Origin of the sequence: Shewanella phaeophyticola (assembly GCF_025398315.1) — a bacterium.
GTDB classification, from domain to species: Bacteria; Pseudomonadota; Gammaproteobacteria; order Enterobacterales; family Shewanellaceae; genus Shewanella; species Shewanella phaeophyticola.
The window spans coordinates 1,441,786-1,499,456 of record NZ_JAODOQ010000001.1; the positions used below are offsets into that span (position 1 = coordinate 1,441,786).

The window sequence follows — 57,671 nt, forward strand, 5'->3', positions numbered from 1 at the left end:
CCCCAGGGTAGCTGCCAGATTTGGTTAACACTGTTACGGGTGACATTCTTAATGGTAAATTCACTGCCAAACTCACCTAGTTGCTGAAATTCCAGTCCAAGTTTACTGGGGTTAATGACGGTGTTGCCATTAAATTGTACTTGGTATTCAGGGCGGCCATTGTCGTCCGTTAAACTGATGTAGATGTGGGAGTCTGGCGAGCTCACCTGCACGGTTTTCGCATTCACCATGCTCGACAATGTCAAGCCACAGAGTGCTAAAACGCAGGTTAAACCAATGATTGGTTTGTTAAATTGAGTTCGAGTATCAACACCAGCGCACAAAGCCGCTGGCTGTAAGTATGAGGGTGTCATACGGTATCCTTGTTGTTTATTATTATATCGTTATCAACAAGTAATATATGACGCTTTTAGATTTTACCGCAAAGATCTGCATACGTATTCAGAGCGAGAATGGCAAGATGGTATTGTCATGCTTGCAAGAAGTGACACGCTAACTCAGAAGGTGAAAGTAAGTTACTCACGTTTTACTAGCGCAAATTTCCCTGTTACTCGTTGGCCGCGTGAACGTTCGCACCAAAAACTATAGATAGGGTAAATGAGTGCAGCGCCAATGACCGAAAAAATAAAACCTAAAAAAGCATACATTAAGTTAGCGAACCAAAAGACTGTATCTTCTGAACCTTCAATATGGATTTGTGTTGATATGACCAAGTGAAATGCGATGGAAAAGGATAAGGCAGCGCCAAAACAAATCCAAAGTGCGATGGCCATAAATGAAAAGAAGCTGAGTTGGATGCGCGCCTCGTCACTGTAGTGTTCGTGAATTTCCATATCAAAGAACTTCCCTATATAAACTTGTTTTTACTTAAATGAAATCTAAAGACTTGAGTGCAGTATGTATTGTGCACTCGAATCGATAGCATCTGGGTAAATAAGCCGACTTTTACAATCTCATGTCTAATTCATTGTGGATAAGCACCACGCATTGCGATGCAAACAACATTTTAGTGTTCAAATTGATATGTTGAGTGCCTAAACGCTTTAAGCTGTTAAAGCTCTTTTTAGGCATGGGGATATGGTCGGTTAATAAAAAACATGGGTTTGAGGCAAACTCAATATCGCGTACCGGGGTGCCTTTTTTCTCTAACATATACAGTTGATAATCTTCGGCTAACTCTTGCACTAATTTTTCAAAGCTAACAGTACGGACGGTGATGCCAGCTTCTATTGCACGTAACTGCTCTTTATCCATACCTTTGGATACCGTTAATGCTTTGGCAATTTTATTGGTGAGATTTTGCTCATGAAAGCCACCAATATGCCCTAGCTCACTTGAACGAAAGCAAATAGTGCGGGAAAAATCGCTTGTGCTTTCTAACACTAAATACACTTCGACATCATCGCGATGAGATTGCGCTACAAAGAGGGTATTCATTAATGTGTGGGCTAAAATTTCGGTATGAGCTGATTGGCCAATGCCCGCCAAAAACTGCTGACTATCAACTGGAGCCGCTCTGGCTCGAACTACAAAAGCGCGCATTGTAAATCCTTTTGGAGAATATTAAGCAAAAATCGATTTCCTTCTCCGTTAATCAATAAGCAACAGTCTAATTTGTATATACAAATTGATTAATGGCGAAGTTTATTGCTCATTATCACAGTTTTAGTGTCTGCTGTAATGCGATTAATCTCGGTAATTAATTTTTTGATTCAAAATCAAGCTTAAACAGAGAGTGGCTTTATTAGTGATCCTAAATTTACCGAGCTATATTGTGCGATTGCAATGTCATGCAAAATGCAGTTGATTGGGGCTTTGTCGCCCTGTTGAGTAGGAAATGATGAGCTATAACCACAATCCTTTTAGCTATCGCGTTATGCTTATCTGAGCTCGATTAAACGTGAATTACAGATAAAAATTACTTTGATGTTTATCCGAAATGACCAACATGTTACTAGATTTGTGTGCGAGATCAGGGTTTCTCTGACAATAATAAGATATAAAGTATAAATAATTTACATCTTAACCGGAGATACAATGTCTGAATCAATCCATGGGCATCAAGTGATGCAAATGATGCTAGAACATGGCGCCGCACTCACTAAACAGCAACTTAAAGATATGATGCACACGACATTCGGTGCTGATACGTGTTACCACACTTGTTCTGCCACTGAAATGGATGCTGATATGTTGATCTCGTTTTTAGAAAATAAAGGTAAGTTCATCGGCAGTGATAATGGTATCACCACTGCCGCAGATAAAATCTGTAATCACTAGTTCAATTATTAGGCTTTGTTGATTTTACGGTTGAGAGTCCGTTAATGGCGATGAGATACCAGTGCTGAACAATGATTGGACGAATAGATTGATATTGGTTGATACAGATTGATATTAAATAGCGCCGCAGATGGCTTATCTGCGGCATTTTGTGTTTCAACCATCTGAATTTAAGTTTAGTGTTTTTGAGTTAACTCAAGTACCACTGATTGCAATGGTTGTAATTGCATTTGAACACTGGCGTGGTCATTATTATCCAATATGAGATCGTGCTCATATGGCTGCTGGGCGAGTAAATCCATCAGCGTTACATTTTCAACAACTTGCCATTGCTCAATGAGTGTTTTGGGGAGTGTAAGCGTAAATGCTTTAGGCTCAGTTTGGCTAAAGTTACTGGCAATGATCAATTGCTGCTCAACATTATACCGGCTAAAGGCAAATACTTGATCATCATAGCCTTGGGTGTGTTGTTGGCGCTGCAAGGTGTCTAATTCGGCATAGTCGCCAGTTAATGCAGGTGCATTGTGACTTAGGCTTAATAAGCGTTGGTAATATGCGCGCAATGCCTTTTCATCTTGGGTGGATTGCCCGCCATCAAACTTGCCGTTATTCATCCAGCGTTGGTGTGCAGGCACGCCGACATAGTCAAAAATACTGGTGCGAGTAGGTTGGCCAAATCCGGCCATTTGCGCGCCTTGTTCGCCGACATCTTGGCCAAAATACAGCAGTGTGGGTGAGCGGCTTAATGTGGTCGACACCACCATTGCGGGCAGGGCATTAAATGCATTGCCGGCAAAATCGGTAGTGTTAATACGTTGCTCGTCGTGGTTTTCTAAAAAGTGCAGCATGTGTTGTTCAATATCGCTGACTTTTGCTTGCACTGTGGCAATAACCGCTGTGCTGGCTTTTCCTTGAATAATGGCTTTTAAGCTGTCGTATAAATCCACTTTGTCGTACAGATAATCCATTTTGCCTAAGTGAATATAATCGCGGTACAGGTTAGGGTTATAAACTTCTGCAAGAATAAACGCGTTAGGGTTTGTGTGTTTAATGTGGCTGTTAAGGTAACTCCAAAATTCAACCGGTACCATTTCGGCCATATCGTATCTAAACCCATCAACGCCTTTTGCTAACCAATATTGGGCAATGCGTTCAAACTTACGCCATGAGTCAGGAATATCATCTGCGGCCTGTGCTTGCCAAAACGCCAGGTGTTCTGCTGCTGTTTTGCTTGCATATTCAGCTGGAAGAGTAGGGTAGTCATGGCTGCCGTCTGGCTTTACACCATAATTTATTTTAACGGTTTCGTACCAGTCGTTGGCGTCAGGTTTGGCAAGGCGTGAGCCATTACCGGTGCATTTTGCGGGAGATTCAGTAAATTTTCCGTCGCTCAGAGGATTAGCATCGCCGCCTAACGGGGCGTAGCCATTAGGCGCATCGGGTACGGCAAAATCCTCGCCGATCACATAATAAAAGTTGTTATGTTTACTGTAAATTTGAGTCGTGTCGTCATTGGCACCAAAGTCTTGTTCGCCTTTAGGAGCTGATACTGAGTGATAGTTACGTGCGATATGGTTGGGCACTATGTCAATTATCACTTGCATGCCATTAGCGTGGGTACGTTCGATTAAGGCTTCAAATTCTGCCAGGCGATTTGCCGGATTGGTCGCTAAGTCTGGGTTAACGTTGTAATAATCTTTTACTGCATAAGGTGAGCCTGCACGGCCTTTAACGACATCGGGATCGTCGTCGCTTATGCCAATATGGGTGTAATCGTTAATCACCGCATGATGTGGCACACCGGTATACCACACGTGAGTGGTGCCAAGGGATTTGATGTCTTGTAAGGCGGTATCGGTAAAGTCACTGAATTTACCTACACCATTGTCGGCAATGGTGCCCCAGGGTTTGTTGGTGGTATTGGTGTTGCCATATAAGCGAGTAAATACCTGGTACACAACAGGTTTTCCGGCTGTTGATACTTGCTGTGTTTGAGGCATTGGCGCCGCCGCTTGACTCGGTTGTTGAGCCTTTTGAGTGTCTGTATTGGCTTGTTGGCATCCGCTGAGGCTTAAACTCAATCCTAATGCAGTTATACAGGCTAGGGGGCTCTTTTTTATAAAAAATGGTTTAAAAGATAATAACATAGTGGCTCTTTTTATTAGTATGGCACTGAAACAATTGATGCAAGATCATAGCGAGGCTCATTTATGAGCATGAACCTCGCCATGAAAAATATTTACTGCTTTAATGACAAAATCGTCACACCTTTTTGTTCAAGCTTAAGCGGGGCATCTAATTGATAAGATTGCTGATTGATGATATCGACGCCTTGAGTATTGCCATTAAACACGCTGCTAAAACGGGGTAAGTCGAGCTCAACACTCTGGCCATTTTTATTATAAATAATCAATAAGGTTTCATCGCCATGATGACGGCTTTGCACGTAAACGCCCTCTTTGGGTACAAAATGACGCAAGTGACCTTGCTGGATAGCCAATGAGTTTTTACGGTAATTAAGAAGTGTGCGCACAAATGCTAATGCTTCTTTTTGAGTGACACTTAAGCCTTCTTTAGTGAATGCGTTTACCTTATCTTGCGGCCAACCACCTGGGAAATCACCGCGCACAGCGCCATCGTTTCTGCCTTCACTTGGGCTTTGCATGAGCATTTCTGTACCATAAAAAATCTGTGGAATACGGTTGCTGGTGAGCACGTAAGCCATTGCAATTTTAAACAAGCCTATATCGTTTTTCATTAAGCTAAATAAGCGGTTGGTGTCGTGATTGCCTTCAAATAACACCAAGTCAGTTGGTTTGGCATACACCACATCGTCGGCTAAGCGTTGGTACAAATTAATTAAGCCTGTGTCCCAACCTTCTGGCTCGGTTAAGCTGGCAATTAAGGTGTCGTACAGTGGAAAGTCCATCATGCTTGGTGTGTATGAGGTGTAACCATCGTTATTTTGTTTGCCTGCTTGCCAGTAACTCACTGTAATAGGGTTGCTGGTCCATTCTTCTCCAACAATATTAAAGTTAGGATATTCGTCCATGATGGCTTTAGACCAGCGGGTTAAAAAGGCTTTGTCGGCGTAAGAGTAGGTGTCTTCGCGTATGCCACTTAGGCCTGCATACTCTACCCACCAAATACTGTTTTGAATGAGATAGGTTGCCATGTGTAGATCGGTTTGATTCATGTCGGGCATGGTGTCGGTAAACCAGCCATTGTCAAAATCAGCGGTGTCACTGGCTACGGCGTATGGGTCTTGTACTGTGGTGCGGCGGTGACTAGTGTACACTATATCTTTAGGGTTTTGCTGCCAGGCTTGCTGGCCGTTAACCCAGGTGGCGCTTGGAAAATTTGCCATCCAACGATGCCCAGATCCCATGTGGTTAACGATAACATCTTTAATCACCCCAATACCAAAACTGCGCGCCTCTTGCACAAGTGCCAGATACTCTTCGTTAGTGCCAAAACGTGGGTCAATTTGATAAAAGTCAGTGGTAGAGTAACCATGATAAGAATACTTTTCTTGGTTGTTTTCAAGCAGTGGGTTTATCCACAACTGAGTCACACCTAAATCGTGTAAGTAGGGTAGAGCTTTGCGGATCCCCATAATGTCGCCACCATGGCGGCCACCATCAAAGCTGCGATCTGCTTTTTCTAGCATGCTTGGGTGATTATCGTTATCTGGATTACCGTTAACAAAGCGGTCTGGGGTGATTAAGTAAATCACATCTTTATTGCTAAAGCCCTGGCGTTCTCTTGAGCCGTTTTCACGTGCTTGTAGTTGATAATCAAATTGTTCAACGAGTTGATTATTATCATAAAGGCCAATTTTTAGTTGTTGTGCTTTGGCATCTTGTAAATCTAAATTGATAAACAAATGATTGGGGCTTGCTGTTTGCTCTGTGTTTATAAGCTTTACGCCCTGGGCGTTAAGCAGCTTAACCTGGTGGCCACTAATATTATCGCCAGCAACCAATAGTTGCAGCTGTGGATTGTGCATGCCAGCCCACCACGATAGCGGTTCCACGTTGACCTTTGCATTTACCGATAAAGCACTACAACTGAATGCTAAGGCTATCGTTCCCATTAATAAACGTATTTTGATTGGCTTTAACGGTGCAGAAAGGTCAGTTGATAAAGACATATTGAGTCCTATTTTTTAATATTATTAATTATAGTGTTAATGCATTTACTGGTTTAAAGCGCGCAAATAAATTCACTGTGTTCTGGCATGTTAGCAACGGTTGTATTTATCACTTTACGTATATTGGCTAAATAATCTTGCAAGGCAGCATTATCAACCGCCGCCGCTAATGGATGATAGTCTGTCGGTTTTATGCCTTGGCCGAGCATCACCTGTATCCAGGCTGCTTCGGTAAACAGTTCGTCTTGATGCCTAAATACGCAGGCTGTTTGGCTAAATAAATCGATTTTTTGCTGCAAGCTTTCGGGAATGCTCATATCACGGCAATGTTGCCATAACCCTGTATTATCAAGCTGCGTTTGTTTGGCGTTGAGGTGGTAGTGCAAAATAATAAAGTCGCGAATTTGTTCAAACTCAGTTTGTGATTGACGGTTAAACTCATCTATCTGTTGTGTTTGAATGCCGTGATGCGGGAACAATTTGGTTAAGCGAATAATCGCCGATTGCACTAAATGTAAGCTGGTGGATTCTAGCGGCTCTAAAAATCCGCTCGATAAACCGATAGCAATACAGTTTTTATGCCACTGCTTAACTCGTCTACCTGTGGTGAAATTGATTTTACGCGGCTCGGCTAACGGCTTGCCATCAAGGTTGTCGAGTAACTGCTGTTTGGCTTGGTCATCACTCATGTATTGGCTGCTGTATACAATGCCATTACCGGTGCGGTGTTGCAGCGGAATGCGCCATTGCCAACCTGCATCATGAGCAGTGGCTTTAGTGTAGGGCAGTAATGGGGCAGCGCTTTCACACGGTACGGCATAAGCGCTGTCGCAAGGTAACCAATGTTGCCAGTTTTCGTAATCGACACCTAACGCTTGTTCTATTAATAGGGCGGCAAAGCCTGAGCAGTCGATAAATAATTCGCCGGCTATAGTCTGGCCGTTTTGTAAGATCACGCTGGCGATATTGCCGTGGTTATCAAGTGTTGTGTTATCTATTTTTCCTTCAAGGCGCTTAACGCCTCGCTGCAAACAATAGTGTTGCAGCATGGTGGCATATAAGCTGGCATCAAAATGGTAAGCGTGAGTAATGCCCGACATTTGTGCATGGGGGATATTGGCAATAGGTTGAAACTTATTGTGTTTAGCGGCCTGATAATTAATGGAATAACGCCAAAAATCTGCCGGATTGTATTGCATGTTTGAGTTTGTGGTTTGAGCTGCCTGAGCACAAAGCCAATAATGATGAAATGAAGTAAAACCTAAGTCTCGGCCAACATTGCCAAAGGCGTGCATGTAAGCATCACCTTGTTGGTACCAGTTTTCAAATTCGATGCCCAATTTATAAGTGGCTTGGGTTGCATTAATAAAGTCACTTTCTTTAATGCCCAGTACGCTATTAAAAATCTGTAGCGGGGGGATAGTGGCTTCGCCAACCCCAATAGTACCAATAGTGTCTGACTCAATTAGGGTAATATTTAACTGTTTTTTGAACAGCTTGGCTAACATTGCAGCGGTCATCCAACCCGATGTACCTCCGCCCACAATGACAATGTCTTTTATAGTTGTGTTTTTCATTGTTATCGCCTTTTCATGGTGCCGGTGATTGTAAAACTTAAAATAAAAAGCCCCTGTAATAGGTTACAGAGGCTTTTTGTCAGTGTAGTTCAAAATACAAGTCCATTAGAACTTGTAGTTGGCACCTAACATAAAGTTACGGCCATAGTTTTGATAATCGCGAACTAAGCGTTGGTCATCACCTGTGTACGAGGTAAAGGGCTCGTTGGTTAAGTTATTTACTTGGAACTGAACCGATAAGCCGTATAGGGCATCGATTCCGCTTTCGGTAAAGTCATAACCAATTTGTGCATCGACTACGGTTTCTGCTTTCACGTTAACGTTGACACGCGTTAAGCTGATTGCGGTGACTTCACCTAAGAAGTCGCTACGGTAGCGAGAACTAATACGCGCTTCAAAGCCGGCGTTTTCATAGTAAACCGTCGCGTTAAAGGTTTTTTCAGATAAGCCTTCTAGCTTTTGTGGTTCACTGTCTGAAGTTTCTTTTACTTCGCTGTCATTGTACGAACCACTTAAGATAGTACCAAAACCTTCTAGTTGGTCAGCAAACAAACCAAAATCTAGTGATAAAGAAGCTTCAATACCTTGAACATATCCGCCGTTACCATTTTGTGGTTGGGTCACTAAACCAATTGGATTATCTGTTGGCGCTTGTGGTAAAAAGGTACTGAAATCAAGCTCTGTCTGTTGATCATATACGAAGTTTTCAAGGTCTTTGTAGTATACCGCTAATGCAAAGTAACCTTGATCGCTAAAGTAGTTTTCGTAGCTAATGTCGTACTGACGCGCTAACCAAGGACGTAACTCAGGATTACCTGCACCACCTGACCAGTTGACACCGTCAGTTGGATTCTGATTGTAGCTAAAGTTAACGTTGGCATTCATTTTGTCCATGCGCGCTCGGGTTAAGGTACGAGCGGCTGCAAAACGAACCATTTGACCATCGGCTACTTCAAAACCTAAGTTTAAGCTTGGCAACCATTCAACGTAAGAGTCACCTGCGGTGCGAGGGGTCACAATAACCTCACCATCTTCAACCGTCGCCACAGTACCGTCTGAGCTTTGATCAGTGTGCACTGCTTGAATACCTACGTTACCGGTAACCGGTAAACCAAATAGTTCTGTCTCTAAATTGGCTTTAACAAAAACGGTTGAGACTTCTTCTGAAATGGCTACAAGAGTTAGTTGCGCGAGATAAATCGACATCAGCTACGTCAGTTTCGGTGTAACCGCCAGCATTATAAAATGCCAGCGCATCGTAACTTAATACATCACCCATGCCGAAAAAGTCTAATGAGGTTGGTGATAGTAAAAATTCATCAGGCACAGTTTCTAAGTAGTTATCTGAACCGTCATAACCTGCTAATGTGAGGTAATAACCTTTATCAAGCTTGCTCTTATCACGGTTAGTGCGGTTAACACCAAATTCAACGCTGCGAACAGCGCCTTCGTCGAATATGTATTCAGCACTTAAACGGAACGAGTTAAGTTCGTCTTCAATTTCTGGTTTGTTGATAAAGCCGTCCTGGGTGTTTGGCACATAATGGACTCCCCCAGCCAAGTGGATCACCTAGTTTAATGACATCAGGATCTGAGTAATCTAAATTGTGAGTAAAATCGTAACCGCCATCACCGTTATACGCAAAACCTAAGTCATCAACTGCGCCAACACCGGTACCACGACCTGTACCACTGTAAGTTTCCATACCAATGTCGGTACGGTCAACTTTTGACATAGCAATGTCAGCTTCAACACTCCAGTTGTCATTGATGGTGTATTTGTTGTTCCAACCGATTGAAATTGAGTCCGCATCACGTTTGTTAACGTCGTTACGTACAACCACTTCTGCGCCAATAATGGTGCCTTCAGTGACAAGGCCATTTTCAGTTGTTGATGCCGTAACGCCGCCATTTGCACCCCATGCCGCAGGGATTTCAATGCCGCGTAAGCGTTGATCATCGGTAAATTTAGTGTAATAAACATCAACCACAGAGGTAAATTGTTCGTTTGGTGCATATTCAAATACCGCTAACACACCGTCACGTTCTAGTTCACTTGAACGTACAAACGGTTTTGCTCCGCCTAGCACGCTATCACCGGCGTCATTTGTTGGGTAACCCCATGCTTGCCAGCGCTCTTCTTGGTTTGGCGACACCATGCGGGCGTAACCTAATGCTACACCTATGGTATCGTCTGCAAATTGGTCAATGTATGAAATGCTGCCACGGTAGCCGGTATCATCCGAACCACTGTTTAATGAACCTAAATCGTTCATTTCGCCGCGTAATGACACCGCAATGGTTTGCTCGCCATGGGTTAATGGGCTAATGGTTTGCATGTCGACTGTACCGCCGATGGCTTGGTGCTATAACAGATGCATCAGGGGTTTTATACACCACAACACGGTTAAGTAATTCTGAAGGGTATTGGTCAAATTCAACGCCACGGTTGTCGTTGACTGACGCTTGTTCGCGACCATTTAGGGTAGCGGTGGTAAAGTCTGGTACTAAACCACGAATTGAGATTACATTTGCACGACCGTCTAAACGTTGTGCGGCAATGCCGGGTAAACGTGCTAGAGATTCCGCGATACTGACGTCTGGTAATTTACCAATGTCTTCTGCAGAGATGGCTTCAACAATTGAAGATGAAGACATTTTTAATGATTGTGATTCTTGTAAGCTGCGGCGAATACCAGTGACCTGAATCACTTCAATATTTTCTTCGGCAGCTTCTGTTGTGTTTACATCATCTGCAGCGTAAGTACTCATGCTGGCACCTGCAGCGGCTAATGCTAGCGTTAGTAGGCTCGGTTTAAATAGCAACATTCATCTTTCCCCTTTTTTGAACACTTAACCCGTTAATTTAGGTCGCGTGTTAGTGTCCTTTTGAATTTTGGTTACAGTCTTTTATTGTGTTTATGCTCCGGCATGCTTAATTAACTTTATAAGTGACTGCATAAGTGCCGAAGTTATGACCAAATTGTTGCACAACAGTAACGATATTACTCTCAGTTCACTTTTGCCGACAATGTTATGCATACGTATTCAAAGGTTGGTGACATGATGCTGTGACGCTTTATTACATTTATTAAACATCTTTTTAATCAAACTTTTGCTGTGTAAGCATTTGATTATAAATGATTAAGTTGACATCTCATTTTGTGGCCTGCAAACGAATTTCTTTGCATACGTATGCAAACGTATTGAACCTGATTTCCTTATTCACGTATCCTCGGGGATAATAAATAACAACAGCGTTCTATTACGCGAACGCAACATTAAGTTAACTCACGGGTCTAAATTGGGTTAACTCATCAAGGGGAAGTAATGAGTCAGGTAACCTGGTGGCGTGGTGGAGTGATATATCAAGTCTATCCTCGTAGTTTAATGGATTCTAATGGCGACGGTGTGGGCGACTTGCAAGGTATTATTGCTAAACTTGATTATATTGCCAGCTTAAACGTGGATGCGATTTGGATATCACCTTTCTTTAAATCGCCAATGAAAGACTTTGGTTACGACATTAGTGACTATCTTGAAATTGATCCTTTATTTGGCACTATGGCTGATTTTGAACAGCTTATTGACCAGGCTCATCAACGCAATATTAAAGTGGTCATTGACCAAGTCTTAAGTCATACCTCTGATCAACATACGTGGTTTGAGCAAAGCCGCCAAAGCCGTGATAACGACAAAGCTGACTGGTATGTATGGAGTCGATCCTAAAGATGATGGCAGTGCGCCGAACAATTGGCTTGCTATCTTTGGTGGCTGCGCATGGGAATGGGAACCTCGCCGCCAGCAGTATTACTTACATAACTTTCTTAAAAGCCAGCCGGATTTAAATTTCCATAGCTCGCAAGTTCGCCAAGCTGTGCTAAATAACGTCGAGTTTTGGCTTAAAAAGGGCGTGGATGGTTTTCGTCTGGATGCTATTACGTTTTGTTACCATGACGAACAATTACGTGACAACCCAGCTAAACCGAAAGATCAACGCCAAGGGCGCGGCTTCAGCGAAGACAATCCTTACGCCTACCAATACCACTATTACAATAATACTCGCCCGCAAACGGTGGGCTTTATTGAAGAATTACGTGCATTGATTAACCGCTATCCAGGTGCGGTGACATTAGGTGAAGTCTCGTCAGAAGATTCACTCGCGACCATGGCTGAATACACTCAGGGCGATGACCGCCTGCATATGGCGTACAGTTTTGAGCTATTAACCGATGATTTTAGTGCCGCCTATATTCGTCAAACCGTTGAAGAATTAGAAGCCAGTATTGGTGACGGTTGGCCATGTTGGGCAATAGGTAACCATGATGTTCAACGTGTGGCCACGCGTTGGGGCAAGCAGCAAGCCAACCCGACTATGATAAAAATGCTCAACGCCTTGTTGTTTTCATTACGCGGCAGTGTCTGCAGTTATCAAGGTGAAGAGTTAGGGTTAACTGAAGCGCCAATCGAATTTAATCAGTTACAAGATCCGTTTGGGATTACCTTTTGGCCAATGTTTAAAGGCCGAGATGGTTGTCGTACGCCAATGCCATGGGTTAAGTCTGCAGACAATGCCGGTTTTAGCGACGCACAACCTTGGCTACCGATATCAGCAGAGCACATCAATAGTGCCGTGGATGTGCAAGAAGCCGATAACGACTCTATTTTAAACAGCTACCGTCACTTTTTAACATGGCGTAAACAACTGAATGTATTAATTGACGGTGATATCCAGTTTGTAGATGCACACCCTAATGTGTTGGCGTTTGTCAGAACACTCGGTTCGCAGCGGATGTTGGTATTATTTAACTTATCGATTCAACAATCACACTTTGAGTTGACTGACATTAAACTTAACAGTGTGCTTGATGGGCATGGGCTAGCAACAGGGCATCAAGATCAACAGCAAGCAAACACCATTGTGTTACCAAGCTTTAGCAGCTTTTACGCCTTTATCGATTAACCAGAATAAGCCGAAATATTCAGTATTTCGGCTTTGTTTGAGCTCAAGACAATCTCTTGTGTTGTATTGGCTTTGTATGACAACACGGTGAAATAGCAACAGTGCCCCCTAATAACTAAATAACAATAACTAACGAGAAGAGACCCATTATGGCTTCAACAATGCAAAGTACAGAGTACACGGCTACTGACGGTGGTAACGGTAATTACCGATTTGCGTTAGTGTCATTAACCTCACTGTTTTTTATGTGGGGATTTATCACCTGTTTAAATGACATTTTAATTCCACACTTAAAGGCGGTGTTCTCGCTTAACTATACCGAAGCCATGCTGATCCAATTCTGCTTTTTTGGTGCTTACTTTTTAGTGTCATTGCCGGCCGGTAAGTTAGTTAAAAAGATGGGTTATCAAAAAGGTATAGTGTGTGGATTATTGATCGCCTGTTTAGGCTGTTTATTGTTTTATCCTGCCGCTGCGCTGGCCACATACGGCCTTTTTTTAGGCGCGCTGTTTGTATTGGCATCAGGTATTACTATTTTACAAGTTGCCGCTAACCCTTATGTAAATGCATTAGGTAGCGTTGAAACCGCATCAAGCCGCTTAAACCTTACCCAAGCGTTTAATGCGTTAGGTACTACGGTCGCTCCTTATTTTGGCGCGGTATTGATTTTGTCTGTGGCAAGTGGCGCAGTTGAAGGCCTAAGCCATGCACAAGCCGAAGCGGAAGTGGTTAAACTGCCATACCTTATTTTGGCCGGCATGCTGGGTTTATTGGCATTAATCTTTGCCAAACTAAATTTACCCACCATTGCTGAGCACAATGAGGTGTCAGAGAATAATGGTGTCGTTACCCATAACGGAAAAACCAGCGCGTGGCAGAGCACTCACTTGGTCTTGGGCGCTGTGGGTATCTTTGTGTATGTGGGCGCAGAAGTGTCAATCGGTAGTTTTTTAGTTAACTTTTTAGGTGAAGAACATATTGCCGGCTTAAAAGAAGCTGACGCGGCTAAATTTATAACCTATTACTGGGGCGGGGCAATGGTAGGTCGCTTTATTGGTTCTGCGGTAATGCAAAAAATTCCGGCAGGTACCATGTTAGCGTTTAATGCGTTAGTGGCAGCAGTACTTGTTTTGATAGCAATGAGCAGCAGTGGCGCAGTAGCGATGTGGTCGATTCTAGCCGTGGGATTATTTAATTCTATTATGTTCCCGACTATTTTCAGCTTAGCATTACGCGGTTTAGGTTCTACACTTCACAAGGCAGTGGCATTTTATGTTTAGCGATTGTAGGTGGCGCGATTGTGCCGTTATTACAAGGCGTAATGGCCGACACTATGGGCTTACAATTAGCGTTTATTTTACCGGTTGTGTGTTATGGCTTTATTTTATTCTACGGCGCTAAAGGGTCAAAAATGTAATTTGTGATATCACTTTCACAGTCATACACACTAAGCGACCTTCGGGTCGCTTTTTCTTGCTATCAGAGGCCTTAATCCCTATGATCGGCACGTTTTTACACTGATTGTCATTTTATGAGAGAGCCCATGTTAACTTACTCGCTGTCTGGCAGTTCATCTGAATTAGTATTAAACGTACTGACGATGGTGTTAACCCGAGGAAAACCATTAGACCGAGCTTATTCAGAGCACTTTTCTGGTTTATCGCTTAATCCATCAGAGCAAGCGCGGATTACCCAAGTGACTGGCGATATCTTACGTCGACTTAACCTGTATTGTTTTTTAGTCGATATCACCCCAGATGAGTTTGAGCGTCAAGGGTCAAAACTGCTTAATGGTTGGCATGTATTTCATGGCCTCGATTTACCTAAAATGCAGTATTCGTTGCAAATCGAACAAGCATCATTTGATGCCAACCTTGAAAAAGCCAAAGCCGATCCTGTGTTGTGGGATGGTTGCCCAGAATGGCTAAACGAATTAGGTCAAGCCCAATTAGGCGATAAGTGGCCGGCAGAGCGCGCCGCATTAGCTGAACAACCTAAACGGTATTTACGTGTAAATGAGCTTAAGTGCGATCGTGAAAAACTGATTGCACGTTTGCAAAAAGAGGGCGTTACAGCGGTGGCATTACCAGATGTTGCCTCTGCTGTTGAGGTGACCTCCGATTCTGCATTATTTCGTACTGATGCGTTTAAAGATGGTTGGTTTGAGCAACAAGATGCAGGCTCGCAATTAGTGGCTGACGCAGTCGGTGCAAAACCTGGCATGCGTGTGGTTGATGCTTGCGCCGGTGCGGGTGGTAAAACGCTGCATATTGCAGCGCAAATGCAAGGTAAAGGGCGTTTACTGGCCATGGATGTTGAGCAATGGAAACTCGACAATTTAAAAGCGCGTGCAAAACGTGCTGGTGCACATAATGTTGAAACCCGTATTATTGCCAGTTCTAAAACCATTAAACGTTTAAAGCTCAGTGCCGACCGAGTATTACTCGACGTACCGTGCTCAGGGCTTGGGGTGTTAAAGCGTAATCCAGATTCAAAATGGCGTGATACACCAGAGCGCTTACCTGTATTGATTGATTTGCAAAAGCAGATTTTGCAAAGCTACAGTCGTATGGTCAAAGTGGGCGGTATGCTCATTTACGCAACGTGTTCAATTATGCCAGAAGAAAACCGTCAGCAAGTGGACGCTTTTTTAGCTGAAAACCCGCAGTTTACTTTATTAGAAGATGAAAATATTTTAGTTGCTGAACGTGGATTTGACGGTTTTTACCTTGCCAAAATGGAGCGGATTGCTGAATAGCTTAACGCAACCTATAGTTAACGATTGATTAACAGCGCTATTTAGCGCTGTTTTTGTATCTGCATTGAAATGAACACTATTTTTAGATTTTTATATTATATAAAATCAATTATGCATTGATAAAAGTACTATAAATGCATAATGTTGTTTACATATTCGTGAGTCGAATTGTAAGTCTTTTCTACAATTACGAGGCAATATGGACATAGGACCCAATATCAATAACGTTGACCCGAAAACATTGCCAGAAAGCTACCATGAGTCAAGTTTAGAGCGGTATAGCACTATCTTGAATATGGTTTTAGAGGGATGCCCATTAGGTGAAATGCTTCATGCATTGGTATTACTGATTGAAGCGCAAAAAATTGGCACAAAAGCATCAATACTGTTGCTCAGTGAAGATGGCAAACGTTTGTTGTCTGGTGCTGCGCCCAATTTACCTGACGCCTATAACAAAGCTATTAACGGCGTTGAAATCGGCTACTGAAGTTGGTTCATGTGGTGCAGCAGCTTTTTTAGGCGAACGTGTGATAGTCGAGGACATGGATACCCATCCTAATTGGCTGCAATATAAAGATATCCTTATTGGGTGTGGTTTAAAAGCGTGCTGGTCTGAGCCGATTAAAGACAGTGAAGGTAAAGTGCTTGGCACTTTTGGAATGTATTATGACACCCAAAAAGCACCCACAGAGCAAGATTTAATCCTTATTCAAGAAGCCGCTCGTTTAGCAAGTCTGGCCATTGAACGTAGCCGGGGTATGCACGTTCAACGATTAAGCAGTAAAATTTTTAACAGTCTACCTTTGGCGCTCGTTATTACCAGTGAAGACAACTCGGTGCTTTCTGCAAACCCGGTGTTTAAATCGTTAACTTCCACTTACTATGCCAACCTTAAGTTATTTGATGTGCAGCGTTTTTTAAGTCATTCTCCCAAAGAGCTTGTCGATGACTTATTTGAGCATTTATCTCGTGGTCACGCTTGGCATGGCGAGCTTAAAGGCTTACGGACCGACAATGACATTATTGATATCTCGTTAACCGTTGCGGTTATTCGCGACTCATTTACCCAGCAAAATTGCTTTGCTTGGCTTATCAATGATATTTCTTCTAGAAAAAATGCTGAACAAACGATTCATTTTCAAACTAATTATGATCAGCTGACCGGCTTAGCCAACCGTAAATATTTGTTTCAAAGCCTGCAAGTTATGGTTGAGTCAAACGACTTTCATCATGAAGGCGAGCAAGCCTTTAATTTGATTTTGATCGACATTGACCACTTTAAGCAAATTAACGACACATTAGGTCATGACAAAGGTGATCTAGTCTTAAAGTTAATTGCTAAACGGTTAGTCAGTGCAATTCCTGAAAATGTGTTGCTGTCGCGCATTGCCGCCGATGAGTTTGCATTAGTGTTGCCGGGTAAAATGACTACAGAATCATTAGTCGATATGGTTAATGAAGTCACAGCGGTACTCGACAACCCTTTTTCGGTTGGCGGGCAGCATCTTAAATTAACCGTTAGTGCTGGTATTGCGCGTTACCCCGAAGATGCTAATAAAGTGGAGCAGATACTCAATTGTGCCACTCAAGCGATGTATAATGCAAAATCACGAGGTCGTGATGGTTTTCAATTTTTTAATCAGCAAATTCAAAAAGATGCAGAGCGAAATGCAGAAATACATTTACGATTAAAGTCAGCGATTAGTGCTAATGAATTTGCCTTGTACTACCAACCGATTGTTAACCCTAATACGGGCAAAATCGTTAAAGCGGAAGTGTTATTACGTTGGCAATATAACGGCCAATTTATCTCACCTGATGAGTTTATCCCGATTGCAGAAGAGTCAGGTTTTATTGTACATATCGGTGAATGGGTTAGAACCGAAGCCTTAACTGCATTAAAGCAATTACAAAGCAAAAAGCTCGCTGTGCCGCTGGCCATTAATGTGTCGACCATTGAGTTTTGGACTGATGATTTACAACGACGATTTTTAACTTACTTCGACAACAAACAAGTTGAATATGGGCAGGATCAATTACCTTATCACCTGTTGACGCTTGAAATCACCGAATCATTAATGATGAAACAACAAGACAGCGTTAGTCTGTTGCTTATTGAACTTCGTCGACGTGGTATGCAGATTTCTGTAGATGATTTTGGTACCGGTTATTCGTCACTGTCTTATTTAGCTAATTTTCCTGTCGATCAGGTAAAAATTGATAAATCCTTTATCCAAAAAATTTCGATGGGTGCTCGACATGAAGCACTCATTGAAGCGATTGTCAGTATGAGTAGGGCTTTGGATTTATCGATTGTGGCTGAAGGGGTTGAAACCAAGAATGAACTGGACTTTATTAAACAACAAGACATTGAGGCTGTGCAAGGATACTATTTTTATAAACCTATGCCAGAAGCCGCTTTTTTTGAGCTACTAGCCAAACAAGCAAAACTAAATTAACCCTATTATGTTGATACAGAAAAATGCCGCATTTAATGCGGCATTTTTATTAAAAATAATCGTTGCTCAGTATATCTCGAGTGAGATTAGTTAAGCATGCTCTTTGGTTCTGTAAACTCAAGGCTTAATGCTTCAGCCACTTCTTTACAAACCAGTTTTCCATGGATAACGTTTAAGCCATTCAATAAATGTTTGTCATTTAATAATGCTTGTTTGTAACCTTGGTTAGCTAACTTGATGATGTAAGGAAGCGTTGCATTGTTTAATGCAAATGTCGAAGTACGTGCAACAGCACCTGGCATGTTAGCAACACAATAATGTACTACATCATCAACAATATATGTTGGCTCTTGGTGAGTCGTCGCGTATGAGGTTTCAACACAACCGCCTTGGTCGATAGCAACGTCAACAATGGCACTGCCTGGTTTCATGCGCTTAACTAATTCTTTGGTGATTAATTTTGGCGCTGCAGCACCTGGCACTAATACACCACCAATCACGAGATCAGCTTCAAGCACGTGGCGTTCAATAGCATCCGCAGTTGAATAAATAGCTTTAACAGCAGAACCAAATTGCACGTTTAAACGACGTAAAGCATCGATACTGCGGTCTAACACAACCACATCTGCACCCATACCCACAGCCATTTGAGCTGCGTTGCTACCTACCATGCCACCGCCAATAATAACTACTTTAGCAGGTTCAACCCCTGGCACGCCGCCTAATAACATACCGCGTCCACCAAGTGATTTTTCAAGTGCACGTGCACCCGCTTGAATAGACATACGGCCAGCCACTTCAGACATAGGCGCAAGCAGTGGTAAACCACCACGGTCATCGGTTACGGTTTCGTAAGCGATACACACCGCACCACTGGCAATTAAGTCATTGGTTTGCGCTAAATCGGGTGCAAGGTGTAAATAAGTAAATAGGATTTGATCTTCGCGTAGCATTGCACGCTCAACAGCTAATGGCTCTTTTACTTTCACAATCATTTCAGCTTTGGCAAATACGTCAGCCGCAGTAGCTAAAATCGAAGCGCCAGCATCAATATAATCTTGATCGGTAAAACCGATCCCCACGCCTGCGTCAGCTTGAACATAAACGTCATGACCTTTAATGGTCAATTCGCGCACGCTTGACGGTACCATGCCTACACGGTATTCGTGGTTTTTGATTTCTGTAGGTACACCAATAATCATCTTAAAGCCTCGATTTATAAAAAACCCACTTTAAGTGGGTATAGTTGTTATTAATTGTGACCTGAACGTGCTTATTTCAGGGAACTCTAGTATAGTGCCGGTTAGGCAGATTATGCTGCTAAAGATCCTCCTTATAAAGGTTTAAATATTGTTTTAAGGACAAAACAAGGTTAAATATATGGCAAATAGCAAAAGCTTCTCAATTAAAGATTTAGACCGCATTGATCGTAATATTCTTCATGAACTGCAAATTGACGGCAGGATTTCGAATGTTGAACTGTCAAAAAGAGTGGGTTTAAGCCCGACACCTTGTCTAGAAAGAGTTAAAAGACTTGAAAAACAAGGGTTTATTAATGGCTATACCGCACTGGTTAACCCGCACTTTTTAGGGGCATCCTTGCTGGTTTTCGTTGAAATAACCTTAAATAGGGACACTCCAGACATTTTCGATCGCTTTAATCGTGCTGTGCAGCTGCTAGATGATATTCAGGAATGTCATCTGGTCTCTGGTGATTTCGACTACTTATTGAAGACTAGAGTGTCAGATATGTCTGCTTATCGTCGATTATTAGGTGAAACCTTGCTGAAATTACCTTCAGTGTCAGATACTCGCACCTATGTGGTGATGGAAGAAGTAAAGCAAACGAATAAAGTGGCGCTGTATAACTTAGGATAACCCTATCTTAATGATTAAGTGGTTTTACCTGTTTATTCCATTTTTTTTGCCATATCACGATGAAAAACAGGGTTGCTAATTGAGGTGGTTTTGTTGTTTCATCAGTGATTAATTTACCGGAAAATCCCTCAGTTTTATCGTTAACAATATCACTTTTGATGGGCTGGATTAATTCGCTGTCACAATCCATTGAGCTTCAGCAAATCAAGGTGCATAATCACTGCAAATACAATGATATTCTGTTATCTTAACCCTTATTTTTCACTCTTTTATGGATGTTTTCGTTTGACTCAGGAAAATAGTCTAAAAACACTCAGCGGCTTACAACGCTTGCTTGAAGGTGGTTTAATTCTTTGTTGCATGGTTGCAACCTACATTCTATTGGCGCTGTCGAGTTTTAACCCTAATGATCCGGGGTGGAGTCAGTCGCATTTTCAAGGTGAAATCCATAACTGGACAGGCGCTGTAGGCGCCTGGACTGCAGATGTGCTGTTTTATTTTTTTGGTTTTATCGCGTTTTTAATCCCAGTGATTATTGCTACAACCGGTTGGTTTATTTTCAATCGTGCCCATCGTATTTTTGAAATCGACTATTTTTCAGTCGGTTTGCGTATTATTGGCTTTATGTTAATGCTTTTGGCTCTTGCTGCATTGGTCAGTATGAATGCTGACAATATGTTTGTGTTTTCAGCCGGTGGTGTTGCCGGAGATGTTATCGGCCAAGCCATGCTGCCTTATTTTAATACCCTAGGCACCACATTACTGTTGATGTGCTTTATTTGTGCAGGGTTTACCTTAGCGACAGGCATTAGCTGGCTTACCATTATTGAACTCACAGGCTTTGGCGCCATTTGGTGCGTTAAACGGGTGTGGAATTTACCCAGCTTATTTAAGCGTGAGCGTGAAACAGAAGACACCAAAGGCTTTATGTCTTTGGTCGACAAATTTAAACAGCGCCGCGATGAATTAGACGAACATACACCATTAGATAGCCATGAAAAACTTGCAAAGCAAGCCGATTCTGAAGATGACGATATTGCACCTGTGGCAGAGAAAAAGCGCCGCTTCTTTAGCCGTAAACCGAAAGTGGTTGATGTGTTTGAACCTTGCGATATTGATGATGAAGTCGATACAGATGATCGCCAAGAGCCGTCTATTAAACTTGAAGACGACGAGCCGGCATTCGCGCCTTGGGTAGCGAGCAAAGATGATGACGATGACATCAGCTTTAATACCAATGATGAAAGCGACATTGACCGTGAAATTGATGATGGGGCAGCAGACCCATTTGCTGGCGCATTTGAAAAGCCCCATTCAAGCGGGGCACTGGTTGCACAGCAACAACCCAAGAAAGAAGCCAAAATTGTAGACGGTTTAGTGGTGATTGATGGCCAAGCACCACAAGAAAAGCGTCAAATGGATCCATTACCCAGCATCACTTTGCTTGATGTACCCGATCGTAAGAAAAACCCGATAAGCGAAGAAGAGCTCGACCAAGTTGCAAGGCTGGTTGAAACCAAGTTGGCCGATTTTAATATCATTGCCAATGTGGTTGGCGTATTCCCAGAGCCTGTCATTACCCGTTTTGAGCTTGAACTGGCCCTGGAGTTAAAGCATCAAAAATCACCAATCTTGCAAAAGATTTAGCCCGTTCATTGTTAGCTGAAAATGTGCGAGTTGTCGAAGTTATTCCAGGTAAAGCTTATGTTGGTATTGAATTACCGAATAAGTTCCGCGAAACCGTGTTTATGCGCGATGTGTTAGACAGCGCCGCGTTTAATGACAGTAAATCGACTTTGTCTATGGTGCTAGGTCAGGACATTGCTGGTGAACCAGTTGTGGTTGATTTGGGCAAAATGCCGCATTTATTAGTGGCAGGTACAACAGGTTCAGGTAAGTCTGTCGGGGTTAACGCGATGATCACCAGCTTGCTATATAAGTCTGATCCTGATGATGTGCGCTTTATTATGATAGACCCTAAAATGCTTGAGCTGTCGGTGTATGAAGGTATTCCGCACTTATTGTGTGAAGTCGTCACTGACATGAAAGAAGCTGCTAATGCACTGCGCTGGTGTGTTGGCGAAATGGAACGTCGTTACAAATTAATGTCGGCATTAGGTGTACGTAATTTAAAAGGGTACAACTACAAAATTAAAGAAGCGGCGGCGAAAGGGGAATACATACCCGACCCATTATGGAAGTCATCTGAAAGCATGCTAGATGAAGCGCCGCCATTAGAAAAGCTGCCATCAATAGTGGTAGTGGTTGATGAGTTTGCAGACATGATCATGATTGTCGGTAAAAAGGTTGAAGAGCTTATTGCCCGTATTGCTCAAAAAGCACGTGCCGCAGGCATTCACTTAATTTTAGCCACGCAACGACCATCGGTGGATGTGATCACCGGCTTGATTAAAGCCAACATCCCGACCCGTATTGCGTTCCAGGTGTCGTCACGTATCGACTCTCGCACCATTCTCGATCAACAAGGCGCAGAGACCTTATTAGGCATGGGTGACATGTTGTACTTGCCGCCTGGCACTAGTGTTCCTAACCGGGTGCACGGCGCATTTATTGACGACCATGAAGTCCACAAAGTTGTGGCAGATTGGTGCGAACGTGGTCAACCACAATATATTGATGAAATTTTAAATGGGGTGTCAGAAGGTGAGCAAGTATTGCTGCCGGGTGAAACCTCAGATACCGAAGAAGAATATGACGCGCTTTATGATGATGCTGTGGCGTTTGTAACAGAAACCCGCCGAGGCTCTATTTCAAGCGTACAACGCAAATTTAAAATTGGTTATAACCGCGCCGCCCGCATTATTGAAATGATGGAAGGTCAAGGTATTGTCAGTGCACAAGGCCACAACGGTAACCGTGAAGTGTTGGCTCCGCCACCACCAAGAAGCCAATAGGAATAATGATGAAAAAACGTATTACAGTATTAGGCTTACTATTATCAACCAGTATGTTGTCAGCTGCTGCATATGCAGACGATGCCACTGAATTACGCGCAAAGTTAGCTAAAATTGATAATTTACATGCCACCTTTACTCAACAAGTGACCGACATCAATAAAAAGCCTATTCAAAGTGGTAATGGTGTGTTTGCTTTGGCTTATCCAAATCAATTTTATTGGCACTTAACCGAACCCGATGAGTCGCTCATTGTGGCTGATGGCACCAATTTATGGGTATTTAACCCGTTTGCAGAAGAAGTTACCGTCATGGATGTATCACAAGCGGTTGATGCATCGCCAATGGCATTATTGGTACACCGCGACGATGAAACATGGAACAAATACTCCGTAATGAAGCGTCAAAACAAAGCGCAATCAAATTGTTTTGATATTCAGCCTAAACAGTTAAACAGCAGTGTCGTTGCCGTGAGCGTGTGCTTTAACGACAGCAAACTCACCCAATTTAACTTAACGGATGAACAGGGTAACCTAAGCCAATTTCAACTGTCAGCTCAGCGCGCAGTATTACCTGCAGAAAGTGACTTGTTCAAATTTGCCATCCCTGACAACGTTGATATTGATGACCAACGTTTAAAACAAGCAAACTAAGTAGTGGCATGGCTAATTTAGGTTTTGATTTTGCTCCAGATTTTCGTCCTTTGGCTGCGCGTATGCGCCCAAGGGAGATAAGTGAATACATTGGCCAGGCACATTTGCTTGGCGAAGGCCAACCGCTGCGTAAAGCGCTAGAGGCTAATCGGGCTCACTCCATGTTATTGTGAGGCGCACCAGGTACCGGTAAAACCACCTTAGCAGAACTCATTGCGCACTATGCTAACGCCCATGTTGAACGTATTTCTGCGGTTACCTCGGGTGTAAAAGACATTCGCGCCGCCATTGAGCAAGCTAAAGCCATTGCTCAAAGTCGTGGCCAACGCACTTTATTATTTGTCGATGAAGTGCACCGTTTTAACAAAAGCCAGCAAGATGCTTTTTTACCCTTTATTGAAGATGGTACGGTTATCTTTATTGGTGCGACAACCGAAAATCCCTCATTTGAAATCAACAATGCGCTATTGTCACGTGCGCGGGTTTACCTGATAAACCGCTTAACGTCTGATGAGATTCATTTAATTGTCACTCAGGCACTTAATGATGTTGAGCGCGGCTTAGGTAAACGTAAGTTAACCCTGCCTGCCCAAGTTACTCAGCAACTCGCCGACATTAGTGAAGGCGATGCCCGTAAAGCGCTAAACCTACTTGAGCTTATGAGTGATTTAGTGAGCGACGGCGGCGAATTTACTACTGATATGCTGACTCAAGTTGCAGGCCATCAAGCGGCAGGTTACGACAAAAATGGTGATCAGTTTTATGATCTAATCTCTGCGGTGCATAAATCAGTTAGAGGCTCCGCGCCCGATGCCGCACTTTATTGGTTTTGCCGGATTTTTAGAAGGCGGCGGTGATGCACTCTATGTTGCCAGACGTTTATTGGCGATTGCCTCAGAAGACATCGGTAATGCTGACCCGGTAGCCATGACAGTGGCACTTAATGCCTGGGAATGTTATCACCGCATTGGCCTGGCAGAAGGTGAACGCGCCATTGCTCAAGCCATACTGTATTTAGCAAGCGCACCTAAAAGTAATGCCGTTTACAGTGCATTTGGCGCCGCACGAGAGTTAGCGAAACAAACAGGCCATGAGCCCGTACCTAATCATCTTCGCAATGCCCCGACCCAACTGATGAAAGACATTGGTTTTGGCAAAGAATACCGCTACGCCCATAACGAGCCTGGTGCATTTGCCCCCGGCGAAAACTACTTTCCTGAATCTCTACAACACAGCCAATTTTATCAGCCGACTAATCGTGGATTTGAGAAACGCATTCAAGACAAATTAGCTCAACTTAAAGAGCTTGATTTGCAAAGTGAGGTCAAACGTTATGACTAATGTGCTGCTTGTGGCGATTGGAGGCTCAATTGGTGCTGTTTTGCGCTATCTTCTGTCAATATTTATGATCCAGCTATTTGGAAGCAGTTTTCCTTTTGGTACACTGATGGTCAATTTATTGGGATCGTTTTTAATGGGCGTTGTTTATGCGCTCGGGCAGCTGAGTCATGTTAGCCCTGAAATTAAAGCCTTGGTGGGTGTGGGTTTATTAGGCGCGCTTACCACTTTTTCGACTTTCTCGAATGAAACCTTATTGCTAATGCAGGACGGCCTTTGGCATAAGGCTATTTTAAATGTGTTGTTGAATGTCACCTTGTGTTTATTGATGGTGTATATAGGTCAACAACTTGTATTTTCTCGCGTTTAACTAAAAAGAACTGACAACATGCTAGATCCAAAATTTTTGCGTAACGAACTCGAAGTCACCGCCGAGCGTTTAGCCACACGTGGTTTTACTCTTGATGTCGAACAATTGACCACACTTGAAGAAAAGCGTAAATCGCTTCAAGTTGCAACTGAAGACTTACAAGCATCGCGTAATGCGATTTCTAAGTCGATTGGCCAAGCTAAAGCTCGCGGTGAAGACATTAGTTCCATTATGGCGCAAGTAGGGGATTTAGGCTCGCAGTTAGATGCGAAAAAAGCTGAGCTTGCTGAGCTATTACAACAAATCAATTTAATCGCCATGAGCGTACCTAACTTGCCAGATGATTCTGTTCCTGTGGGTAAAGATGAAAGCGAAAACGTTGAAGTACGCCAATGGGGTACGCCAAAAACCTTCGATTTTGAAGTGAAAGATCATTTAGACCTTGGCGAAGCCTTGGGCGGATTAGACTTTAAAAGTGCCGTTAAAATTACAGGCTCTCGTTTCATTATTATGCGTGGCCAAATTGCCCGTTTAAACCGTGCATTAGGTCAGTTTATGCTTGACCTTCACACCACTGAACATGGCTACACAGAAGCTTACGTGCCGTTATTAGTTAACGAAGACAGCTTATTAGGAACAGGTCAATTACCTAAATTTGGTGAAGACTTATTTCACACCAAACCGGCGACTGAAGAAGGCCAAGGTTTATCACTTATCCCTACCGCTGAAGTGCCATTAACTAACTATGTTCGCGACATGATTGTTGATGAAAGTGAACTGCCAATCAAAATGACCGCATTAACGTCATGTTTCAGAAGTGAAGCTGGCTCATACGGCCGTGATACTCGCGGATTAATTCGTCAGCATCAGTTTGATAAAGTTGAGTTAGTGCAAATCGCACATCCAGATCACTCAATGGCAGCATTAGATGAAATTACTGCCAATGCTGAAAAAGTATTACAGCTATTGGGTTTACCATACCGCACTGTCGTATTGTGTACCGGTGATATGGGCTTTGGTTCAAGTAAAACCTTCGATATTGAAGTGTGGTTACCGGCGCAAAATACCTACCGTGAAATTTCGTCATGCTCAAACATGAAAGATTTCCAGGCGCGTAGAATGCAAGCCAGATATCGTAGCAAAGCAGACAATAAGCCTACGCTTTTACACACTCTAAACGGTTCTGGTTTGGCTGTAGGTCGTACACTTGTTGCTGTTCTTGAAAACTATCAAAACCAAGATGGCACCATTACGGTACCAGAAGTCTTACGTCCGTATATGGGTGGTTTAAGCGTTATTGGTTAATAGAATTAATGGTTTGTCTTGTTCAATGAACAAGACAAACCTACCTTGTTGTTGATTTTTTCAGAGGATAATAAGCGGTGGCTACAGGTCAGCGTAATAACAGTAAATTTGTGTCGTCTTCAATTGGAATGTTTTTTATCTTGTTGGTATTCGTGTTACTTGGCCAAGTGGCGATTATCGTATTAGATAACATTTTACCGCAGTAATGACAGCGACAAAAAAGCCCGGTTAAGTTATTTAACCGGGCTTTTTGTTTATTAAGTTATCGTAAGCCTATAGGCACTTAGCCGGTTTGGGCAGTCCTGCAATTTTAGTGGCTTGTTTGGCAGATTCTATCGGGAATAGGGTATAAAGGTACTTAGAGTTGCCTTTATCTGCGCCCAAGCTTTGGCCGATAGCTTTCACTAACACTCTGATCGCTGGGCTGGTTTTGTATTCAAGGTAAAAATTGCGTACAAACCGAATCACTTCCCAGTGTTGTTCTGTGAGTTCAATGTTTTCAGTTGCCGCAATAACTGGCGCCATCGACTCTTGCCAATCTACGACATTTTTTAAATAACCTTGATGATCAACTTCAATTTGCTGACCGTTAAATTCAAAATAGTTTACCAAGTGATGACCTTGTTATGCTTAAGCGATTGCTCAACAAATGATGAGTAATCAATAATATGAAAAAACTCAGGCGACATACGCGTCGCAATTGTTTCTATATGCTGTTGTAAGCCACGTGCGTGCACGTCGTCTTGCAGTATAAATACGTTAACCGAGGCTAACCGTTGTTGCCATGGCATTTGCAATAAACAGTTAACAGCATCGCCAGCCAGTATAATGCTGTCGCTAGGGTGAATAAAGCGTAAACAGGTAGCGAGTGCGTTGTCGGTTGTTACTGACGTTTGAATATGATGCAAAATCAAAATCAAAATACTAATACCTCATCAACCGCTTGCAGTGTTTTGGTGATCACATCGGCACTTACCACTTCAGCCTCAATATTGAGTTCGCTGGCTTTGAGCCCTAATTGCTGCATCGAATCGCTACACACTAAAACCGTATCAATATCATATAACGGCAGTGCTTTTAGCGCGGATAAATAATCCTTTGCGCCAGCTTGCTCTGGGGTTTGTCCGCCAAGAAGGTGCAATACCGCTTCATCAGTAAAAATGAGACTGACTTGTTGCTCAAAGCTGGCGCTAAGCATGGCTAAATCTAATCCTTCACGGCCACTGGTGGCTCCAAAGGGGGCATGGCGAAATACAATGGCCACAGATTTCATTATTTATCCTATCGATTTTAAAAGCTGATTAAACGATCGGCTTTTTCTATGCCAACGACTAACTCACCTAAGCCGCCCATGGTAAAGGTCTCATCACTATTCCAATGCTTTTTACCATTTTCAACAGCTTCTTGTTGCGACAGTACCCCACGGCGAAGCGCAGCAGACACACAATTAGTGAGCGGCACTTTATGTTGCTGGGCAAACCTTTGCCACTTAGCATGCATGTCTATTTCGTCTGAGGCTGGGCAGGTAAGGGCATTGCTGTTAGTCACGCCATCTTGGTAGAAAAAAACGGTGATGATGTCATGGCCATTGGCCAGTATACTTTGGCAAAAGGCTAATGCCCGAAAACTGGCGCTGGAGCCATAAACACTGCCGTTTACTTGGATGATAAATTTGCTCATGATAAAAAAAATGACCCTAAATTAGGCCATTTTATCGTAATTTAACGGTGAACTCTATCGGCGATTAATCGTCGTTGCCCATACCCATTAAATGTAAAAGACTCATAAATAAATTTAAGAAGTCTAAAAATAATGACACGGTAGCGCGAATATAGTTTGTTTCGCCGCCATTCACGATACGGCTAGTGTCGTATAAAATAAAACCGGTCATCAATAAGGCAATACCCGCGTTCATCGCCATAAACATGATAGAACTTTGCACAAATAAGTTAATCACTAATGCGCCAATCATCACGAGCATACCGGCAAATAAGAACCCGCCCATAAACGAGAAGTCTTTTTTGGTGGTGAGTGCATAAGCTGATAACGCAACAAAGATGACGGATGTTAAGCCAAGTGCTTGCATAATAAGGCCTGAATCATTTGCCATGCCTGCATAATGGTTAAGAATATAACCCAGTGACGCACCTTCCATACCGGTAAAGGCAAATACCCAAAAAATACCCGCGGCGGTGTCTGCTTTTTTCAATGTGACAAACAATAACACTAAGCCACCGATTGATAAGCCTAGAGAAGGCCAGCGACCAATTTCAAATAACATGCTCAATCCAGCCGTTACAGCAGCAAAAGCCAATGTCATTGATAACAGCATGTAAGTGTTTTTTAACAGTTTATTGACTTCAGTAGTCGATAGACTTGGGGATAAAACTGATTGTTGACTCATTATCGTCTCCAGAGATTAACTCAATGATTTGTTCATCGTGAAAACTTATTGTTTCACTCTGACACTAAATCTAGCCTAAGCAATGTACATTAAATATAAATTAATTTATCACATCGATTCATGCCGCTACGTTACCATAAAGTTAACGTTAATATAACTTTATCATCATCAATAGCTTCCGTTTAGCTCAGCCATTCTTTTTTAAGCTTTGGTGTATCACCCAAATAATCCAGTACCCATTGCATTGCTGGGGTCATATTGGCGCTATTCCAGACTAAACAGCAGGCGGTGTCTTGTTTTGGTGTTGCTAATTGTTTTTCAATCAATGCACCGGCTTTAATAAACACATCTGCTAAATGGTAAGGCATATAGCCAATACCTAAACCTTCACGAAAACAGTTTAATGCGCGGATCCAATCTGGCACCACAATACGCCGCTGGTTATTGAGTAGCCAATTAGGCCTGTGGGCAATATTATTGGCAGTATCTTGCAGGCAAATTGATGGGTAGGGCAATAACTCGGCATCAGTAAGTAAGTGATCTGTTTTAGCTAAAGGATGGTTTTTACTCACCAAAAAGCGCCAAGGGATCATGCCCATATCTCTATATTTAAACACACCACCAACCGGAATTGTGGATGTTGCGCCAATGGCGATATCACTTTTGCCTGTAGACAACGACTCCCACACGCCATTATACACTTCAAGTCGAATGATTAATTCGATATCAGTAAAGTGTCGATAAAAGTCGGCAATTAGCACACTGATTTTGTCTGCGCGAACCATGTTATCAATGGCAATCGACAACGAAGGGCGCCAACCATTGGCGACTTTTTGAGTATCACGCTTAATATTGTTGAGTTTGGTTATAATTTCACGCGACTGCGCCACAAAGTGCTCACCCGCAGGCGTCAAACTCACACTACGATGATGACGTTCAAATAAGATAACCCCAAGGTCATCTTCAATTTGTTTTACGGCATAACTCACCGCGGAGGGGACTTTATTTAATTTATTCGCAGCGGCGGTAAAACTGCCCACTCGGGCAACTATATCTATCATTTCGAATGCTTGTTCTGAAAGCATCTCGCTATCCTTGGCATCGGTAACATTACTTGCAGTAAAGGTAAACATTAACCCCAATCAAATCAAGCAAAGTCGCCGTTATCAGCGGTTTAATCACATAATGTGCTTAGCAGAAGACCAGGTAACCTGTTTAAAGAATGCAGACCATTCTCAATACCCTATAAATGACAGCCATGTGAGTCACTATATCGACCTTACAGTGCAGATAAATCAACATTCACACGCTATTTATTCACCCGCTGAGCATTTTATCGCCACTTAACTGATTATTTTCAATTTACCCTTTACACCAAACCGCCATTGTCATATTATTCGGCCGCTCGGAGGGATGGCAGAGTGGTCGAATGCACCGGTCTTGAAAACCGGCAACGGTTTATCCCGTTCTAGGGTTCAAATCCCTATCCCTCCGCCACATTCTAAAGCAAAAAAGCCATTGATAATCAATGGCTTTTTTGCTTTCTAGCATTTGAAAAATCATATTCTCAGACCTAAAACGGATGACTGAGACATATGTACCTATTTCGAGCCACAAATTGTACCTATTATACCCGCATGGTGTTGCCTGCTTATCTGCGTGATAAAGGCTTCTCTGCCGACATCAAAGTATCCTTGCTCACTAAACAGCGCTCAATCGCAATAGGCCGTAACCTTGTGGTTGCGGGCATCTTACGAGCATTAATCAACAACTTAACCCCACAATCACAGCCAGATGCGTTTAAAGCACAGGTGAATCAATTGATTAATGATACCCGTGCAGGCTTTGTTGGAGTAACAGATACGCTTGATGAAAATGCCAAGCCAGTGCGGGAAATCATTCAGTTTATTCCCACTCGGCCAACGAAATTAGCCCATAATAGTGCGGCATATGACAATTGTCCCTCACTAACAAACTTGGCATCCTCAAATAACCCGAGTAGTAAAAAACAAACAAATTCAGTCGCTAACGTCACATTATCGGATGCACTAATTAAGTTTATTGCGTCTAAACAAAAGCAGTCTGTCTCAGTGTTAACGGTAAAGCAGCTTAATCAACGTATAGGCCACTTTATTGAAAGAACTCACTTAGATGATGTATTCGACATAACGAGCGCTGAGGCGATGGAATACAAGGATTGTTTACTTGAAGAGGGCAGAAGCCACAAAAGTAACAAAGACTACCTAGCAGCGGTGTCGCAGTTCTTTAAATGGTGCAAATTGATGCGCTACACCAGCGCTAACCCGTTTGATGAGGTGAAACTGTCCAAGCCAAGTAACCAGGCTGGACATGATTTAGCGCGTCAGCGCTGGCAACCAGAGCAACTTAAACACGTACTGCAATCACAAGACTTTATTGATAAACCCCCGGACTTTAAATGGATAACACTATTGATGCTGTATCACGGTTTACGGCCTTCAGAGGCTTGTCAGCTACACAGCAATGATATAACCGTAATCGATGGTATCAGCGTCATTCACGTCACCAATGAAGGCGTGAGCCAACAACTCAAGACCGCACAGTCAAAGCGAACCGTTCCGCTACATCAAAAACTCATTGAGCTTGGTTTTATTGATTTTGTTCAAACCATTACTGACCGAACATCAAAAAGCAGTCAATTAACAAGCAACCCGTTATTTCATTACCAACCTAGTAGTGATGGCGTTTGGTCACACAAGTTTTGCCGAGAGTTTGGCAAATTACTTGACCAACTTCACTTTGTTGCAGGTAAACGACCTACAGCCTATTCATTCCGTCACACCTTTATTGATGAACTGAAACAACTGCAAACAGAAGAGTCGATGGTGGCACAGCTTGTTGGACACGTTTATCACAACATCACCTATGGACGATACGGCAAGCAATATGATGTGAAAACACTCAAACCAGTGGTGGATAAAGTCAGTTACACATTGAATTTATTTCTACTAGTATAAGAAGTGGGATTATATGAGAGGATTTTTGCTGAAAAGATCAACCGTAGAGCGTTAATCATGACAATAGTCAGTAAATCCTGAGTGACTTTATACGCCAAAATTTACTCTCAAAGAACCAATAATCAGCCTGAGAAATGATGAAACCTACCAGCGGCATCATTTCTCAGCAGCACTTATCAAATCCTACGGGCGTAAATCGATAATAAATCTTGCTGAGAAATCGAAATTTCACCATTTTTTGCGTTAATTTCACGCCCATTTCACGTAACTGTTCACTTAAAGAATGCAATTTAAACCGTTTCGCACTCAGTGAGTGCGAAGCCAAAGCAGCCCACTTAAAAAGTGGGACTACAGCGAAACCCGGTACGCTCCTATCCCACTTTTTGTTCCAAAAAGGTCGGATAGGAGCTACGGGCAAGGGGGGAACCCCTTAACCCCAACAGCCACATGCTGCGCATGTGAAAAAGCCAAAAGAGTGAAAGATAAAATCAGCTGGGACACTTTTATATGGTACGCACTGTTTTTATGTACAGTTATAATGGGATTACATCGATTTACAACTAAAAAACGATTTAAAATCGTTCTTTAGTTGTATCGTATTAAAAATAGAAAAACCGTAATCAACTGATTTTATTGGCTTTAATTTTTAGTGTACTGAGCCAAAATTCTACTTTACGCGCAAGCTCGGTTTGTTTTTGTCTGTTAGACACAATTAATTTCTTTACTTCAATAAGATAGCAAATGTAGGATGAGAATAATCAATAAGTTAAAGGGCGACTTTAATTTTCATTTGCCCTTCAATAAGCTGTTAGGGCTCCAAATGCCATCGTACTCAGACATATATGTAATCTCTGAAAAACGTGATCAAAAAACCGTTGAGGAATTTCTAAATGAATTTCTTCCTGAAAGAGATGAGACAGCCGATGAATATGAGTTTCCTCAATATTCGGAAAGCTCCGATGTTATATTTAGTACGGCTAAAGAAGCTCTTGTGAAATGTATCAACGAACGGGATATAGATTACCGAATATATTGGAGGGCATTGAATGAGGCAAAGCCTGAGCATGCTATGGTATTCTTTTTAGCTGATGGTCATGTAATCTACGGTGTTTCTACCGATGATGCTTATCCCAAATATGCCGCAGAGTTACTGCTAAAATTACAATCGTTCTTGGGTAGTGGTTTGGGATACATTGGCCATGAAGCCTCTCCTGATGCGGAGAGCTTAGAAGAATTTAAAAGAGAAATAGCTGTACATCAGCCCTAATCGGGTAGCCGGAGGTATCTAACCTCCAGCCCCCACACCACCCTGCATGCGGCTCCGCACAGGGCGGTTCATTTAGAACCCCTAACTAAACTTTCTGGTTAGGATAATGAACTGCGATCCATCCATCTCTTAGTGAATATAATCCTGCTTTCTTCAGATACTCATTACTCAGTGCTTGCTGTATCCCCGGTGTTTTAGAGCTACGCCAAGTGGCTTTACTTGTGATACCACAAGCAACAGCGGCTTGGATTACTGACGCCACGCTTAAGTAAATTTTGCACCTTAGTCCGTGGTTTTCGCCACTGACGCCAGTAGCACATACGTATGCGACGACGGATCCAATGGTCTAAATCGACACATCCTTGGTAAGCATTGGCTATGCCAAAGTAGTTGATCCAGCCTTGCATGTACTGCCGCACTTTAAACAATTGATATCCCATACTAACTCCCCAATTTCGGTTCGTCAGTCGTCTCATCTTTTGTTTGAAAATGCGTAATGTTTTAGCATGCCACTGGATCTTTCCTCGGTTAAATGTAAACCTAAGAAACTTGCTTTGACCTACCTTAACCACTTGGCTTTTCTGTTCATTAACGGCCAGTTTTAGCTTAGTGGCCAGATATTGAGTAATGCTCTTGAGTACCCGCTCTCCTGCTCGAATAGACTTTACCAAAATGATGAAGTCGTCCGCGTAGCGGGCGAATTTATGCCCTCGGCTTTCCAGCTCTTTATCCAGACTATCCAGCATAATGTTAGAGAGTAATGGCGAGAGTAGCCGCCTTGAGGCACGCCTTCAAAGCTTGCTTCAAATTGGCCATTGACCATCACACCAGCTCGAAGGTATTTACCAATAAGCGCCAACAGACGCTTATCCTGCACCTTGCTTCTAAGTTGAGTCATCAAGAGATCATGATTAACTCGGTCAAAGAACTTAGACAGATCAACATCGACGGCAAATTTGCGTTTTTGTTTGATGATATCCCTTACTTGCAGTACCGCTTGTTTGGCATTTCTGTTCGGCCTAAAGCCAAAGCTGTTGGTCGAGAAGAATGGGTCAAACAGTGGCGTGAGTATTTGAGCAATGGCTTGCTGTATCACACGGTCAATGACGTTAGGGATCCCCAATTTGCGTTTACCGCCATCGGGTTTGTCGATCTCTACGCGCCTGACCGCTGAGGGTTGGTATTCACCTCGCTCTAATTGAGATTTACACAGTTGCCAGCCGCCTTGTTGCATCCAGAGCGGGAAGGCTTCGATAGTCATGCCATCGATGCCCGCAGCGCCTTTATTGGCTTTAACTTGACGCCAAGCTCGGTGTAGATTTTCAGGTTCGAGCAGTTGTTGGAATAAATCGTTGTTGAAGGCCGGTTGCATATCAATACGCTGCTGATAGTAATCGTCTGGCGACGTAGTGGGTATCGACAAGTTTGACAAGACTCCTCCTTCTTCTAAATGTTCAGGCCTTCACCATATCCCAACCATTACGATGGGCGTTGGGCTACTATGCCGTCTGCTGACTTCTGCTTAATCACATGCCAAGTTACCCCGTCATGCGCTATCGGTTTCCATCTGGTTCGCTCTTTTCAGTCGATGAAGTTGAAAAGCCAAGGCACTTATAAACCAGAGCCTTACTGGTTAATGACCGATCGCGTGTTAAGCAGATCTCCCCAGATAAGAACATGAACTTTCTTTGCACTGCTGCATCATTTACGGTGGCCATTAGATCACGTGGTTTCGTCGTCTTGTGCCAGCTCACCTCTAGCCTACGCCTCATATGATGTTCTTGTTCATCAGCTCGCAAATTTGCTAGCGGCTTCCTCCAGACCAAACCTCGCGATTAAGCCCTTGCCATTCGCTAGTAGTTAACGTTTAATAACAGTATGTTATTCTCTTTTAGAAAGAGTAACGGTGATCTTCCTACAGAGGACTTTCACCTCATTAGTTCATGCCCATGCTGGGCGTACACAAGTTGCATCAGCATCGCCCAGCAAAAACACGCTGGGCTGGACTCGCTAACGCTCGCCGCTGTGCAAGGCGTTAAACATTGACAACCTACTCGATAAATATTTAAATGTCATATATCGACTACGAATGTTCACTATCTGAGATGTGATTTTTCGATTAGTTATTGATTATAATGAATTTTAATTTTATTTTGTGTCTGTTTGCTTGGGTTCAAATCCCTATCCCTCCGCCACATTCTAAAGTGAAAAAGCCATTGATAATCAATGGCTTTTTTGCTTTCTAGCGTTTGAGGGGCTCTCCATAAGGATTGACTCAGACAATGTATCTTTATCGAGCACCCAACAACGTATACTTTACACGTATTTGTTTATCCAAATATTTACGCGACAAGGGCTTCCCCTTTGACGTAAAAGTCTCCTTACTGACTCGTGACAGAGCAGAAGCGGTCATCCGTAACATTGATGTTGCCGGAATACTCAAAAAAATCATCAAGTCTATTGACCATCAAACACGCATTAATGACTTTATTCGCTACGTCGATGAGGTTATTAACAATCTCAGAGCTCAGTTTGATGCTGATAATGACACAGATGCCATTATTAACGTCACACAGAAGCGTCATAGCATCCCCATCAGAGACACTAAGCTGTCTGAGCATCGTGAAACCACAGCTGTTGCGCAAGCAAAACCTGTTATTGGGCTGAACGAAGCATTAAGCGCATTTATTATTTCAAAACAAAAATCAGCCATTCGGCCGCTGTCTATCAAGCAACTTGAACAACGCATACGCCATTTTATTGATACCGTATCATCAAAATCTACATCCAAAGCTGAGAGCAAATGCGTGCACGATATAACTAGCGCTGATGCTATGACTTATCGTGATAGCTTATTGACTCAAGGCCGAAGCTACAAAAGCAATAAGGAGTACTTAGCCTGTTGACACTCCATTTACACGCACAATTTCATATCATGAAATTGCCCTTGGTGCGCTGCATGATTTTGGTGATCGGGCGCAATGGCATAGGCTAATGCGTGATGGGGAAGCATTACTACGTAACGTAGCTGAGCATTCTATGGTGGTTGAAATACCCAATACCTTTGAGTTTGGAAAGCTAAACGATGCTCTTCAATTTTCTAAGCAAGCAAAACGCAAAGCGGTAGTTATTGTATAGCGCTGTAACGGTAGTATGGGATTTATCTGGCTATCTCATTTGCCGAACGGGCTCATGTTCAGCGTGAAAGACTACATCGTCTTAGTTGAAGGTACCGGTCGGATAATTCGAGAAGATAAACATGGCGCCATTAGCTCAAGCAGTCAGGACATTCTGAATAGACTCAATATCCCTGCAAAGAATTGGCTTAAAATCACTACTGAATTTGGTGCATTATTTAAAGGAGCTGTCAGAGCATTACCCGCATTAACCGAATATTGTGAGCATTTAGACCGAAAACGGCGACAAGGCGCTGCAAATTGTCAGCGCTGGCTGTGCGCTTAAGTCATCATCCCCAATCAAATTACAATTCATTTAACACTTGATGGTTATCAAGTTTTTCTGATGTGCTAAATTTCTTAGATGACTATAACTTACTCATTTAACGATAATATTTTAGCTGTATCGATAAAAATTGATGAGTTGTTCATATCGATCGTAACCCTCGCCAAAGCCATGAAAACGAGTTAAGTTCTTTGTTCAAGAAATGGGTGGCTTCGTTTTTTACTGATAAAAAAATCAATTGCTTACCAGACATTCAGTGCCAGTTGCACTGCAAGTGATAAAAAACAATCTGTTTAAATTGAAATATCTGGTTTGCTAATAGTTTACCCTATGATTTGTACTGATATACTCAGCTTTATCCCAATGGTGACCATACTGTGTGCGAATGTCTGTAATCACTCCCAATTTACCCCGTAGCCCTAGCTTTTTGTAGTCTCTTATCTGTTTTAGCGTGATAATTATCATTATTGCTGGAGGTCTTTTGGGTCTTGGGATCAGCCTGCATATACTGATGTTTTTGTGTCTATTGTGGGTAGGGCTTAACGCTTTTAGTCTTGGCTATGGCTATATACACATACGTGAGTTAATGACTCACGCGCTAAGCAAAGCGATGCCTGCCATCTATATATTTATATTAATAGGTATGGTGATTGCCAGTTTTATGCACAGTGGCACCATCGCTACGCTGATTTATTATGGTCTTAGCTGGTTGAGCCCGAGTTTGTTTTTGGCTGTTGGTTTATTACTGTGCGCCTTGATGTCGGTCGCAACCGGAACATCCTGGGGCACCGTCGGCACGTTAGGTGTGGTTTTTATTGGCATAGGCTCAGCGATGAATATCCCACTACCTTTAGTCGCAGGTATGATTGTTTGCGGTGCCACTTTTGGTGATAAAATGTCGCCGATTTCAGATACGACAAACCTTGCAGCTATGAGTGCTGGCACTAATATTTATCGACACATTTACGCCATGTTGTTCACCACAACGCCAACTTTTATACTCACATTTATCGTATTTTTAGTGATTGGATTTAGCTATGGCGAGCAAAATCTAAATGTAATAGAAGTCACCTCAATTCAAACGGCACTTGCCAATGTTTACAGCCTTACGCCACTTATTACATTATTGCCATTGATTTTGCTTTCGCTATTGAGCATTAAAAAAGTACCCGCCGAAGTGACAATGTCATGCAGCATTATACTTGCCGTGCTCATCGCTATTTTTTATCAAGGTGAGAGTACGGTCACTGTGCTTAATGCGCTTTGGGACAATACGCCCGCATCAACGGGTATCGCCAATGTGGATGCTTTGCTTGGTCGTGGTGGCATTAGCAGCATGAGCTGGACTTTATTGCTGGCGTTAATGGCTATTGCCTTAGGCGGCATTTTGCACGGGGCTGGATTTCTCTCCGCACTATTAGCCGGTATCATCAAAAGAGTTCAACGCACCACAACCCTTATAGCTACGACGATTATGTCGAGCTTTTTAGGTAACATTGCCATGGGTGAAGCCTATATTTCGATTATTCTCAGTTGCCAACTGTTTAAGCCTAAATATGAAAAACAAAAATTAGACACTGCCATGCTTTCGCGCTCAGTGGAAGAAGGGGCGACTATGACTACAGGCCTTATTCCGTGAATGCACGGCCGGAGCTTTTTATACTGCTACACTCGGGGTGGACGTACTTGATTATGCGCCCTATGCCTTTTTTAACTATTTCAATGCCTTTATTGCAGTGGCAATGGCGGCTGTTGGCATTGGTTTACTCAAACCGAAAATCAACCCCGCTCAGACAGTGTTTACTTCAAGGGAGTGATAGTCACATCGCTGGCGATTGTAATTATTTTCTGAATGACTCACATTTTGCGCTAAACCATTAAGTCATGCGCCTTTTTTAAGCCCTTTTACACTTTCGCTGAGTCATCACTTATTAACGCGGATTGGTATTGCATAAAACCTAATACCAAGTGTTGTGGCAGAATTAGGCGTTCTCTTTCATAAAGATTGACTCAGACCCTATTACTTGATCAATGTATTTGTTTTTTATTTGAGCATGGCGTCTAATAACGTATACTCCACGCGTATCTGTTGAGCCAACTATTTATATGACAAGGACTTGTTCTTTAGTGTCAATGAAATCGTTGCGTAAATCATGATATATACCAGTTGTATTTTATTATCCATAATCAGTACAAATCAAAAAGTGGAGTGGGTCTTCTTATTCGTTATTCGTTATTCGATAAAGTAAGCCTGTTAATTATGAAATTTAAGTCAAAAAAATACAGTATAGAATCAACCGATTATCAGGTTGGTCAAGACAATATTTTCAAGTGGGGCATGGATGTCCACAACACCGTTTTTAGCGTTTCTGTCGGTTTATCCATCTTGTTTATTGTAGCTCTGCTGGTTTTTTCACCCGCAGATGCCAAAGCCGCTATCGATTCAGTGAAGGGCGCCGCTTTATCTCACTTTGACTTCGTGTTCATGTGGACTGCTAACATTATGCTCATTTTTGCTATTGGGATTGCTTTTTCTCCATTAGGCAAAATTCGCTTGGGCGGTGACAACGCCAAAACGGATTACTCGACAATATCCTGGGTATCCATGCTATTTGCCGCAGGTATGGGCATTGGCCTTATTTTCTGGGGCGTTGCAGAGCCAACTGCGTTTTACACTGATTGGTTTGGCACCCCGCTCGACGTGGCACCCTTTACACCAGAAGGCCGTGAATTAGCGCTTGGCGCTTCGGTATTCCACTGGGGTTTTCATGCTTGGGCTATCTATGGCATGACGGCGCTGTCATTGGCATATTTTGTTTATAACAAGGGCTTGCCGCTTTCAATGCGTTCGGTTTTCTATCCCATATTAGGTGATAAAGTTTGGGGCAAAACCGGTGATGTGATCGACATTATGGCCGTACTGGTTATTTTGTTCGGCCTTGCAACGTCTCTGGGTTTAGGGGGGTCTCAAGCGGCCAGCGGAATAAGCCACGTGTTTGGTTTTGAGAATAGCATTTTTCTGCAGCTGACGATTATTCTGGTCATTATGGGGCTTGCTATTCTATCCGTTGTACGTGGCATGGATGGCGGGGTTAAATTGTTGAGTAACATCAACATGGTTATTGCCTTTATATTTCTTGGTTTTATCAGCATTCTTAATTTCACGACTGTGCTTGATTCATTGGTCACAGGCTTTGTCGGTTACGTCAAAAACATCATACCATTGAGCCAAAATTCTGGTCGTGAAGACACCAGTTGGCTACACGGTTGGACGGTATTCTACTGGTAGCCTGGTGGATAGCATATGCGCCATTCTTTGGTATGTTTGTGGCGCGAATTTCACGTGGCCGTACTGTACGTGAGTTTTTGGCATGTGTGTTGATTATACCCACTTTAGTGACCACCGCTTGGATGTCATTTTTTGGCGGTATCGCGATTCAACAAATCATTGATAAAGTTGGCCAGCTAGGCGTAGAACAAGGCATTACTGACGTTTCTTTGAGTTTGTTTTATATGCTTGATGCGTATCCAATGGGCGATATTTTGTCCATTATTGCGGTGATACTGATTATCGTGTTCTTTGTGACAACCCTTGATTCTGGCTCTATTGTGGTCGATAGCATGACCGCAGGTGGTAAGTTAGAATTACCGATGAAGCAAAAGATTGTGTGGGCGGTTATCTCTGCGCTAATTGCGATGGTGATGTTGTGGATTGGTGGCACTGACTCCATTAAAGCGCTTCAATCGGTTACTATTATCGCAGCTCTTCCGTTTGCTATTATTTTAATACTTGCTTGTATTAGTTTAGTGCTCGGCATGTTTACTGAGGTAAAAAAGCCGCAGTTAAATCGTAATCAATCCGCTTAACGACTCTACTGTGAAAGGGGCTTATCAAGTACATCATTGATAAGCCTTTTTTATGCTTGTATGTAAGTCACTATTTCAATAATGTGGCAATTAACCATACAAAACTGGGTTTTCTATGTTTACGATACTGACATTTTTTACAGTGTTAATGTTATTGGCAACTTTACTGCCTCTTTCGAGGCATCCGCACTGGATTGTCAGGAGTATGGACTTTCCCCGATTACAATTGTCGATATTAGCTACAATGCTATTGATTGCCGATGTTATTTTTCTCGATATTCACCTGCTAAGTACGCAGTTATTAGCGGTGACCACCACTTTGTGTTTAATCTGGCAGTTTAGCTGGATATTCCCTTATACTTTTTTATTTCCCAAAGAGGTTCAAACGTCCACTGAATTTGATGTCGATAAACAACTCAGTATTATCACCGCTAATGTGCTTACTCCCAATCGTAATGCCGATGCATTGATCCAATTAGTCAACGAGCATAAGCCTGATGTGTTGGTCACTCTCGAATCAGACCAATGGTGGCAAGACAAGCTTAATGTATTAGAAACGGATATGCCTTACAGCATTAAATGTCCTCTTGATAACCTCTACGGTATGCACGTTTATTCTCGATTGCCTTTATGCGAACAACAAATATGCTATTTGGTTGAGAAGGGTGTGCCATCAATACATGCCACATTAGCCTTACGCACCACAGACAAGGTTCGGATGCATTTTCTCCATCCCGCTCCGCCAAGCCCAACCGAAAATGTGGAGTCGGCAGAGCGAGATGCTGAATTAATCATTGTGGCTCGAAGTGTTGCAGACAGTGACCAACCTGTGATTGTTACCGGCGATCTTAATGATGTCGCTTGGTCTGCTACGACTCGACTTTTCCGTAAGGTGAGTGGATTGCTTGACCCGCGTGTCGGTCGTGGGGCATTTAACACTTTTCATGCTGGTTATTCATTTATGCGCTGGCCATTAGATCACTTATTTCACAGCCAACATTTTACTTTGCAACACATTCAACGTTTACCTTCGATTGGTTCGGATCATTTTCCTTTATTGACTAGGCTGTCGTTTACCCCGTCGCAAAGTACCCAACAGCAAGGTATTGACGCGGGTGTGTCTGAGCATGAGTGGAGCCAAAGAAATTGCAGCAGAGCAAAAAGTGAACAAACATGATGTACCAAAGCCTAGACAATAAGCCTCGATAGCGACAATGATGAGCCAATATTACAGAAATTGTTTTTGTAAGCGGTTATTTTTAATTAATTAATGCTTATTAATTAAACAAAGCATACTGTAGTAGAGTTGATCAAGATCAAGCGTATTACTTCTCTGTGAGCCTAAACTCATTAATGTTAACCCTCCATTGCAAACCTGTTTTTGTTAGGGGATAAAATGAATTTTAAAGACTATTACACGGTGTTGGGCATCGATCCGCAAGCGGATGTTAAAGCGGTAAAAGCCGCTTATAAAAAACTGGCGGTAAAATATCATCCTGATGTCAGTAAACATGATGATGCCGAGGCAAAATTTAAAGAAATTGGTGAAGCTTATGCAATATTGAGTAATGCTAAAAAGCGTGCTGAATATGATGAAGTTCGCCAGCATCATCTAAATAGGTCGCAAAGACATTACGCCGGACATGCTGGCGCTAGTGGACAGGATTGGGGACAACAGGAAAGCGACCCTCAAAGCGATCAAGAATTTGCTGATTTCTTTAATTCAATTTTTGGGGCGCGCCATTCAGGCTTTGACCCAAACCAACAACATCATGGTCGCCAACCTCAACACGCTAAAGGGCAAGATGTTGAAATGGAGTTCCCGATGTTTCTTGAAGAAACATTGACCGATACCCTCAAGCCTGTCTCGTTTACCCTGCAACAACGCGATGCTCGTGGTCATATTGTTGAACATCCTAAATCCTTAAAAGTGAACATTCCAGCCGGTGTGAGTAATGGTGAACGTATTCGTCTAAAAGGCCAAGGCGAATCTGGGCAAACTAAAGCCGATAATGGCGATTTGTATTTAAAAATTCGTTATGCGCCGCATCCTTTATTTGATGTTGATGGTCGAAACTTGACTATAGTTGTGCCAGTGGCACCTGGGAAGCGGTATTAGGTACCAAGGTTAAACTGCCTACCTTAACTGGGCATATTCAATTGAGTATCCCTGCGAATAGTCAATCAGGCCAACGGTTACGTATAAAAGGTAAAGGGTTATTGAGTAAAAAAGAACACGGCGACTTATTTGCGGTGCTTAAAATCGTGGTGCCGACGGTATCAGACGTGACAAGTAACCATTTGTGGACTGAATTAGCTGAAAAAAATACATTCGACCCTCGTGCAAGTTGGAGTAAATAGCGATGCTGCAGATTAATATAAGTGAACAAGATTGTTGGTTGAGTAGTGACGAACTGTGTGAGTGCAGCGACATTAGCTCGGCATTATTACTTGAGCTTGTAGAGCACAGCATTGCGATTCCGCTGCAGGGCGATGTAATAGAGCAATGGCAATTTAATGTTGAGAATTTACATCAAGTTAAAAAAGCCACGCGCATTCAACGTGATTTGGCACTCGACTGGAGTGGTATTGGTTTAATTTTACAATTACTCGATGAAAGAGACCAACTCGAGCATGAAATACATAGGTTAAAACAGCAATTAAGTCGATTTAAAGCTTAGGTGATTCTTATCGTGACAGTCGCTCATGACGCTCAATATCTTGAAGATGGTCGATGGCTCTTGGTTTAAGCCTTGATTCTATAACGACTAGGCAATAATCGATAGCCTCTATTTACACGTTTTAACTTATATAAAATTAACCAGCAAAGGGCAACAGGCCAGAGTGAATTGTGATTTATTACTACAATAAATCAGCTGTTTAAATAAGTCTGAACCTTAATTAAATCTGAAATTATCAGTTGTTTTTGCTAAAATCCCACTAGGAAATTATATCGACCTTCACTTTCTGAGTGTCAGGTCGTTCTAAAAAGAGGTTTTATGAAGATGAATAAGGACAAGTACAGTATAGATAATACCGATTATACTGTCGGACAAGATAACATCCAAAAATGGGGTTTTGATATACACAACGCCGTTTTTGGGATTAGTGCAGGTTTAATTCTTGCTTTTTTAATTGCTATATTAGTCATTGATCCGGCTACTTCAAAAGAGTTTTTAGACGGTTTAAAATGGCAAATTATTGGTACATTTGACAGTCTCTTTATGTGGTCTGCAAATATTTTTGTGGTTTTTTGCTTAGCATTAATTGTTTCTCCGTTTGGTAAGATCCGCTTAGGCGGAGAGGGTGCCAAAGCTGATTATTCAAGGCTTTCTTGGATTGCGATGCTTTTCGCTGCAGGCATGGGAATTGGTTTGATGTTTTGGGGGGTTGCTGAGCCCTTAGCATACTACACAGGTTGGTATGAAACACCGTTGAATGTGGCAGCGAATACGCCTGAAGCGGTAGAGCTGGCACTTGGTGCAACTATGTTCCACTGGGGATTACACCCTTGGTCAATTTATGGTGTGGTTGCCTTGTCTATGGCTTTCTTTGCTTTTAACAAAGGGTTGCCACTTTCAATTCGTTCGGCTTTTTATCCAATTTTGGGTGATCGTACATGGGGCTGGCCTGGGCATATCATTGATATTTTCGCCGTATTAGCCACATTATTTGGTCTTGCAACGTCATTAGGTTTAGGTGCTCAACAAGCCGCTGGTGGATTCCAACATGTGTTTGGTATTGAAGGTTCGCTTACTTTACAAATTACGATTATTACAGGTGTCACTTTGCTTGCAGTGATTTCGGTAGTGCGTGGGCTTGAAGGCGGTGTAAAAGTCATCAGTAACATTAATATGTTTCTTGCTTTTGCCTTACTTGTTTTCGTTGCACTGGTGACTTTCGCTATATCAATGGGGACAATACCTACAACGGTAATGGGTTATATTAAGAATATTATCCCGCTAAGTAACCCAATTGGTCGAGAAGATGAAGCTTGGATGCATGGCTGGATCGTCTTCTACTGGGCTTGGTGGATTTCATGGTCACCATTTGTAGGCATGTTTATTGCTCGTATTTCTCGCGGCCGTACAGTTCGTGAGTTTCTTGCCACTGTATTGATCGTACCTACTATGGTGACTATTTTATGGATGTCTGTATTTGGTGGTGTTGCCATTGAACAAGTTATTGATAAAGTAGGCATTTTAGGTGATAAAGGCTTAACTGCAGTTCCACTGGCGATGTTCGAGATGTTTGATGCGTTACCTTTAGGTAATCTGTTATCTATATTGGCTGTGATATTGGTTTTGGTTTTCTTTATTACGTCTTCTGATTCAGGCTCTTTAGTTATCGACAGTATTACTGCTGGCGGTAAAATTGATGCTCCGATCCCACAACGTATTTTTTGGGCGGTGATAGAAGGTGCCATTGCTGCAGTATTACTTTGGGTCGGAGGTACTCAGGCGGTTGAGGCATTACAAGCTGGAGCTATTTCTACGGGACTTCCGTTTACTATTATCTTATTGCTAATGTGCGTTAGTTTGATAATGGGAATGCGTACCGAAAAACATAATAAAAGATAATTTTTATATTTGTAAAAAAGCCGATGATTAATTCACCGGCTTTTTTTATGCATTTGATTTAGGTTAACATTATACCATTTCTATTAATTATGTGACCAATCAGAGTCGCTCAGACTGTTCAGTTTGAGGCGCATTGTTGAAATAATGGTTATTCCCTTCTAAGGCAATGCAACAAAGAAATGGACAGTCTGAGCGCCTCCTGCAAGGCGGGTTTCTGTGCCTTCTATGCTGCTTAATAGTATTTTGACGTACGACTGCATGGATGCAGGAGGTAGAGCAACGCAGGAGCAGTTGCTGAGAGCAACTATGCCTACAATCCTATTACTTGCCTAGAAGGCACAGAATTACCGCTGAATGACCAGATAATTAGTGGAATTGGTATTAAACCCATAATTTTTTGATCGCAGTGTCTGGACTAAAGTGATACTTAATTTGTGCCTGCAGTAATTCAGCCGTGGCAATCGCATCGGTTAATGCATCGTGAGGCGCGTAAGCGGGTAAGTTATAACGTTCACGACTATTAGCTAACCGAATTGAATGTGGACGCTTTGGTTTAAAGAAATTCAATAAACCCTGAGATTTCGCTCGGTGCAAATTGGCTTCAATTTGCATGGTATCGATTACCGGAAAAACAATGCCTTCATTGATTAACAAGCGTAACGTGTGATTAAGAAAATCACGCTCAATATGTCGATAATGTACCACGACCACTTTACCTGCCAGTTGATCTAAAAGCTGTTCTAAAATCAATAAAAGATCTGGAGCATCTTGTAGATCTGAGTGAGTGATGCCATGAATAATAATTGAGTTTTCTTGGAGCTTATCTTGTGGATTGAGAAACCATTTTTTGGCTTTACGGCAAAAAATACGCTGTAACGTAAAGGGCACTAGACCAATGCTAATGATGCTATTTTTCTCTGAGTCTAAGCCGGTTGTTTCAAAGTCTAGGGCAACAAAATCAATATCACTTAAGGGTGTTTCATTGTGATAGGTTCCAGCATGGTAAAAGTCAAACAAGCGTCGATCTTTGCTTTTTTGCATTTTTAATTCTAGAAAGGCTTGCCAGTTTAAAATTTCTGATTTACTGAAATGTGTCATAACTTGGCCTTTAACGTTTGTTTGAACTGTAGCGATATTTCAAAAAGTTCTGTGCATTGCTGAGCACTAAAAAAGCATCTTTAAGATTACGACGTTCAAAATCAGACATATTTTCGGGTTCAATATTATTATCAGGCTCAATCCCTGATTCAATATCGGATGATTGGTGACGTAGGCGTACTAATGAGATAAGTTCCATCGCATGTTGTAAATCTTCCGCTTTTGAAGTGGGAAGAATGCCAGCGTCGATAATATCCTCTAAGCGTTCAAATGAGTTTTGCGATTGTGAGCCAATGGCGAGAGCATGTACTCGGATTAAGTCTGCTAATGGCGCAGTGCCACGACGTTTTAAATTGATGGAATTGTTATGACGACCATCTTTTTCCATCACAAAGTCTTTAAAAAATCCTAGCGGCGGTGTCCGGTTGAGGGCGTTGTGTGCCATGCAAGCTAAAAAGTGGTTGTTTTTCTTGGCTTTGTTCAAGATAAATGCATTTAATTGTTCAGCCCATTTAACCCGACCATAAACCCCAGTCAGATCGAAGAAGATAGAGCAGTTTAATAAGGCTTGCGGGTTGGGTTTTTCTATCCAGTCACCAAAACAGGCTTCCCATTCTGAGCGAGTTTTACGGTACTCAGGGTTACTGGCCATAATATCGCCAGTACAATAACTGTAACCGCAAGCGGCTAAACCATCACATACAAAGTCAGCTAACTTTGAAAAATACTCACCGTGCACTGCGGCGTTATAGCTGTTATCTAGAATAATGGCATTGTCTTGATCGGTTACCATCAATTGCTCATCGCGAGCCATTGAACCTAGCGCTAAAAAACAATATGGAACCGGTGGCGGCCAAATTTGTCTTCTGCAAGTTCTAATAAACGCTGCTTAAAGTTACGGCCGATTTCAGACATTGCCCGCCCGACCATATGTGAGTTGGCATCTTCATTAACCATGCGCACAAAACAGTTTTTTAACTGTGAAGATAACAATACTAAATCTTCGCAGCTTTTCTGCTGAAAGATACTACTGACAAATAATAAACTATTTTGCGACTCGTAACGGATAATATCGGCTACTTCAATTAGGCCTATGGGGATTTTATTTTTAAGAATAGGCAGATGATCAATTTTATTACGGAGCATAAGTAGCATAGCTTCAAATATGTATGCATTGTGCTCCAGTGAAATTAACTCGGTCGACATGACTTGTGAAATAGGACTATCTACATTCACTCCCGCAGCAATCACTTTAGCGCAGAGATCATGTTCAGTAATAATACCCACAAAACTACTGTCTTGTTGATCTTCAATATCTGGATCATTAATTAATACCGCAGAAATATTCTCTTCAGTCATTATCTGGGCAACAGCTTGTATGGTGCTATTACAAGATAAAATAACAGGCTCTCTGGTCAACAACGTTTTCACTTTAGAGGTGGTAAGGGCATTGGCATCTTCGGTTTTGCCCTTTACTGCTTGCTTTAAGCGAGTGGTATCCTCAGCCTCTACAAAATCTGCAAAATCATCATAGTTTTCGCATAAGTCATTGAATACCGATTCAGGTATACAGTATACGAGGGTATCTTTTACCGCTTTGGCCGGGAAACGTACTTTATTGTTGGTCAATAAGCCCATTTGGCCAAATAACTGCCCCTGATCAAGACGATTATAGAGCTCACCTTTACGACGATATAACTCTACAACGCCACTGCGGATCATATAAAGTTCGGTGATCCTGTCATTAAAGTTAACAATCATACTATCGGTACGGTGGTAAGAAATCTCAACACTTTTGGCAACGTCAATTAAGACTTGTTCTGGAAGCTGATCAAAGGGAGCGTACTGAGCGATAAAGCTCTGAATTTCGAGTACTTCGGCTGTCATGAGTAGACCTGTTAATGTGATAACTTGAACTTTGTTTATAGCTATGTCGATATTATACGAGTAAATGACGCAACATGGGGATTTATCGCTCCATTGAATATGTTGCAGTGGGACAAGGTTAAATATCGAACAAGCTCGATGCTTTAGTGAACTTTATTGCTAACAGATTACCTATGATGGCCAGACTAAAACTCACTATTGTTAGCTTGGAGGATGCGCCTTACTACTGTTTAAGTTTGATGTTTTTGACAACGTCATTGTTTATTTATCTTTGAAATAACGGCCTGACTATTCATTCATTAAACATATTTTAAACAAAAAAGATTCGGTGATTTTATTGAATGATTAGCGTGCTATTTTACTGCGATTAATTATTGTTTATTTATTGTTCGCCATTCATTACATCATTGAGGTGCGTCAAGGTTTTATGGCAATATTTGACTTAGATTTATTATGTGAGCGTTATTTTATTTAAGGGTTAGTTAGCTGATGAGCTCAGTGCTAACACTAATGAGGCAATCCTATGACACACTTTCCAGAACGCTATAAAGAACTCAGTACCTGGATGGATAAACTCGGAGTGGCTATTCCTCAGACCATGAAAGGGTTTTCTGAACTGCATAAAGCATCTATTGCTCCCGGAGTATTGGACAGTAAAACCAAAGAGCTTTTAGCCCTTGGCATCGCTATCACGGTTAGATGCGAAGGGTGTATTGCTTTTCATGTACATGACGCTTTACAGGCAGAGGCCAGTAAAGAAGAAATTGCTGAAACCGTGTCAGTAGCCATATTGATGGGTGGTGGATTCATGCTATGGTTTATGGTATTGAAGCCATGCAAGCCGTGAGTCAATATCAACAGCAGGGGTGATAACCTAACGTAATACTCAAAATCCAACAACACAGTAAAAACTGAATTAACGATAGTTGAGCAATAAGTCGATTCTTGTGTGGGTTTTCCAAGCAGTGTTAAATTGTGTAGGAGAATAGCGATGGGTACAGTCAAAAGCGATACGAGTCATCATCACCCCCTCGAAGATGTCATCAAAGATGCGGTTGAGGCCGATAATAATATTAGAGAAGACGTTCGTCGTATTACCCTTAACGTATTGAGTGACGGTAAGTTAAATATAGATGAGATTACTCAAGTGACTCTCCGCGTGGTCAAAGGTGCTGGTTTAGGGGCTGTTATTCATGGGCGCAGATGGTCAAAATAAGTTGGCAAAGGCTGTTGCGGGGCTTGATGATGCATTGTGTTCTGCCGTAGAAGCATCCAAATTAGCCATTGAAGAAGCCAGTGCCCATGTCAAAACATTCAGTAAACAAGATTTACAGCACGCTATTAATGATCTTAATGACCTTGAAACCATGTATTTAGAAACGTTAAAAGACGTGGCTAAAGAGGCAAGTGAAACGGTGTCGGAAACTCTCAATGATTTAGTTAGTCATGGTCGTTTAAGTGGCACAGGCATTGGCCAAAAAGCAACAGAAACGGCTAAACTGTTAAATGAACAACTCAGTGAGCGATTAAGCGAAACGGTTTCAGCTGGCGTTGATTCTGCATCAAAAGTCACCAGTAACCTTGCATATGCAGCGGCAGGCTTTCTTGAGGCGATTGCACAAACCTTGGATAACAAAATAACCTCTACCTCTTCACAAAATCAACATAAATAGATAGGTGAGCCATGCTGTGGGAGACGTTAAGTACTGCACGAGATATTGGCCGACTGAATGAACTGGTTTCGGTCTTGATCCGTTATGGCTTCGGTGATAGTGCTGCGCAGACTGGGTTTGGCAAATATATTTAACGATGCCGGTAAAGCATTAAATTGGAAGCATACTCCAGATATCACCAATCTAGAATCCCCCGTTAGGTTTTGTCATGCATTGACTGAAATGCGCTTCACCTTTATTAAGCTCGGCCAGATCCTAGCGACACGTTCAGATTTGTTTTCTTCTGAATGGACTACTGAGTTTAAAAAGCTACAAAATCAAGTACCTTCGGTGCCATTTGATTTACTCATTGAACAATTACAACAAGATTTAGGTTGTAGTCCACACGACGCTTTTGCCGAGTTTGATCCTATCCCTTTTGCCGCAGCCTCTATTGCTCAAGTTCATCGAGCTCGATTACAAGATGGTACAGAGGTGATTGTTAAGGTACGCAGGCCGGGCATTCAAGCATCAATGGAAGCTGATTTGCGTTTACTGGCGCGTATTGCTGAGTTAATGGAGTCTGAGTCAACCGCTTTACGCCGTTTTAAACCTCGTGAAGTTGTTCGTCAATTTACCCATTCTTTGCGGCGGGAATTGGATTTGTTAGCCGAGTGCCGCAACGCTGAAAGAATCGCTAAAAATTTCGAGGGTGATCCTAATATTGTTATCCCTAAAATGTATTGGCCGTGGTGCAGTGAACGTGTCAATGTTCAACAATTTATTGATGGTATTCCTGGCCAAGATATTACAACACTTGAGGAGGCGGGTTTAGATAGAAAACGGTTAGCCCACTTTGGAGGACAAGCGGCTTTAAAAATGATTTTAATGGATGGTTTTTATCATGCGGATCCTCATCAAGGTAATATTTTTTATTTGCCAGGAAATAAGATTGCCTTTATTGATTTTGGTTTGGTAGGACGTTTATCTTTTGAGCGCCGTCATCAAGTGGTCACACTGTTACATAGCATGGTTGAGTTAGATGCATCTCGAGTTGTGGAAGTGTTACTCGATTGGGCTGGCGATCCTCCGCTTGATTGTCAAAGTTTGACATTTGAAGTAGAAGAGTTTGTCGATAAATATCACGGTGTGTCATTAAAAAACGTCCATTTAGGCATGATGCTTACAGAACTGATGTCACTGCTCAGAGAGCATGGACTTAGCTTACCTCCTGATATCATTATTTTAATTAAAGCCTTGATAATACTTGAAAGTGTTGCGCAACAGTTAGACCCTGAGTTTAATATGGTGTCTGAAGCAAAGCCTTTATTACATCAGCTAATGTTAGATTCGACCGCCCCCGATGCCATCGCTAAAAGAGGTTGGCAGGCCATTGTCGACGCCACAGAATTGTTAACTGGATTACCGCAAGATTTACAACAATTGTTACGTTCAGCACGTAGAGGAAGATTCCAATTCCATGTTGATATAACACGGTTAAAAACCTTTGGAAATCAACTTGACCGAGCCGCTAGCAGGGTGGCGATTGGTAATGTGGTTGCGGCAATGATAATTGGATCCTCTATCGTCATGACAGTTGACGGCGATTCAACATTATTTGGTTTACCATTATTTGGCATATTGGGGTTTATCAGTGCCCTAGTGGGGGGAATATGGTTGTTATTCTCTATCTGGTCGAGTGGCCGCTGGAAATGAACCTATATCAGTTGTGAATTTCTGAACATTTTGATTGAACATCTAGAACGAAAACGACGACTAGGTGCTGCCAACGTTGGCTTTGCGCTTAAGTACTCATTCCTGAAAACCACAATTTGCTTATATTTGATTTCAACATTTTACGCTGTTTTGGTTTGTGTAGATTATTAATATAAGTTTTTTAGCTTGGAACTGTCAGTGTAGCTATACGTTAATGGTTTTTGTCGTAATGGCATATTACTATGGGCGGACTTCTATTGTTTACTCACCATCCATCGCATGCTGTTTTGTTATCCGTACAATGTCAATTGGGCTAAACATATAGTGATAACATGCTCCACTTCGTAAAATTCATCTCTTTATATGAACGGTTTTCATATAGGCTTTCTTTAAGCGCAATGTTCGGTTACTGTTTGATTTACAGGAAATAGTACTTATTTGGTGCGCTTGCTGCACTATGTTAGCACTGTGCATTTATTTTTAACATTTTTGTAAAGCGAATACCTGCCCAAAAGACCTATTAACACGATCCAACAGCGTAATTGCCATTATTTAATTGGAATAAATATTGCTAGAGCAACAATAAGATACGAGGTGTTTTAGGGTTTTTATATGGTTGCACATTATTAAAGAGGGATTTATTGATGACAATTACAGTTGGTATAGCGCACCATACTCAGTATAAGTACGATCGGTTAGTGAATATGGGCCGCATATATTCCGCTTACGTCCAGCACCGCATTGCCGTACTAAGATTAAAAGTTACTCTTTAAAAATCATTCCTGAAGATCATTACATTAATTGGCAGCAAGATCCTTTTGGTAACTATCAGGCTAGAGTGGTATTCAATCAACCCACTAAAGAGTTTAGTTTTACCGTTGATTTAGTGGCTGAAATGACGGTGATTAATCCTTTCGATTTTTTCTTAGAAGACTACGCCGAAGAGTTTCCGTTTGTTTATGATGCGGTCACAAAAGCCGAACTTAGCCTCTATTTAAAAAAACGCAAACCGAGCAAAAAATTTCAAGAACTCATCGAGTCATTACAACCTAAAAAGCCATTGCGAAGTGTCGATTTTTTGGTTGCCGTTAACCAGGCTATTTATGATTTAGTGGATTATGGCATTCGCCTTGAACCTGGTGTGCAAACGCCTAATGATACCCTCACCAAACAATCAGGATCATGCCGTGATTCAGCCTGGTTATTAGTGCAGCTGTTTCGTCATTTAGGATTAGCCTCACGCTTTGTTTCTGGCTATTTAGTGCAATTGACCTCGGATCAAAAATCGTTAGATGACCTAGCGTTATCCAGAACAAGACTTTACTGATTTACATGCTTGGACTGAAGTATATATCCCAGGCGCAGGTTGGATTGGCTTAGATCCTACCTCTGGTTTGTTTGCCGGAGAAGGACATATTCCGTTAGCATGTACTCCCGAACCTAGCGCCGCAGCACCAGTGACGGGTGGGATAGATGAGTGTGAATCTGAGTTCAGTTTTTATAATAAAGTGACTCGTGTACATGAAGACCCGCGCGTAACCAAACCTTATTCAGAAACGCAATGGACATCAATTAATCGTCTCGGCTTACAAGTTGATAAAGCCTATGACGAGTACGGCATACATTTGACCATGGGGGGTGAGCCGACGTTTATTTCTATTGATGATATGGAACATCCACAATGGAATACAGAAGCCGACGGTAAAGAAAAAAGGGCATTAGCGCAAAATCTATTTGTCGAAATGAATAAAGTGTTTACTCAGGGTGGTTTTACCCATTATGGCCAAGGAAAATGGTACCCAGGCGAGCCTTTACCGCGTTGGCAATATGCTTGCTATTGGCGTAAAGACGGCGTGGCATTATGGCAAGATGCGAGTTTTCTCGCTGACCCAAATAAAGATTATAAATTAGATCATACCGACACAAAAAGGTTTGCAGAGACATTTTGCGAACTGATCGGCATTGATAATAAAGCCTTAACCACCGCGTACGAAGACATTCTCTACCATTTATGGCAAGAAGCCTCATTACCGGTTGAAATAGTACCTAAACAACCAGAATTGCTGCATGCCATGAGCCGTAAAGGTCTACTCGAAAAAATGGAGCGTGGCATTGAAAAACCCGTTGGGTATGTGGTGCCACTGCAATGGAATGATAAACGTCATTGTTGGCAATCTTGCACTTGGGAATTTAAGCGTGGCCATTGCTTTTTACTCCCCGGAGAGTCGCCATTAGGCTATCGCTTACCGCTAGACAGCCTTGAGTGGTCAGGTAATATTATTGACCGCGATCCTTATGATATTCCTGATTTTTTTACAAAGACGAAAAAAATTAAAAAAGGCTTTATTGGCAAAGAGATGATAAAAACCGCGCTGGCCTTCGAGGTAAGAGAAGGGCGTTTATATATCTTTATGCCACCGACAAGTCATTTCGAACATTACATGGGATTATTAAATGCTATTGAAGCGGCAGCAAAAGCGCTTAGCATGCCGGTTGTGATTGAAGGTTATAGTCCGCCTAAAGACAGTCGCATCGAAAAATATGCCGTAACCCCCGACCCAGGTGTGATTGAGGTGAATATTCATCCTTCAAATTCTTGGCCGCAGTTAGTTGAAAGAACCACCACGCTATACGGGCTAGCTAAAGCATGTCGTTTAGGCACTGATAAGTTTATGGCCGATGGTCGCCATACGGGTACCGGTGGTGGTAACCATGTGACGTTAGGCGGCGAAACCCCTGACCAAAGTCCTTTTTTACGCCGACCAGATATTTTACGTAGTTTTATTACTTACTGGCAGCATCACCCTGGGTTGTCATATTTATTCTCTGGTTTATTCATTGGCCTAACCAGCCAGGCACCTCGTGTTGATGAGGCGCGTGATGAAGTGCTCTATGAGCTTGAGATTGCATTTTCACATATGCCAGAAGGTGAAGTGCCGCAACCTTGGTTAGTTGACCGTTTGTTACGTCATTTACTCGTCGATTTAACCGGTAATACGCATCGAGCGGAATTTTGTATCGATAAATTATATTCCCCTGACTCATCGACTGGTCGTTTAGGCATTGTAGAGTTTAGGGGCTTTGAAATGCCGCCTCATGAGCAAATGAGTCTAGTACAAATGCTTTTACTGCGTACTTTGCTGGCTTGGTTTTGGAAAAAACCGTACCACAAACCATTGATCCGATGGGGAACAGAATTACATGACAAATTCTTATTACCACAATATGTCGAAAACGACTTAGCGCAAGTCTGTCGAGACTTGCAACAAGATGGTTTTCAGTTCCAATTTAACTGGTTAAATCCATTTTTTGAATTTAGGTTTCCTGTTTGTGGTACGCGTGAGCTTGATAACGTGACGTTAGAATTAAGAACCGCCATTGAACCCTGGCATGTGCTCGGTGAAGAAGCGAGTGCTTCAGGCACCGCGAGGTATGTTGATTCGTCATTAGAAAGGGTACAAATAAAAGTCAAAGGCAGTATAGGTGATCGTTATGTGGTGACTTGTAATGGACGTCATGTGCCACTGAAACCGGTAAAAGGTAACGCAAAAGATGAACAGTTTGCCGGCATTCGATATCGAGCATGGCAGCCACCGTCAGCATTACATCCAACCATTGGCGTACATGCTCCGCTGGTTTTTGATTTGATTGATACCTGGGAAGGTCGGTCGTTAGGCGGTTTTGTCTATCATGTTAGTCATGCGGGAGGGCGAAACCCTGAAACATTGCCTGTTAATGCCTTTGAAGCAGAAGGGCGCAGAGTGGCACGGTTTTGGGAGCATGGGCATACGCCGTCGATATTACCATCGGATCTGCCAAGTTGGCTGCCATCTGCGGTGACTCATCGATTTGAAGCTGCTGAAAAGGTCAGTGAATTTGTGGTGCCAGAGGTTGAAAGTATCAATCCAGATTACCCCAATACCCTGGATTTACGCCGACAACCTAAGTTTAAGTAATCATAGCGATATTTGTATCATTCCACGGTAAATAATTTTAAAGTGGAATGATACAGGGGCGACTGACTTTTTATGACTACAGCGTCAAATGACGTTGTTTTAATCTTGTTTTGTGACTGAGTGTAAAATGATTGTAGTCTTATTTTGGGTCTGCAATTCACAGACTCAACAGCCCCTCGTGACCCTATGCATTTATCACGATTTGTCATAGATGAGTGTGATTATTGATGTTAAAACGGAGCTCGTTCAATTGTATATTAACAATAGCACTATGGCTGAATTGCCTGACTGGCTTTTTAAATACCTAAATACATCACATGCTCATGACGAACTCGCCAATCACAGCGGTAAGAGTCCAGATCATTGGGACACCTTATTCAATGGATTATCTAGCTTAACAGCAGAAGATGTCAGTGAACGCGCTATCGAAATCAGCCAATTATTTCAAAATGGCAATATTAAACTCGACAGAAACCAAAAATGGCATTTTGATCCCTTACCCTTTATGTTTTCCAAAAATGACTGGGCTTTATTGGAAGCAGGCATAAAGCAAAGGACATTATTACTTAATAAAATTCAACAAGATATTTATGGTGAGCAAAAGTTATTGCTCGATGGACATATTCCTGCTCAGCAACTATTTCAAGATAATAACTATCTGCGAGAAGGGTTTAACCTGCCTCAAAATGAACTCAAATTGTTTTTTACCGCATTAGATATTTACCGTGCTCCTTCTGGCGAATTTAAAGTGTTAGTCGATCACTGCCAGTGTCCATTGGGGTTAGGTTTGTTGCTCGAAAGCCGTATTATTGCGCGGCGTGTGATGGCTGAAGAGTTTGCTGAATGCAATGTTCAACAGATTAAAGGCTTTTTGAAGCGATTTACTGATGCTATTAACGAATATACCCGCTACATGGATGACCCAAGGATTGTTATTCTCACTCAGGGAGTCGATGATCCCAATTATAATGAACACGCATTTTTATCAACTTACTTTGGATATACCCTAGTACAAAGTGCCGACTTAACCGTGCGCCATGGTGAAGTGTGTTTAAAGTCCTTACCTGGCTTAGGTAAAATAAACGTGATTCTTCGGTGGATACCGGATCGCAGCATTGATTCGTTAGAGCAAACTGAATACTCACTACACGGGATCCCCGGGTTACTTCAAGCGGTAAGAGAAGGCACGGTTAAAGTATTAAACCCATTTGGCAGCGGCGTATTGTCATCACCCGCGATTCAATGTCGACTCGATGAGTTGTCTCACCACCTTTTAAACGCGCCTTTGCTTATTGGCGAGCCAAGTCATTATGACCTTGAACAAGCAAAAAACCTCGATTGGAGTCTGCTTGAATTAGTCAGTTATAACGATAAACATTTTAAACTCGACGGCGCGAGTGAAGCAGATAACATTCGAGTGGCAATTAATGATCATCCCGATGCGTATTTTTTTCAAGAGAAACCAGTATTTAGCTGTGCACCTTTTTGGAGTGAAGGCAAGCTGGTGGCCAAACCTGTGGTGTTTAGATGTTATGCATTAACCACAGAAAATGGGGTAGAAGTCCTGCCTTCAGCCTTATGTTTTTCTAACGAAAACGATAAAGACCCGAGTGTGTCGGGTTGGCTTAAAGACACCTGGATAAATGCCGTAGATAACCTTGTGGCGGGTGCCCATAATATACCAGCTCCCGTGAAAAAAAGAATGGATGTGACTCTACTAGAGGGAGTCGTTTCTAGCCGCACTGCAGAACATTTATTTTGGCTGAAGCCGCTATCTAGAGCGCAGTGAAAACACGATTCGCATCTTACGTATTTTTATCGACAGATATACTGAACTGGCCATTTATCCCAGTACCATGCGCCGAAATATTGTCACGCGACTATTAAGTGCTATTAAGTCTCAGCATATTGTTTACCCTTATATTGAACCCACTGACATCGGTGATGAATATGAGCCTAAGCAGGCTAAACAAATGGCTTTTCAATTACTTGCAGATGAACAATGTGCAGGGAGTATTATTAATACTCTAACTTATTTGTTTAATGCCACGTTACAAATACAAGAGTTGTTGTCCAATGACAGTCGCCGAATTATCGAAGACATTAATGATCAAATTCAAAAGCTTAAGCGTGTAGC

General features: G+C 42.3%; 37 protein-coding genes, 1 tRNA gene and 13 pseudogenes (2 of these 51 only partly in view). 34 read left to right on the forward strand and 17 right to left on the reverse strand.

Annotated elements, in window-relative coordinates:
• The 3 genes and pseudogenes from N4T56_RS06810 to trmY form a co-directional block, all read right to left on the reverse strand.
• Positions 1-230: pseudogene (locus tag N4T56_RS06810) on the reverse strand (glycoside hydrolase family 97 protein) (it extends 1,755 nt beyond the left edge of the window).
• Positions 231-515: 285 nt separating this feature from the next.
• Positions 516-833 (reverse strand): hypothetical protein, encoded by a 318-nt coding sequence (locus N4T56_RS06815; RefSeq protein WP_261732683.1) that lies wholly within the window; start codon positions 831-833, stop codon positions 516-518.
• A 112-nt stretch (positions 834-945) separates the two neighbouring features.
• Positions 946-1,542 carry a tRNA (pseudouridine(54)-N(1))-methyltransferase TrmY gene (gene trmY / locus N4T56_RS06820; RefSeq protein WP_261732684.1) on the reverse strand — a complete coding sequence of 199 codons (597 nt, stop codon included), beginning with the start codon at positions 1,540-1,542 and terminating at the stop codon, positions 946-948.
• 495 nt (positions 1,543-2,037) lie between these two features.
• On the opposite strand from trmY, the gene N4T56_RS06825 reads away from it, so the two are divergent.
• Positions 2,038-2,280 carry a YecH family metal-binding protein gene (locus tag N4T56_RS06825; protein ID WP_261732685.1) on the forward strand — a complete coding sequence of 81 codons (243 nt, stop codon included), beginning with the start codon at positions 2,038-2,040 and terminating at the stop codon, positions 2,278-2,280.
• 176 nt (positions 2,281-2,456) lie between these two features.
• On the opposite strand, the gene N4T56_RS06830 is transcribed toward N4T56_RS06825, so the two are convergent.
• From N4T56_RS06830 to N4T56_RS22395, 4 genes and pseudogenes are all read right to left on the reverse strand, one after another.
• Positions 2,457-4,427, reverse strand: coding sequence for an alpha-amylase family protein (locus N4T56_RS06830; protein WP_261732686.1), 1,971 nt, complete (start codon positions 4,425-4,427; stop codon positions 2,457-2,459).
• A 92-nt stretch (positions 4,428-4,519) separates the two neighbouring features.
• Positions 4,520-6,376, reverse strand: a complete 1,857-nt coding sequence (locus N4T56_RS06835) for a glycoside hydrolase family 13 protein (RefSeq protein ID WP_261734764.1) — start codon at positions 6,374-6,376, stop codon at positions 4,520-4,522.
• Between the two features lie 110 nt (positions 6,377-6,486).
• The gene (locus N4T56_RS06840; protein ID WP_261732687.1) at positions 6,487-8,010 is read right to left on the reverse strand and encodes a tryptophan halogenase family protein; all 1,524 of its coding nucleotides are present in this window, start codon (positions 8,008-8,010) and stop codon (positions 6,487-6,489) included.
• A 105-nt stretch (positions 8,011-8,115) separates the two neighbouring features.
• Positions 8,116-10,839: pseudogene (locus N4T56_RS22395) on the reverse strand (TonB-dependent receptor).
• 501 nt (positions 10,840-11,340) lie between these two features.
• Between N4T56_RS22395 and N4T56_RS06865 the strand changes: the two are divergent.
• From N4T56_RS06865 to N4T56_RS06880, 4 genes and pseudogenes are all read left to right on the forward strand, one after another.
• Positions 11,341-12,973: pseudogene (locus tag N4T56_RS06865) on the forward strand (alpha-glucosidase family protein).
• A gap of 149 nt (positions 12,974-13,122) precedes the next feature.
• Positions 13,123-14,390 (forward strand): annotated as a pseudogene (locus N4T56_RS06870) (sugar MFS transporter).
• 126 nt (positions 14,391-14,516) lie between these two features.
• Positions 14,517-15,731, forward strand: a complete 1,215-nt coding sequence (locus N4T56_RS06875) for an RsmB/NOP family class I SAM-dependent RNA methyltransferase (RefSeq protein WP_261732692.1) — start codon at positions 14,517-14,519, stop codon at positions 15,729-15,731.
• Between the two features lie 199 nt (positions 15,732-15,930).
• Positions 15,931-18,190, forward strand: a pseudogene (locus N4T56_RS06880) (bifunctional diguanylate cyclase/phosphodiesterase).
• 86 nt (positions 18,191-18,276) lie between these two features.
• Here N4T56_RS06880 and ald read toward each other — a convergent pair.
• Complete coding sequence (gene ald, locus N4T56_RS06885; protein ID WP_261732693.1) at positions 18,277-19,392, reverse strand: alanine dehydrogenase; 1,116 nt, start codon at positions 19,390-19,392, stop codon at positions 18,277-18,279.
• 178 nt (positions 19,393-19,570) lie between these two features.
• On the opposite strand from ald, the gene lrp reads away from it, so the two are divergent.
• From lrp to N4T56_RS06920, 7 genes and pseudogenes are all read left to right on the forward strand, one after another.
• A complete protein-coding gene (lrp, locus tag N4T56_RS06890) occupies positions 19,571-20,068 on the forward strand; it encodes a leucine-responsive transcriptional regulator Lrp (RefSeq protein WP_238104091.1) in 498 nt (165 codons plus the stop codon).
• 285 nt (positions 20,069-20,353) lie between these two features.
• A pseudogene (locus N4T56_RS06895) lies at positions 20,354-22,983 on the forward strand (DNA translocase FtsK 4TM domain-containing protein).
• An 8-nt stretch (positions 22,984-22,991) separates the two neighbouring features.
• A complete protein-coding gene (gene lolA / locus N4T56_RS06900) occupies positions 22,992-23,636 on the forward strand; it encodes an outer membrane lipoprotein chaperone LolA (RefSeq protein ID WP_261732694.1) in 645 nt (214 codons plus the stop codon).
• An 8-nt stretch (positions 23,637-23,644) separates the two neighbouring features.
• Positions 23,645-24,977: pseudogene (locus N4T56_RS06905) on the forward strand (replication-associated recombination protein A).
• Complete coding sequence (crcB, locus tag N4T56_RS06910; RefSeq protein WP_261732695.1) at positions 24,970-25,344, forward strand: fluoride efflux transporter CrcB; 375 nt, start codon at positions 24,970-24,972, stop codon at positions 25,342-25,344. Before N4T56_RS06905 ends, crcB begins: the two are co-directional and overlap by 8 nt.
• 18 nt (positions 25,345-25,362) lie before the next feature.
• Complete coding sequence (serS, locus tag N4T56_RS06915) at positions 25,363-26,649, forward strand: serine--tRNA ligase (protein ID WP_261732696.1); 1,287 nt, start codon at positions 25,363-25,365, stop codon at positions 26,647-26,649.
• A gap of 77 nt (positions 26,650-26,726) precedes the next feature.
• A complete protein-coding gene (locus tag N4T56_RS06920) occupies positions 26,727-26,855 on the forward strand; it encodes a hypothetical protein (RefSeq protein WP_261732697.1) in 129 nt (42 codons plus the stop codon).
• Positions 26,856-26,922: 67 nt separating this feature from the next.
• On the opposite strand, the gene N4T56_RS06925 is transcribed toward N4T56_RS06920, so the two are convergent.
• The 6 genes from N4T56_RS06925 to punR all read right to left on the reverse strand — a co-directional run bounded on the left by N4T56_RS06925 (position 26,923) and on the right by punR (position 30,138).
• Positions 26,923-27,261 (reverse strand): TusE/DsrC/DsvC family sulfur relay protein, encoded by a 339-nt coding sequence (locus N4T56_RS06925; RefSeq protein WP_261732698.1) that lies wholly within the window; start codon positions 27,259-27,261, stop codon positions 26,923-26,925.
• A complete protein-coding gene (gene tusB / locus N4T56_RS06930; RefSeq protein ID WP_261732699.1) occupies positions 27,255-27,569 on the reverse strand; it encodes a sulfurtransferase complex subunit TusB in 315 nt (104 codons plus the stop codon). Before tusB ends, N4T56_RS06925 begins: the two co-directional genes overlap by 7 nt.
• Positions 27,566-27,922, reverse strand: coding sequence for a sulfurtransferase complex subunit TusC (gene tusC / locus N4T56_RS06935; RefSeq protein WP_261732700.1), 357 nt, complete (start codon positions 27,920-27,922; stop codon positions 27,566-27,568). The genes tusB and tusC overlap by 4 nt, the downstream gene beginning before the upstream one ends.
• 17 nt (positions 27,923-27,939) lie before the next feature.
• Positions 27,940-28,329, reverse strand: coding sequence for a sulfurtransferase complex subunit TusD (tusD, locus tag N4T56_RS06940; protein ID WP_261732701.1), 390 nt, complete (start codon positions 28,327-28,329; stop codon positions 27,940-27,942).
• Positions 28,330-28,393: 64 nt separating this feature from the next.
• Complete coding sequence (locus N4T56_RS06945; protein WP_261732702.1) at positions 28,394-29,053, reverse strand: Bax inhibitor-1/YccA family protein; 660 nt, start codon at positions 29,051-29,053, stop codon at positions 28,394-28,396.
• Positions 29,054-29,235: 182 nt separating this feature from the next.
• Complete coding sequence (punR, locus tag N4T56_RS06950) at positions 29,236-30,138, reverse strand: DNA-binding transcriptional activator PunR (protein ID WP_261732703.1); 903 nt, start codon at positions 30,136-30,138, stop codon at positions 29,236-29,238.
• A gap of 322 nt (positions 30,139-30,460) precedes the next feature.
• Between punR and N4T56_RS06955 the strand changes: the two genes are divergently transcribed.
• The 3 genes from N4T56_RS06955 to N4T56_RS06965 all read left to right on the forward strand — a co-directional run bounded on the left by N4T56_RS06955 (position 30,461) and on the right by N4T56_RS06965 (position 33,316).
• Positions 30,461-30,550: transfer RNA gene (locus tag N4T56_RS06955), tRNA-Ser, on the forward strand.
• A 98-nt stretch (positions 30,551-30,648) separates the two neighbouring features.
• The gene (locus N4T56_RS06960; protein ID WP_261732704.1) at positions 30,649-32,049 is read left to right on the forward strand and encodes a site-specific integrase; all 1,401 of its coding nucleotides are present in this window, start codon (positions 30,649-30,651) and stop codon (positions 32,047-32,049) included.
• Positions 32,050-32,869: 820 nt separating this feature from the next.
• Positions 32,870-33,316, forward strand: coding sequence for a hypothetical protein (locus N4T56_RS06965; RefSeq protein ID WP_261732417.1), 447 nt, complete (start codon positions 32,870-32,872; stop codon positions 33,314-33,316).
• 85 nt (positions 33,317-33,401) lie between these two features.
• Here the strand turns inward: N4T56_RS06965 and ltrA are convergent.
• Positions 33,402-34,748, reverse strand: a pseudogene (ltrA, locus tag N4T56_RS22405) (group II intron reverse transcriptase/maturase).
• Between the two features lie 850 nt (positions 34,749-35,598).
• Here ltrA and N4T56_RS06985 point away from each other — a divergent pair.
• From N4T56_RS06985 to N4T56_RS07030, 10 genes and pseudogenes are all read left to right on the forward strand, one after another.
• The gene (locus tag N4T56_RS06985; RefSeq protein ID WP_261732706.1) at positions 35,599-36,222 is read left to right on the forward strand and encodes a hypothetical protein; all 624 of its coding nucleotides are present in this window, start codon (positions 35,599-35,601) and stop codon (positions 36,220-36,222) included.
• A gap of 88 nt (positions 36,223-36,310) precedes the next feature.
• Positions 36,311-36,454 (forward strand): hypothetical protein, encoded by a 144-nt coding sequence (locus tag N4T56_RS06990; RefSeq protein ID WP_261732707.1) that lies wholly within the window; start codon positions 36,311-36,313, stop codon positions 36,452-36,454.
• Between the two features lie 36 nt (positions 36,455-36,490).
• Positions 36,491-36,778: pseudogene (locus N4T56_RS06995) on the forward strand (transposase); the annotation flags it as partial.
• 439 nt (positions 36,779-37,217) lie between these two features.
• Positions 37,218-38,595: pseudogene (gene nhaC / locus N4T56_RS07000) on the forward strand (Na+/H+ antiporter NhaC).
• 443 nt (positions 38,596-39,038) lie between these two features.
• Positions 39,039-40,645, forward strand: a pseudogene (locus N4T56_RS07005) (BCCT family transporter).
• 205 nt (positions 40,646-40,850) lie between these two features.
• Positions 40,851-41,822, forward strand: a complete 972-nt coding sequence (locus tag N4T56_RS07010) for an endonuclease/exonuclease/phosphatase family protein (RefSeq protein WP_261732708.1) — start codon at positions 40,851-40,853, stop codon at positions 41,820-41,822.
• Positions 41,823-42,041: 219 nt separating this feature from the next.
• Entirely contained in the window at positions 42,042-42,764 is a 723-nt protein-coding gene (locus tag N4T56_RS07015) for a DnaJ domain-containing protein (protein ID WP_261732709.1), read from the forward strand.
• Between the two features lie 41 nt (positions 42,765-42,805).
• The gene (locus tag N4T56_RS07020) at positions 42,806-43,006 is read left to right on the forward strand and encodes a DnaJ C-terminal domain-containing protein (protein WP_261732710.1); all 201 of its coding nucleotides are present in this window, start codon (positions 42,806-42,808) and stop codon (positions 43,004-43,006) included.
• Between the two features lie 2 nt (positions 43,007-43,008).
• The gene (locus tag N4T56_RS07025; RefSeq protein WP_261732711.1) at positions 43,009-43,326 is read left to right on the forward strand and encodes a chaperone modulator CbpM; all 318 of its coding nucleotides are present in this window, start codon (positions 43,009-43,011) and stop codon (positions 43,324-43,326) included.
• Positions 43,327-43,644: 318 nt separating this feature from the next.
• Positions 43,645-45,225, forward strand: coding sequence for a BCCT family transporter (locus N4T56_RS07030; protein ID WP_261732712.1), 1,581 nt, complete (start codon positions 43,645-43,647; stop codon positions 45,223-45,225).
• Positions 45,226-45,606: 381 nt separating this feature from the next.
• Here the strand turns inward: N4T56_RS07030 and N4T56_RS07035 are convergent, their stop codons facing one another.
• Positions 45,607-46,323, reverse strand: coding sequence for a 3'-5' exonuclease (locus N4T56_RS07035; RefSeq protein WP_261732713.1), 717 nt, complete (start codon positions 46,321-46,323; stop codon positions 45,607-45,609).
• A gap of 10 nt (positions 46,324-46,333) precedes the next feature.
• Positions 46,334-48,210: pseudogene (locus N4T56_RS07040) on the reverse strand (putative nucleotidyltransferase substrate binding domain-containing protein).
• Between the two features lie 523 nt (positions 48,211-48,733).
• Here N4T56_RS07040 and N4T56_RS07045 point away from each other — a divergent pair.
• The 9 genes and pseudogenes from N4T56_RS07045 to N4T56_RS07085 form a co-directional block, all read left to right on the forward strand.
• Complete coding sequence (locus tag N4T56_RS07045; protein ID WP_261732714.1) at positions 48,734-49,057, forward strand: carboxymuconolactone decarboxylase family protein; 324 nt, start codon at positions 48,734-48,736, stop codon at positions 49,055-49,057.
• A gap of 144 nt (positions 49,058-49,201) precedes the next feature.
• Complete coding sequence (locus N4T56_RS07050) at positions 49,202-49,426, forward strand: DUF6781 family protein (protein WP_261732715.1); 225 nt, start codon at positions 49,202-49,204, stop codon at positions 49,424-49,426.
• Positions 49,404-49,883 carry a DUF6781 family protein gene (locus N4T56_RS07055; RefSeq protein ID WP_261732716.1) on the forward strand — a complete coding sequence of 160 codons (480 nt, stop codon included), beginning with the start codon at positions 49,404-49,406 and terminating at the stop codon, positions 49,881-49,883. Before N4T56_RS07050 ends, N4T56_RS07055 begins: the two co-directional genes overlap by 23 nt.
• 117 nt (positions 49,884-50,000) lie before the next feature.
• Entirely contained in the window at positions 50,001-51,578 is a 1,578-nt protein-coding gene (locus N4T56_RS07060) for an ABC1 kinase family protein (protein WP_261732717.1), read from the forward strand.
• Positions 51,579-52,332: 754 nt separating this feature from the next.
• Positions 52,333-52,413 (forward strand): annotated as a pseudogene (locus N4T56_RS07065) (hypothetical protein); the annotation flags it as partial.
• Between the two features lie 3 nt (positions 52,414-52,416).
• A complete protein-coding gene (locus tag N4T56_RS07070; protein ID WP_261732718.1) occupies positions 52,417-52,905 on the forward strand; it encodes a transglutaminase-like domain-containing protein in 489 nt (162 codons plus the stop codon).
• A 67-nt stretch (positions 52,906-52,972) separates the two neighbouring features.
• Positions 52,973-55,534, forward strand: a complete 2,562-nt coding sequence (locus N4T56_RS07075; RefSeq protein ID WP_261732719.1) for a transglutaminase family protein — start codon at positions 52,973-52,975, stop codon at positions 55,532-55,534.
• Between the two features lie 250 nt (positions 55,535-55,784).
• A complete protein-coding gene (locus tag N4T56_RS07080) occupies positions 55,785-57,323 on the forward strand; it encodes a circularly permuted type 2 ATP-grasp protein (protein ID WP_261732720.1) in 1,539 nt (512 codons plus the stop codon).
• 28 nt (positions 57,324-57,351) lie between these two features.
• Positions 57,352-57,671: the 5' end (the start) of an alpha-E domain-containing protein gene (locus tag N4T56_RS07085; RefSeq protein ID WP_261734767.1), read on the forward strand. Its footprint extends 634 nt past the window's final position; the window shows 320 of its 954 coding nt (coding positions 1-320); the start codon lies at positions 57,352-57,354; its stop codon lies beyond the right edge, outside the window.

Excerpts from the sequence above, each read along its gene's own strand:
- N4T56_RS06985 (WP_261732706.1), top strand. The coding sequence starts at position 35,599 with ATGTATCTTTATCGAGCACCCAACAACGTATACTTTACACGTATTTGT.
- N4T56_RS06840 (WP_261732687.1), bottom strand. The coding sequence starts at position 8,010 with ATGAAAAACACAACTATAAAAGACATTGTCATTGTGGGCGGAGGTACA.
- N4T56_RS07055 (WP_261732716.1), top strand. The coding sequence starts at position 49,404 with ATGGGCGCAGATGGTCAAAATAAGTTGGCAAAGGCTGTTGCGGGGCTT.
- tusD (WP_261732701.1), bottom strand. The coding sequence starts at position 28,329 with ATGAGCAAATTTATCATCCAAGTAAACGGCAGTGTTTATGGCTCCAGC.
- punR (WP_261732703.1), bottom strand. The coding sequence starts at position 30,138 with ATGCTTTCAGAACAAGCATTCGAAATGATAGATATAGTTGCCCGAGTG.
- N4T56_RS06835 (WP_261734764.1), bottom strand. The coding sequence starts at position 6,376 with ATGGGAACGATAGCCTTAGCATTCAGTTGTAGTGCTTTATCGGTAAAT.
- N4T56_RS07045 (WP_261732714.1), top strand. The coding sequence starts at position 48,734 with ATGACACACTTTCCAGAACGCTATAAAGAACTCAGTACCTGGATGGAT.
- N4T56_RS07025 (WP_261732711.1), top strand. The coding sequence starts at position 43,009 with ATGCTGCAGATTAATATAAGTGAACAAGATTGTTGGTTGAGTAGTGAC.
- trmY (WP_261732684.1), bottom strand. The coding sequence starts at position 1,542 with ATGCGCGCTTTTGTAGTTCGAGCCAGAGCGGCTCCAGTTGATAGTCAG.
- N4T56_RS06990 (WP_261732707.1), top strand. The coding sequence starts at position 36,311 with ATGCGTGATGGGGAAGCATTACTACGTAACGTAGCTGAGCATTCTATG.
- N4T56_RS07030 (WP_261732712.1), top strand. The coding sequence starts at position 43,645 with ATGAAGATGAATAAGGACAAGTACAGTATAGATAATACCGATTATACT.
- ald (WP_261732693.1), bottom strand. The coding sequence starts at position 19,392 with ATGATTATTGGTGTACCTACAGAAATCAAAAACCACGAATACCGTGTA.
- lolA (WP_261732694.1), top strand. The coding sequence starts at position 22,992 with ATGAAAAAACGTATTACAGTATTAGGCTTACTATTATCAACCAGTATG.
- tusC (WP_261732700.1), bottom strand. The coding sequence starts at position 27,922 with ATGAAATCTGTGGCCATTGTATTTCGCCATGCCCCCTTTGGAGCCACC.
- N4T56_RS07050 (WP_261732715.1), top strand. The coding sequence starts at position 49,202 with ATGGGTACAGTCAAAAGCGATACGAGTCATCATCACCCCCTCGAAGAT.
- N4T56_RS07010 (WP_261732708.1), top strand. The coding sequence starts at position 40,851 with ATGGACTTTCCCCGATTACAATTGTCGATATTAGCTACAATGCTATTG.
- N4T56_RS06830 (WP_261732686.1), bottom strand. The coding sequence starts at position 4,427 with ATGTTATTATCTTTTAAACCATTTTTTATAAAAAAGAGCCCCCTAGCC.
- N4T56_RS06825 (WP_261732685.1), top strand. The coding sequence starts at position 2,038 with ATGTCTGAATCAATCCATGGGCATCAAGTGATGCAAATGATGCTAGAA.
- N4T56_RS06945 (WP_261732702.1), bottom strand. The coding sequence starts at position 29,053 with ATGAGTCAACAATCAGTTTTATCCCCAAGTCTATCGACTACTGAAGTC.
- N4T56_RS06815 (WP_261732683.1), bottom strand. The coding sequence starts at position 833 with ATGGAAATTCACGAACACTACAGTGACGAGGCGCGCATCCAACTCAGC.
- serS (WP_261732696.1), top strand. The coding sequence starts at position 25,363 with ATGCTAGATCCAAAATTTTTGCGTAACGAACTCGAAGTCACCGCCGAG.
- crcB (WP_261732695.1), top strand. The coding sequence starts at position 24,970 with ATGACTAATGTGCTGCTTGTGGCGATTGGAGGCTCAATTGGTGCTGTT.
- N4T56_RS07035 (WP_261732713.1), bottom strand. The coding sequence starts at position 46,323 with ATGACACATTTCAGTAAATCAGAAATTTTAAACTGGCAAGCCTTTCTA.
- N4T56_RS06965 (WP_261732417.1), top strand. The coding sequence starts at position 32,870 with ATGCCATCGTACTCAGACATATATGTAATCTCTGAAAAACGTGATCAA.
- lrp (WP_238104091.1), top strand. The coding sequence starts at position 19,571 with ATGGCAAATAGCAAAAGCTTCTCAATTAAAGATTTAGACCGCATTGAT.
- N4T56_RS06960 (WP_261732704.1), top strand. The coding sequence starts at position 30,649 with ATGTACCTATTTCGAGCCACAAATTGTACCTATTATACCCGCATGGTG.
- N4T56_RS07015 (WP_261732709.1), top strand. The coding sequence starts at position 42,042 with ATGAATTTTAAAGACTATTACACGGTGTTGGGCATCGATCCGCAAGCG.
- N4T56_RS06875 (WP_261732692.1), top strand. The coding sequence starts at position 14,517 with ATGTTAACTTACTCGCTGTCTGGCAGTTCATCTGAATTAGTATTAAAC.